At 34.6% G+C, this 57,671-nt stretch carries 47 protein-coding genes (1 of these 47 only partly in view); 28 read left to right on the forward strand and 19 right to left on the reverse strand.

Features of this window, described 5'->3' with window-relative positions; all coding sequences use genetic code 11:
• The 3 genes from R2782_RS06615 to R2782_RS06625 form a co-directional block, all read right to left on the reverse strand.
• On the reverse strand, positions 1-140 hold the 5' end (the start) of the coding sequence (locus R2782_RS06615; protein WP_371267300.1) for a hypothetical protein. The gene continues 154 nt to the left of window position 1, outside the view; only the first 140 of its 294 coding nucleotides appear in the window; it begins with the start codon at positions 138-140; its stop codon lies beyond the left edge, outside the window.
• A 139-nt stretch (positions 141-279) separates the two neighbouring features.
• Positions 280-759, reverse strand: coding sequence for a 6,7-dimethyl-8-ribityllumazine synthase (ribH, locus tag R2782_RS06620; protein WP_371267301.1), 480 nt, complete (start codon positions 757-759; stop codon positions 280-282).
• A gap of 2 nt (positions 760-761) precedes the next feature.
• Positions 762-1,538, reverse strand: coding sequence for a tol-pal system YbgF family protein (locus tag R2782_RS06625; RefSeq protein WP_371267302.1), 777 nt, complete (start codon positions 1,536-1,538; stop codon positions 762-764).
• 179 nt (positions 1,539-1,717) lie between these two features.
• Here R2782_RS06625 and R2782_RS06630 point away from each other — a divergent pair, with 179 nt between their 5' ends.
• The 9 genes from R2782_RS06630 to R2782_RS06670 all read left to right on the forward strand — a co-directional run bounded on the left by R2782_RS06630 (position 1,718) and on the right by R2782_RS06670 (position 10,763).
• Positions 1,718-2,797, forward strand: coding sequence for a DNA replication/repair protein RecF (locus tag R2782_RS06630; RefSeq protein WP_371267303.1), 1,080 nt, complete (start codon positions 1,718-1,720; stop codon positions 2,795-2,797).
• A gap of 58 nt (positions 2,798-2,855) precedes the next feature.
• Positions 2,856-3,530: a DUF2461 domain-containing protein gene (locus R2782_RS06635; protein WP_371267304.1), complete on the forward strand. Its 675-nt coding sequence runs from the start codon at positions 2,856-2,858 to the stop codon at positions 3,528-3,530.
• 9 nt (positions 3,531-3,539) lie between these two features.
• Complete coding sequence (gene murB, locus R2782_RS06640) at positions 3,540-4,553, forward strand: UDP-N-acetylmuramate dehydrogenase (RefSeq protein WP_371267305.1); 1,014 nt, start codon at positions 3,540-3,542, stop codon at positions 4,551-4,553.
• A gap of 72 nt (positions 4,554-4,625) precedes the next feature.
• Positions 4,626-4,829, forward strand: coding sequence for a membrane or secreted protein (locus R2782_RS06645; protein WP_371267306.1), 204 nt, complete (start codon positions 4,626-4,628; stop codon positions 4,827-4,829).
• A gap of 16 nt (positions 4,830-4,845) precedes the next feature.
• Positions 4,846-5,952, forward strand: a complete 1,107-nt coding sequence (locus R2782_RS06650; RefSeq protein WP_371267307.1) for a glycosyltransferase — start codon at positions 4,846-4,848, stop codon at positions 5,950-5,952.
• Complete coding sequence (locus R2782_RS06655; protein ID WP_371267308.1) at positions 5,943-6,491, forward strand: RNA polymerase sigma factor; 549 nt, start codon at positions 5,943-5,945, stop codon at positions 6,489-6,491. The genes R2782_RS06650 and R2782_RS06655 overlap by 10 nt, the downstream gene beginning before the upstream one ends.
• Before the next feature lie 116 nt (positions 6,492-6,607).
• Positions 6,608-7,480: a lipoyl synthase gene (gene lipA, locus R2782_RS06660; protein WP_371267309.1), complete on the forward strand. Its 873-nt coding sequence runs from the start codon at positions 6,608-6,610 to the stop codon at positions 7,478-7,480.
• Positions 7,481-7,555: 75 nt separating this feature from the next.
• Entirely contained in the window at positions 7,556-8,548 is a 993-nt protein-coding gene (gap, locus tag R2782_RS06665) for a type I glyceraldehyde-3-phosphate dehydrogenase (RefSeq protein ID WP_371267310.1), read from the forward strand.
• A gap of 34 nt (positions 8,549-8,582) precedes the next feature.
• Positions 8,583-10,763 (forward strand): ATP-binding protein, encoded by a 2,181-nt coding sequence (locus R2782_RS06670; protein ID WP_371267311.1) that lies wholly within the window; start codon positions 8,583-8,585, stop codon positions 10,761-10,763.
• Between the two features lie 36 nt (positions 10,764-10,799).
• Here the strand turns inward: R2782_RS06670 and R2782_RS06675 are convergent, their stop codons facing one another.
• Both R2782_RS06675 and lpxK read right to left on the reverse strand, forming a co-directional pair.
• A complete protein-coding gene (locus tag R2782_RS06675; protein WP_371267312.1) occupies positions 10,800-11,612 on the reverse strand; it encodes a purine-nucleoside phosphorylase in 813 nt (270 codons plus the stop codon).
• Positions 11,575-12,609 (reverse strand): tetraacyldisaccharide 4'-kinase, encoded by a 1,035-nt coding sequence (gene lpxK / locus R2782_RS06680; protein WP_371267313.1) that lies wholly within the window; start codon positions 12,607-12,609, stop codon positions 11,575-11,577. Before lpxK ends, R2782_RS06675 begins: the two co-directional genes overlap by 38 nt.
• 166 nt (positions 12,610-12,775) lie before the next feature.
• On the opposite strand from lpxK, the gene R2782_RS06685 reads away from it, so the two are divergent.
• The 5 genes from R2782_RS06685 (at position 12,776) to R2782_RS06705 (ending at position 16,546) form a co-directional block, all read left to right on the forward strand.
• Complete coding sequence (locus R2782_RS06685) at positions 12,776-13,330, forward strand: DUF4287 domain-containing protein (protein WP_371267314.1); 555 nt, start codon at positions 12,776-12,778, stop codon at positions 13,328-13,330.
• A gap of 21 nt (positions 13,331-13,351) precedes the next feature.
• A complete protein-coding gene (locus R2782_RS06690; RefSeq protein ID WP_371267315.1) occupies positions 13,352-13,741 on the forward strand; it encodes a DUF1398 domain-containing protein in 390 nt (129 codons plus the stop codon).
• Positions 13,742-13,793: 52 nt separating this feature from the next.
• Positions 13,794-14,888: a Nif3-like dinuclear metal center hexameric protein gene (locus R2782_RS06695; RefSeq protein ID WP_371267316.1), complete on the forward strand. Its 1,095-nt coding sequence runs from the start codon at positions 13,794-13,796 to the stop codon at positions 14,886-14,888.
• A gap of 3 nt (positions 14,889-14,891) precedes the next feature.
• Positions 14,892-15,671 (forward strand): zinc ribbon domain-containing protein, encoded by a 780-nt coding sequence (locus tag R2782_RS06700; protein ID WP_371267317.1) that lies wholly within the window; start codon positions 14,892-14,894, stop codon positions 15,669-15,671.
• A gap of 65 nt (positions 15,672-15,736) precedes the next feature.
• Positions 15,737-16,546, forward strand: coding sequence for an alpha/beta hydrolase (locus R2782_RS06705; RefSeq protein ID WP_371267318.1), 810 nt, complete (start codon positions 15,737-15,739; stop codon positions 16,544-16,546).
• On the opposite strand, the gene R2782_RS06710 is transcribed toward R2782_RS06705, so the two are convergent.
• Positions 16,536-18,209: a S8 family peptidase gene (locus tag R2782_RS06710; protein ID WP_371267319.1), complete on the reverse strand. Its 1,674-nt coding sequence runs from the start codon at positions 18,207-18,209 to the stop codon at positions 16,536-16,538. The genes R2782_RS06705 and R2782_RS06710 overlap by 11 nt on opposite strands.
• Positions 18,210-18,320: 111 nt before the next feature.
• Between R2782_RS06710 and rluF the strand changes: the two genes are divergently transcribed.
• Positions 18,321-19,103, forward strand: a complete 783-nt coding sequence (rluF, locus tag R2782_RS06715; RefSeq protein ID WP_371267320.1) for a 23S rRNA pseudouridine(2604) synthase RluF — start codon at positions 18,321-18,323, stop codon at positions 19,101-19,103.
• 114 nt (positions 19,104-19,217) lie between these two features.
• Here rluF and R2782_RS06720 read toward each other — a convergent pair whose 3' ends face one another.
• The 6 genes from R2782_RS06720 to R2782_RS06745 all read right to left on the reverse strand — a co-directional run bounded on the left by R2782_RS06720 (position 19,218) and on the right by R2782_RS06745 (position 24,363).
• Complete coding sequence (locus tag R2782_RS06720; RefSeq protein WP_371267321.1) at positions 19,218-19,529, reverse strand: type II toxin-antitoxin system RelE/ParE family toxin; 312 nt, start codon at positions 19,527-19,529, stop codon at positions 19,218-19,220.
• The gene (locus R2782_RS06725) at positions 19,529-19,762 is read right to left on the reverse strand and encodes a hypothetical protein (protein WP_371267322.1); all 234 of its coding nucleotides are present in this window, start codon (positions 19,760-19,762) and stop codon (positions 19,529-19,531) included. The genes R2782_RS06720 and R2782_RS06725 overlap by 1 nt, the downstream gene beginning before the upstream one ends.
• 70 nt (positions 19,763-19,832) lie before the next feature.
• A complete protein-coding gene (locus R2782_RS06730; RefSeq protein ID WP_371267323.1) occupies positions 19,833-20,720 on the reverse strand; it encodes a bifunctional 5,10-methylenetetrahydrofolate dehydrogenase/5,10-methenyltetrahydrofolate cyclohydrolase in 888 nt (295 codons plus the stop codon).
• 69 nt (positions 20,721-20,789) lie between these two features.
• Complete coding sequence (gene ffh, locus R2782_RS06735) at positions 20,790-22,127, reverse strand: signal recognition particle protein (protein ID WP_371267324.1); 1,338 nt, start codon at positions 22,125-22,127, stop codon at positions 20,790-20,792.
• A 610-nt stretch (positions 22,128-22,737) separates the two neighbouring features.
• The gene (locus R2782_RS06740; protein WP_371267325.1) at positions 22,738-23,205 is read right to left on the reverse strand and encodes a hypothetical protein; all 468 of its coding nucleotides are present in this window, start codon (positions 23,203-23,205) and stop codon (positions 22,738-22,740) included.
• Between the two features lie 147 nt (positions 23,206-23,352).
• Complete coding sequence (locus R2782_RS06745) at positions 23,353-24,363, reverse strand: hypothetical protein (protein WP_371267326.1); 1,011 nt, start codon at positions 24,361-24,363, stop codon at positions 23,353-23,355.
• 96 nt (positions 24,364-24,459) lie between these two features.
• Between R2782_RS06745 and R2782_RS06750 the strand changes: the two genes are divergently transcribed.
• The 9 genes from R2782_RS06750 to R2782_RS06790 all read left to right on the forward strand — a co-directional run bounded on the left by R2782_RS06750 (position 24,460) and on the right by R2782_RS06790 (position 37,308).
• Positions 24,460-24,981: an RNA polymerase sigma factor gene (locus R2782_RS06750; RefSeq protein ID WP_371267327.1), complete on the forward strand. Its 522-nt coding sequence runs from the start codon at positions 24,460-24,462 to the stop codon at positions 24,979-24,981.
• 40 nt (positions 24,982-25,021) lie between these two features.
• A complete protein-coding gene (locus R2782_RS06755; RefSeq protein ID WP_371267328.1) occupies positions 25,022-25,909 on the forward strand; it encodes a FecR family protein in 888 nt (295 codons plus the stop codon).
• A gap of 4 nt (positions 25,910-25,913) precedes the next feature.
• Positions 25,914-28,460 (forward strand): TonB-dependent receptor plug domain-containing protein, encoded by a 2,547-nt coding sequence (locus R2782_RS06760; protein WP_371267329.1) that lies wholly within the window; start codon positions 25,914-25,916, stop codon positions 28,458-28,460.
• Positions 28,461-29,091: 631 nt separating this feature from the next.
• Positions 29,092-33,480, forward strand: coding sequence for a type II CRISPR RNA-guided endonuclease Cas9 (gene cas9 / locus R2782_RS06765; RefSeq protein WP_371267330.1), 4,389 nt, complete (start codon positions 29,092-29,094; stop codon positions 33,478-33,480).
• Positions 33,481-33,528: 48 nt separating this feature from the next.
• Positions 33,529-34,386 (forward strand): HIRAN domain-containing protein, encoded by an 858-nt coding sequence (locus R2782_RS06770; protein WP_371267331.1) that lies wholly within the window; start codon positions 33,529-33,531, stop codon positions 34,384-34,386.
• 10 nt (positions 34,387-34,396) lie between these two features.
• A complete protein-coding gene (cas1, locus tag R2782_RS06775) occupies positions 34,397-35,293 on the forward strand; it encodes a type II CRISPR-associated endonuclease Cas1 (protein ID WP_371267332.1) in 897 nt (298 codons plus the stop codon).
• Positions 35,286-35,633 (forward strand): CRISPR-associated endonuclease Cas2, encoded by a 348-nt coding sequence (gene cas2, locus R2782_RS06780; RefSeq protein WP_371267333.1) that lies wholly within the window; start codon positions 35,286-35,288, stop codon positions 35,631-35,633. Before cas1 ends, cas2 begins: the two co-directional genes overlap by 8 nt.
• A gap of 536 nt (positions 35,634-36,169) precedes the next feature.
• Positions 36,170-36,664, forward strand: coding sequence for a transcriptional regulator (locus tag R2782_RS06785; protein ID WP_371267334.1), 495 nt, complete (start codon positions 36,170-36,172; stop codon positions 36,662-36,664).
• Positions 36,664-37,308: a nucleotidyl transferase AbiEii/AbiGii toxin family protein gene (locus R2782_RS06790; protein WP_371267335.1), complete on the forward strand. Its 645-nt coding sequence runs from the start codon at positions 36,664-36,666 to the stop codon at positions 37,306-37,308. Before R2782_RS06785 ends, R2782_RS06790 begins: the two co-directional genes overlap by 1 nt.
• A gap of 148 nt (positions 37,309-37,456) precedes the next feature.
• Here R2782_RS06790 and R2782_RS06795 read toward each other — a convergent pair whose 3' ends face one another.
• The 5 genes from R2782_RS06795 to argS all read right to left on the reverse strand — a co-directional run bounded on the left by R2782_RS06795 (position 37,457) and on the right by argS (position 44,714).
• On the reverse strand, positions 37,457-38,206 hold the full coding sequence (locus tag R2782_RS06795; RefSeq protein ID WP_371267336.1) for a hypothetical protein: 750 nt from the start codon (positions 38,204-38,206) through the stop codon (positions 37,457-37,459).
• A gap of 252 nt (positions 38,207-38,458) precedes the next feature.
• A complete protein-coding gene (locus R2782_RS06800) occupies positions 38,459-39,973 on the reverse strand; it encodes an MBOAT family protein (protein WP_371267337.1) in 1,515 nt (504 codons plus the stop codon).
• Positions 39,970-41,376 (reverse strand): LysM peptidoglycan-binding domain-containing protein, encoded by a 1,407-nt coding sequence (locus R2782_RS06805; RefSeq protein WP_371267338.1) that lies wholly within the window; start codon positions 41,374-41,376, stop codon positions 39,970-39,972. The genes R2782_RS06800 and R2782_RS06805 overlap by 4 nt, the downstream gene beginning before the upstream one ends.
• On the reverse strand, positions 41,366-42,832 hold the full coding sequence (locus R2782_RS06810; RefSeq protein ID WP_371267339.1) for a hypothetical protein: 1,467 nt from the start codon (positions 42,830-42,832) through the stop codon (positions 41,366-41,368). Before R2782_RS06810 ends, R2782_RS06805 begins: the two co-directional genes overlap by 11 nt.
• 103 nt (positions 42,833-42,935) lie before the next feature.
• Complete coding sequence (gene argS / locus R2782_RS06815) at positions 42,936-44,714, reverse strand: arginine--tRNA ligase (RefSeq protein WP_371267340.1); 1,779 nt, start codon at positions 44,712-44,714, stop codon at positions 42,936-42,938.
• 264 nt (positions 44,715-44,978) lie between these two features.
• Between argS and R2782_RS06820 the strand changes: the two genes are divergently transcribed.
• Positions 44,979-49,571 carry a choice-of-anchor L domain-containing protein gene (locus tag R2782_RS06820; RefSeq protein ID WP_371267341.1) on the forward strand — a complete coding sequence of 1,531 codons (4,593 nt, stop codon included), beginning with the start codon at positions 44,979-44,981 and terminating at the stop codon, positions 49,569-49,571.
• A 202-nt stretch (positions 49,572-49,773) separates the two neighbouring features.
• Complete coding sequence (locus R2782_RS06825; RefSeq protein WP_371267342.1) at positions 49,774-52,143, forward strand: outer membrane beta-barrel protein; 2,370 nt, start codon at positions 49,774-49,776, stop codon at positions 52,141-52,143.
• Positions 52,144-52,286: 143 nt separating this feature from the next.
• Here the strand turns inward: R2782_RS06825 and R2782_RS06830 are convergent, their stop codons facing one another.
• Positions 52,287-53,297, reverse strand: coding sequence for a 3-oxoacyl-ACP synthase III family protein (locus R2782_RS06830; protein ID WP_371267343.1), 1,011 nt, complete (start codon positions 53,295-53,297; stop codon positions 52,287-52,289).
• Between the two features lie 187 nt (positions 53,298-53,484).
• Between R2782_RS06830 and R2782_RS06835 the strand changes: the two genes are divergently transcribed.
• Both R2782_RS06835 and R2782_RS06840 read left to right on the forward strand, forming a co-directional pair.
• A complete protein-coding gene (locus R2782_RS06835; protein WP_371267344.1) occupies positions 53,485-54,114 on the forward strand; it encodes a hypothetical protein in 630 nt (209 codons plus the stop codon).
• A gap of 101 nt (positions 54,115-54,215) precedes the next feature.
• Positions 54,216-56,621, forward strand: coding sequence for a prolyl oligopeptidase family serine peptidase (locus R2782_RS06840; protein WP_371267345.1), 2,406 nt, complete (start codon positions 54,216-54,218; stop codon positions 56,619-56,621).
• Between the two features lie 88 nt (positions 56,622-56,709).
• Here the strand turns inward: R2782_RS06840 and R2782_RS06845 are convergent, their stop codons facing one another.
• A complete protein-coding gene (locus R2782_RS06845; RefSeq protein WP_371267346.1) occupies positions 56,710-57,642 on the reverse strand; it encodes an ABC transporter ATP-binding protein in 933 nt (310 codons plus the stop codon).
• Positions 57,643-57,671 lie beyond the last annotated feature (29 nt).

Raw genomic sequence — 57,671 nt, forward strand, 5'->3', positions numbered from 1 at the left:
TTATAATTTACCGTTTCACGATTTTTGTGAAACTTGGAATCAAAATCATACAGATTACCCTGCTCCTTTCCTTCGTAGTAACGAGGAGTGTAATTAAAACTTTTGTTCTTGGGCAACTTGAATAATGATCTTTTCAGCATTTTTTCCTATTATCATCCAAAGTTAGTAAATTCTAAAATGACTAGAAAATTTAACCGTGTGAAAGTTTTGTTAGTTTTTAACTAAAAAAGCCAAAATCAAACGACTTTGGCTTTAATCTATAAAATAAAATATTTTTTTTTATAAAGCAGTCATTTTAATTGCCGCAACCGCAGCCTCAACCCCTTTGTTACCATGCTTACCACCACTTCTGTCTAGCGATTGTTGCATGTTATTATCTGTTAGCACACAAAAAATAACGGGCATTTTTCCTAAAATATTCAAATCTTTGATGCCTTGTGTTACACCTTCGCATACAAAATCAAAATGTTTTGTTTCACCTTGAATTACACTCCCAATGGCAATAATTCCAGCTAAATCCGGGTGTTTATCCATCATTTTTTTACAACCGTAAATCAATTCAAAACTACCGGGAACATTCCAACGTATAATGTTTTCTGGATTTACATTGCAATCCAAAAGCGTATCAAAAGCACCTTGAAAAAGTCCTTCTGTAATGGTTTCATTCCACTCAGAAACAACAATCCCAAACGAAAGTTGACTAACGTTTGGGAGTGCACTTTTATCGTAATGGGATAAATTTTTATTTTCGGTTGCCATGATTATTGAACCATTCCGATTAAACCATCAATATTTCTGGCTTCCGGAGCTGATTCGTACTTTTCTTTAATTTGAGTAAAAAATTGTAAAGCCTCTGCTTTCTGACCTAAAGTGTAAGCTGTTTGACCTGCTTTTAACAAAAATCGTGGAGTTGTCAAATCGTTTTCATTCATTTCAGCCGCTTTCTTATAATAATCCAACGCCTCTTTTAACTGATTTTTTTGAGCAAAAGCATCACCGATAGCTCCTTGAGCTAAAGTACTTAAAATCATATCATCAGAAGAAAATTTATCTAGGTAAGTAATCGCTTCTGTATTCTTTCCTGTATTCAAGTAAGCAATTCCGGCATAATAATTGGCCAAATTTCCGGCATCTGTTCCGGCATATTCCTCGGCAATTTTAACAAAACCGTATTTTCCCTCGGCACCGTTTAAAGCCAAATTAAATAAACTATCTTGACCGGTTGTTGCGTCAATTGCTTTTTGAAAATTTTGTTGAGCCACAAACATTTCGTCTGCAGCTTCCAATTGTTTGGGTTCAACTACAAATTTTTGATACAAAAGGAAACCAACTGTAACCAAAGCAATAGCTCCTACAATACCAAAAATATACTTTTGGTTTCGCACTACCCACTCCTCAGCTTTAGAAGCTCCTACGTCTAACGTATTGAAAACTTCTGCCGTAGTACTGTCTTGTGCATCAATATCTACATTCTCTTCAATATCTTCTACTTCTTTTGGTTTAGGTGCTTTAAAGCCTCTTTTATTGTATGTTGCCATTTATATTTAATTTAATGAGCCGCAAAAATAAAATTTTTATTGATATTTGAAAGTCATTTTTTTGGATATTTTTGAATATTTTTCACAACTTACAAACCAAACTCCTTATTATTCCTTTAAAACACTTTATTTTTGCAGTACTAAAATGAAATTCTCATAAACCAATAAAAATTATTCCCTTGTTTTTAAAACAAATTTCTCTTTTCAACTATAAAAATTTCTCAGAAGTTCAATTTGAATTCGATAGTAAAATCAATTGTTTTGTTGGGAAAAACGGTGTAGGAAAAACCAATGTACTGGATGCTATCTATCATTTGGCTTATGGAAAAAGTTATTTTAACCCAACAGCGATTCAAAATATCAAACACGGCGAAGATTTTTTTGTGATTGATGGTGAATTTATCAAAAATAACCGAACCGAACAAGTTGTTTGCAGTTTAAAAAAAGGGTTAAAAAAAGTTTTAAAAAGAAATGGAAAAGTCTATGACAAATTCTCAGAACACCTTGGTTTTATTCCACTAGTCATTATTTCTCCTGCAGATACTGATTTAATTGTGGAAGGAAGTGAAACAAGACGAAAATTCATGGACAGCGTTATCTCGCAATTAAATCAGGTTTATTTGAATCAGTTGATTCAGTACCAAAAAATAATTGTGCAACGCAATGCATTACTAAAGTATTTTGCTCTGAATCATGTTTTCGAAAAAGGTACTTTAGCGATTTATAACGAACAATTAAACGAATTGGGGCAATCGATTTTTGAAAAAAGGAAAGAATTCATTCAAGCATTTTTACCCATCTTCAATAAACACCATCAAACCATAACCGATTCAGCCGAGGAGGTAGAATTGGTATACGAAAGTCATCTTTTTGAAAAAAATCTTTTACCTCTTTTAGATGAAAATTTAGTAAAAGACAGAGCCCTACAATATACTAGTGTTGGCATTCACAAAGATGATTTATCTTTTAAAATTTCCGGTCATCCCATCAAAAAATTTGGTTCGCAAGGTCAACAAAAATCATTTCTAATTGCCTTAAAATTAGCTCAATTTGAATTTCTCAAAAAGCAAAGCGGACAAAAACCAATTTTATTACTAGATGATATCTTTGACAAATTAGACGAAACCCGAGTGGGCAAAATTGTAGAAATGGTTAACGAGGAGGAATTTGGGCAATTATTCATTTCAGATACGCATTCGGAACGAACTGAAAAAATTGTAAAATCTACTCTTCAGACTTACAAACTTTTTCACTTGTAAATTAATATCTTTACCGAACAATTGAAAAAGTTATTACCAATTTCCTAAATAGAGAAAAATGGCACGTAAAGAAGCACTTCAATTTATTGAAGATTTAAAGAATAACAATAACAAAGAATGGTTTCACGAAAATAAAAAGCGGTATGAAACTTTTAAAAAAGAATATCAAAATTTAATCGCAGAAATTCTTCAGGAAATGAAGCCATTAGATACTGCGTTAGCCAATTTAGAAGTCAAAAATTGTACCTTTAGAATCAATCGAGACATTCGTTTTTCCAAAGACAAATCACCATACAAAAGCAATATGGGCATTTGGCTTTCTACCAATCGAAATCTTAAAAATTCTCCCGGATACTATATTCATTTCGAAAAAGGGTGTAGTTTTATTGCCGGTGGACTATACTGTCCGGAATCGGAAGAGTTGAAAAAAGTGCGAAAAGAAATTGCCTTTTTTTATGAAGATTTAGAAAAAATTTCATCTAATGCTGCTTTTAAAAAAGAATTTGGAGCATTCGACCGTGATGATGCAAATGTGTTGAAAAAAGCACCCAAAGATTATGATCCTAATCATCCTGCTATCGAATTTTTAAAATTAAAAAGCTTTACGGCTACACAAAAAATAAAGGATGATTTATTTTTAGATACCGATTTTGCAAAAAAAATAGCACAAAAACTCATTGCCTTAAAACCTTTAAATGATTTTTTAAACAGAGCTTTAGAAACTGTTGAATAATATTATATCATGCGTATTCACACCAATTTTTCCCTAAAAAATTATAATACATTTGGTATTGAAGCCAAAGCAAAAGAATTCGTTTCAATTCAATCCACAGAAGAATTGATAGATGTATTACAGAAATACCCAACAACTAAAAAGTTTATTTTGGGTGGTGGAAGTAATATGCTGCTTACACAAGACATTGATGCTTTGGTGATTCATTTAGATTTAAAAGGGAAAAAAATAATCGATGAAAACGACGATTTTGTCTGGGTTGAAAGTCAAGCCGGCGAAAATTGGCATGAATTTGTGTTGTGGACCATCGATCAAAATTTTGGAGGATTAGAAAACCTTTCACTCATTCCCGGAAACGTTGGAACAACGCCAATTCAAAATATTGGTGCATATGGTGTTGAAATAAAAGATACATTTGTTTTGTGTGAAGCCATTCACATTGAAACACAAGAATTATTAGTATTTACAAATGAAAAATGCAACTTTGGATACCGCGAAAGCATTTTTAAAAACGAAATAAAAGACGAATTTATCATCACCTCAGTCGTTTTTAAACTAACCAAACGCAATCATAAAATCAACACATCCTATGGTGCAATTGAAGTTGAATTAGCAAAACAACACATCACAAACCCAAGTTTGAAAGACGTAAGTAATGCTGTAATCGCTATTCGCCAAAGCAAATTACCCAATCCAAAAGAATTAGGAAACAGTGGAAGTTTCTTTAAAAACCCGGTGATTTTGAAAAGTAATTTTGAAAAAATTCAGCAAAAATTTCCAGATATTCCACATTATATGGTATCAGAATCAGAGGTAAAAGTCCCCGCCGGATGGCTCATCGAACAAGCCGGATTTAAAGGCAAGCGGTTTGGCGATGCGGGGATTCATAAACACCAAGCCTTGGTCCTAGTTAACTACGGCAACGCAACCGGACAAGAAATTTTAGCCGTAGCTAAAAATATTCAAAAAACGATTTTAAACACCTATGGTATTGCAATTGAAGCAGAGGTTAATATTATATAAAAATATCCCATTTCAACCTATTAAACAAACTCTTTTTTGTACCTTTGCAACTCAAAAAAATTCAATTGAACAATGAAATTGATACTTCTAACCATCGGACTTTTAGCTATCGCTTTTGCAGGAATAGCCATAAAAATTTGGTCAAAAAAAGACGGTAAATTTTCCGGAACATGTGCCAGTCAAAGTCCATATCTTAATAAAGATGGTGAAAACTGTAGCTTTTGTGGAAAAACGCCCGAACAAATGAAAGATTGTTCTGAACCTTCTCATTCCTAAATTTTAAAAACACATTATGTTTGACATATTGTTTTATGCTTTGATTGGAATTACGGTCATTCAGTTACTGTATTATGTAGTTGTTTTTGGAAAGTTTTCTTTTGCTAAAGTTCAAAAAAGTAATCCTAAACGAATACCTATCTCAGTCATCGTTTGTGCAAAAAACGAAAGTAGTAATGTACAAAAATTTATTCCTTTATTAGCACAACAAGATTATCCTGATTTTGAAATTGTACTTATTGATGATTCTTCCTCAGATAATACTTTAGAATTATTTGAAGAATTTGAAAAACAGTATGCAAACATTAAATTAGTAAAAGTACAGAACAATGAAGCCTTTTGGGGAAACAAAAAGTTTGCACTGACATTAGGAATTAAGGCTGCCAAAAACGACTATTTATTATTTACTGATGCCGATTGCTATCCAACGTCGAAAGAGTGGATTAAGGAAATGAGCTCTAATTTTACCCTCAAAAAAACTATTGTTTTAGGTTATGGTGCGTATGAAAAAGTAAATGGTTCTTTTTTAAACAAATTAATTCGTTTTGAAACCCTAATAACAGCTACTCAATATTTTGGTTGGGCAAAAATGGGAAAACCTTACATGGGTGTTGGTCGTAATTTAGCTTATAAAAGAGATGAATTTTTTCGTGTAAACGGATTTATAGACCATATGAAATTGCGTTCCGGTGACGATGACTTATTTGTAAACCAAGCAGCAAATGCTGAAAACACAACAGTTTGTTTTTCTAAAGAAAGTTTCACCTACTCCAGACCAAAAATAAACTTTAAAGAGTGGTTTAATCAAAAAAGAAGACATGTTTCAACTGCTACCTATTACAAGTGGTTTGACCGTTTTCAATTGGGTTTATTTTTCTTATCTCAAATTTTGTTCTTGTCTTTAGCTATTATTCTATTGGCCTTTCAACATCAGTGGATTATTGTGCTGCCTATTGTTTTGTTCAGATATTTATTTTCTTGGCTATCCTTAGGTTATGCTGCCAATAAATTAAATGAAAATGACGTTATCTATTGGTTCCCTATCATGGAAATAGCATTAATTTTCACACAATTGAATGTCTTTTTCACAAATCTCTTTTCAAAACCTGTCCATTGGAAATAAAAAAAATCATAGAAAAGGCCACGAATGGTGATCAAGTTGCCTTTACATCTCTCTTAGATATGTATTGGAACGAAGTATATGGTTTTATGCTCAAAAGAACAGAAAACGAAACGGATGCTGAAGATATCTCAATCGAAACTTTTGCCAAAGCATTTGATAAAATAGCACATTACAATCCGGAATTTCAATTCAACACATGGCTTATTGCTATTGCAAAAAACGTACACATTGACGCTTTACGGAAAAAGAAAATTTCCCCTTTTGTTGAAATCTCCGACGAAGAAAACCATCCGATGTACAGTGTAGCGGATACAACACCAACCGTTGAAGATAAAATAATTACTGAACAAAACCTTTCCCGATTATTAAGTTACATCAAGGAACTAAAACCCCACTATCAGGAAGTAATTCAACTTCGCTACTTTCAAGAAATGAGTTATCAGGAAATTGCAGAACAATTAAACGAACCTCTGAGTAATGTAAAAATTAAACTCCTCAGAGCAAAAAAATTGTTAGCAGAAATTATTCAGGGAAAATAATTTCTTTTCTCCAATTTTACAATAAGCGTCAGATTCAAAAACAAATGTTCAATTTTAGTTAAATCAAGGCTTTATTACTCAATCTTTTCTATCTTTGTCATTCTAAAAATTGCAACATGGAAAGTGTTTTAGATAGCGTTCAACCACCAATAGGAAAACCAAAATGGTTACGGGTTAAACTACCAACCGGAAAAAAATATACGGAACTTCGTGGATTAGTAGACAAATATAAACTAAACACCATTTGCACCTCCGGTAGTTGTCCGAATATGGGAGAATGTTGGGGCGAAGGCACAGCCACTTTCATGATTTTAGGAAACATTTGCACCCGTTCCTGTGGATTTTGTGGAGTAAAAACCGGTCGTCCTGAAACTGTAGATTGGGATGAACCGGAAAAAGTGGCTCGTTCCATCAAAATCATGAAAATCAAACACGCGGTGATAACGAGTGTAGATCGTGACGATTTAAAAGATATGGGTTCTATTATTTGGCTTGAAACAATTCTTGCTATCCGAAGAATGAACCCGGAAACTACATTAGAAACTTTGATTCCTGATTTTCAAGGAGTGGAAAGAAATATCGACCGAATTATTGAAGCAAATCCTGAAGTAGTTTCACACAACATGGAAACGGTACGTCGCTTAACTCGCGAAGTACGTATTCAAGCGAAATATGACCGAAGTTTAGAAGTTTTACGTTACCTAAAAGAAAAAGGAATTCGAAGAACCAAATCCGGAATTATGTTAGGTTTAGGCGAAACAGAAGAAGAAGTCATTGAAACTATGAAAGACCTACGAGCTGTTAATGTTGACATCGTGACGATTGGTCAATATTTACAACCAAGCAAAAAACATTTACCGGTAAAAGAGTTCATCACTCCGGAACAGTTCAAAAAATACGAAGAAATCGGAAAAGAATTAGGTTTCCGTCATGTGGAAAGTGGTGCGTTGGTTAGATCATCTTATCATGCTCAGAAACATATTTTGTAATATTTTGTTTCACGTTTTAGGTTTCAAGTTTCTTATACTAACCTGAAACGTGAAACTTGAAACTAAAAAATTACCTTGAAAACAAAAATCGCCATCAACGGTTTCGGTCGTATCGGAAGAAATTTATTCCGTTTATTGTTAAACCATCCTACCATTGAAGTGGTGGCCATTAATGATTTAGCAGATGTTAAAACCATGGCTCATTTACTTAAATATGATAGTATACATGGCATTTTAAAAGAAGAGATAAACTTTGATGAAAAACATCTGATTATTGAAGGAAGAAAAATTCCATTCTACTCAGAAAAAAATATCGAAAACCTAAATTGGAACGGTATTGATTTTGTAATTGAATCCACCGGAAAATTTAAAACATATGAAGCCGCTGAGGCTCACCTTGAATCCGGTGCGAAAAAAGTAATTCTATCTGCTCCTCCTGAAGATGAACGTATTAAAACAGTAGTTTTAGGAGTTAATGAATCCATTTTAGACGGAACCGAGACAATCATTTCAAATGCGAGTTGCACTACCAACAACGCGGCTCCAATGATTAAAATTATTGATGAACTTTGCGGAATTGAACAAGCCTATATCACTACTGTTCATTCCTATACCACCGACCAAAGTTTGCACGATCAACCGCACAAAGATTTACGAAGAGCACGTGGAGCAGCTCAGTCGATTGTTCCAACTACAACCGGGGCAGCCAAAGCATTAACTAAAATTTTTCCGAAATTAGATGGAAAACTAGGTGGTAGTGGCATTCGGGTGCCGGTACCTGATGGCTCGCTTACCGATATAACTTGCTATGTTTCAAGAGCCGTTTCGATTGAAGAAATCAATGCTGCTTTTTTAACAGCAGCAGAAAAAAACTTGAAAGGAATTCTTGCCTATACTGAAGATCCGATTGTTTCTGTTGACATTATCGGCAATCCAAATTCTTGTCTTTTTGATGCACAACTTACCTCTGTAATTGATAAAATGGTAAAAGTAGTAGGTTGGTATGATAATGAAATTGGTTATTCATCGAGAATTATTGACTTAATTGGGTATATTTCAAATAAATAGTTATTTTTATCCCTTAAAAATAACCATTTTTGGTATGAAATATTTTACATTAATTATTCTTTTTCTAACTCTATCGGTTTTTTCTCAAACAAAACCTTCCCAAAATAAAGGAGAAGAATTAGACAGTACAAATTATTTCATTGAATTGGCTAATTTTCACAAAAAAAATAACAATTACCGTAGTTCACAAGATTATATTCAAAAAGCAATTGAATTTGCAGAAGCACAAAAAAATTATCAGGCTCAAGCAGATGCCTACTCTTTTCTTGGAAATGTCTATTTTGAATTACGGAAATATTCCGATGCTATTCAGACGTATAACAAAAGTATTTCCCTTTACAACAATCAAAAACCATCTTCTAATCTAGCCTATACCTACTATAATTTAGGTTTGTGTTATGTTGAAAAAAAACAATACGCAAAGGCAGAATTTTACTTTAAGGAAGCAGAGAAAATTTACGAAACTATCAATATTCCTGAAGCCACAGAAATGATTAACCTTCAAAAAGGAATTGTTTATCATGCAAAAGGAGAAAATCAATTAGCCTTATCTATTTTAAATACTATAATCGTCAATCCCGACGAAGAAGACCATTTTAAAACAAAAGCAGAAGCACTTTACCAAATTGGATTAATTGAAGCAGAAAACAATCGATACAATCTTTCGTTAAACTATCTAAACAAAGCTCTTGATTTAAGTGCTAAAAACAAAAATTTAGAACTCAAGGCAAAAGTAGCACGTACACTAAGTGAAGTGTATGAAAAAATTATAGATATTGATAATTCATTTAAATTCATGAAACAACACCTGAGAATTAGAGATAGTATTCAGGAATTAAACAGCAAAAGAATTGGAACGGAAGATTTCTTAAGTTTTAAAGAAGCAGAGCGACTTAAAGCAATTGACCAAATGGACCGGGAAAATAAAGAACAGCAACGAGCGAATAAATTTTCTAAGTTAATCAGTATTTTAAGTATTGCCCTTATTTCAATTCTATCATTGTTGAGTTTATCGTTATACAAAAATAACATTATCAGAAGTCAATCTAATAAACTATTACAAGACAAAAACCACGAATTATTAATGGCGAAAGAAAAAGCCGAAAAAGCGTCTAAAGCCAGAGCAGAATTTCTCTCAACCGTAAGTCATGAATTACGAACACCTTTAAATGCTATTAATGGTATCACCCATTTGTTAATTGAAGAAAACCCTAAAAAATCACAATTACAATACCTTACATCGCTTAAATTTTCAGGAGATTATTTACTCACATTTATTAATGATATTTTAGAGATTAATCGTGTTGAAAGCGAAAACATAGAAATTGAAAGTATAAACGTTAACATTAAACAATTATTAAGTGATTTACATAATTCATTTAAAGATTTAGCCAGTAAAAACAATAATGACTTTGAATTAGAACTAGACCAATCCATACCTGAAAATCTAATCGGAGATCCAACGAAACTCTCTCAAATTTTTATCAACTTAATAAATAACGCTCTAAAATTTACCCACAACGGAAAAGTAAATATTGCGGCTAAAATGATAAAAAATGAGAATAACATTTCCTCAATACACTTTGAGATTGCAGATACCGGAATCGGAATTCCTCCCGAAAAACAACAGACAATTTTTGAAAGTTTTTCACAAGGTTCCGTTGAAATTAACCGAAAATATGGCGGAACGGGATTGGGATTAGCCATTGTAAAACGATTGGTTAATTTGTTAGGCGGAGAAATCAAGTTAACCAGTGCTGTTGGAATTGGGTCTACATTTTCGTTTGATATTGATTTTGAATTAGGTCAACAAACATTTACAGAAGTTAAAAAACAATACGACGAAAGTGTCTTTGATAACAAAAAAGTGTTGATTGTAGAAGATAACAAAATCAACCAAATGATTACCAAGAAAATGTTGGAAAATAAAAAAATCAACTGTGAGCTTATCGACAATGGCGAAGATGCCATCGAAATGATACGAACCAATGGTTATGACCTTGTTTTAATGGATGTACACCTTCCCGGAATGAACGGAACTTTAGCGACTGAAAAAATCAGATTGTTCAACAAAAAAATTCCAATTGTTGCTTTAACGGCCATTTCGTTGAATGAAAACCGTGAAATGTTGCTTTCTTATGGCATGAATGATGTGGTTACAAAACCGTTTAATCCGGATAGTTTTTACAAAGTTATCGCACACCAATTAAGTTAATCATTCTTAACTTTATTTACTGCTATTGTGGAAATTTTAGAAATGTAAAATAAATTCTTTGATTAATTTTCGAACTGCAGGCTCCGCTTTTTTTGCGGCTTCCAAAACTTCCTCGTGGTTTACCTCTTCAATATTTTCTTCATCGCCCATATCGGTAATCACGGAAACACCCAAACACTCAACATTCATATGACGAGCCACAATAACTTCCGGCACGGTAGACATTCCAACACAATCTGCACCAAGAATTTTAACCATTTTGTACTCTGCAAGAGTTTCAAAAGTTGGCCCTTGCAATCCTAAATAGATACCATCTTTGAGTTCAATGTTATTTTCTAGAGCTATCGTTTTAGCTTTTTGATTCATCCTTCTGGAATAAGGTTCACTCATGTTAACAAATCGGGGACCAAACCGCTCGTCATTAAGTCCTCGTAGCGGATGATCGGGAAAAAGATTGATATGGTCTTTGAGAAGAATGATATCTCCAACCTTATAATTTGGATTTACCCCTCCGGATGCATTGGAAACAATAAGGTTTTGAACCCCCATATACTTCATGACTCGCACCGGAAAAGTAACCGTCTGCATATCATAACCTTCGTAAAAGTGAAAACGACCCTGCATCGCAACTACACTTTTACTACCAATTCTACCAAAAACTAACGCACCTTTATGACCTTGCACGGTGGAAACCGGAAAGTTAGGAATTTCGGAATACGGAATGGTGAATTCTATAGCGATGTCTTCTGTAAACGTGCCCAATCCGGAACCAAGAATGATACCAATTTCGGGTGAATAATTCGTTTTATCTTTAAGAAACCGAACGGTTTCCTGTACTTTGTTCCACATAATGAATGATTTGTTTGTTGAAATTTTCACCTTCAGACAGAAAAACACTTTGTATGGGTAAATAAAACAATTGAGCCGGATTTATTTTTCCTTTCAAGCGAACAAAATCTTTCTCTGTTGTAATGATGGGTTTATTATTTGATTTTTTTTGTATGTATTGAATATCACTTACAGTAAAATGATGATGGTCAGGAAATGGCAATTCCTCATCATTACCATCTTGTAGATACTTAAAAAAAGGTTTAGGCTTTGCAATTCCGGCCACTAACAACTTATCTGTATTGAATACGGAATCAACAGTGCATTTTTCGTTTTCAGAATACAACATTTTATCGTATTGAATAGACGAAAAATATAATTTTTGATTGGCACGAAGATGCATTTTTTTTCTAATTTGATTTTGTTCCGTTTCTGAAAGATTAGTTGGGCATTTGGTAACAACCACCACATCTGCTCGTTTTGCTCCGCTTCTACTTTCGCGTAAATTTCCAGTAGGTAAAATAAAATCATCCACATATAAATCGTTATACGCTGTTAATAAAATCGAAAAACCTGCTTTCACTTTTCTGTGTTGAAAAGCATCGTCAAGTAGAATAACATCAGGTTGATTCTGTAAAGCCATTAATTTTTCAATTCCGTTTTTACGGTTGGCATCAACAGCCACCTGAATGGCCGGAAATTTTTGATACAATTGAAAAGGTTCGTCACCCAAGGTTTCAGCGGTAGAAGAATACTCAGCCAACAAAAAGCCGGAAGACTTACGTTTATACCCTCTGCTTAAAACAGCAATTTTATACTTTGGAGAAAGTAATCGAATTAAATATTCTATCTGTGGTGTTTTACCCGTACCGCCAACACTAAGGTTACCAACTGTGATTATAGGAACAGTAAAGGCATAAGACGGAAGAATTCCTTTATCATAAAACCAATTTCGAATGGCAGTAACCAAACCATATAATAAGGCAATAGGAAAAAGTATTTTTCGCAAAAAAATCATGTTACGAATGTAGGGATATTTGCTGAAATATTTTGTATTTTTATAAAAGGGTTTATCGTAGCGACAATATTGAATTGATTATGTTTAATTCAAAAAAGATTCCAGAACAATCGGCACAATGCTATCTATTGACGCAAAAATTGTAGTAACAAAAAACGACATAATTATGGACAAAGCAACACAAACAATGATTGAAAACCTACATAAAAATACCGGTAAAACATTGGAGGATTGGATTAAAATAGTAAAGAAAGAAAACTTTGCCAAACATGGGGAAATGGTTTCATTTCTCAAACAATCGCACCAGTTAACACATGGTTTTGCAAACCTTATAGCTCATAAAGCAAAAGGCTCTGATGCAGGCTCTGCCACTAATCCCAACGATTTAATCAGCAACCAATACAAAGGTAAAGAACACTTTAAACCAATTTATGACCAATTAATAAAAGAAATAAAAACGTTTGGTAATGATGTAGAAATTGCTCCCAAAAATGCTTACGTAAGTTTGCGTAGAAAAAAACAATTTGCCATGCTGCAACCCGCAACCAAAACCAGATTTGAGATCGGAATTAATTTAAAAGGTCAACAAGCTCAAGGTAAATTAGAAGAAATTAATTCAGCCAATGCGATGTGTTCGCATAAAATTAACATATCCGACAGAAATGAAATAGATTCGGAAATTATCAATTGGATAAAAAAAGCCTACGACAATGCCGGTTAAATTCTCAATCTACAATACATTATGTTTACACTACAACAAATTAAAAATGCACACAGCAAAGTAAAATCAGGAGCTGATTTTCCTGCTTATATTCAAGAACTTAAACAACTAGGAGTGGTTGCTTATGATACGTATGTTTCGGATGGTCATTCCAATTATTATGGTCAAAATAATTTCAATGTTACTTCTGAAGCTAAACATGAAGCACTAGCAATAGCTGATGATACTGAGGAAAATCAATTCAAAAATGACCTAAAAGCCCATCAAGAAGGCAAAACAGATTATCATACTTTTTGCTCTGATTGTGCAAAATCGGGAATAGAAAAATGGACCGTAAACCTCAATACTATGCTTTGTACATATTATGATAAGACAGCAACTAAAATTGTTGAAGAACAAATTCCGGGTTAATTTATGCTCTTTAAAAACATTAATTAATACCTTTGTTTTCTAATCACTTGCAATGAAACTTCAATCTATTTTCCCCATTTTAGAGGAACTTGCTCCGCTGACTTACGCCGAAGATTTCGACAATGTGGGCTTACTTTTAGGAAATCCTGAACAAGAAATTGAGGGAATTTTAGTCTGCCATGATGCCTTAGAGTATGTTGTGGACGAAGCCATTCAAAAAAAGTGTAACCTAATTGTTTGCTTTCACCCTATTTTATTTTCAGGTTTAAAAAAGATAACAGGAAGAACATATGTAGAACGTGTGGTAATCAAAGCTATCAAAAACAATATTGCCATCTATGCAGTTCATACCGCTTTAGATAATCATCAAAATGGTGTAAATAAAATAATAGCTAATCAATTAGGGCTATTAAACACCAAAATATTGGTTCCTAAAGAAAAATTCATCCGGAAATTAGTAACCTACACAATTCCCGAAAACTACCAACAACTACGTAATGCTTTGTTTGAAGCCGGAGCCGGAAAAATTGGCAACTATGAAGATTGTAGTTTTAATTCCAAAGGAATTGGAACCTACATGGGAAATGAAAACAGCAATCCCGAGATTGGTGAACGTTTTGAATTTGTTGAAAACGATGAAATTAAAATCGAAGTTACTTTTGAAAAACATTTGGAAACCAAAATTTTAAAAGCTCTTTTCAAAAATCATGTTTACGAAGAAGTGGCTTATGAAATTTATGAGTTACAAAACCTTCACCAAAACATAGGATTAGGCATGATTGGTGATTTGGAAAACGATATGAATGAAAATGATTTTCTTGAATTTGTAAAAGAAAAAATGCACTGTGAAAGTATCAGACATAGTACATTATTAAATAAACAAATAAAAAAAGTAGCCGTTCTGGGCGGATCAGGTAGTTTTGCAATTGGCCATGCTAAACAACAGGGAGCCGATGCATTTATTACGGCAGATCTTAAATACCATCAATTTTATGAGGCTGAAAATCAGCTAATATTGGCTGATATTGGGCATTATGAAAGTGAACGTTACACAAAAAATTATATTGTTGATTTTCTTATCAAAAAAATTCCTAATTTTGCAATCATTTTATCAGAACAAAATACAAATCCAGTTAAGTACTTTTAGACTATGACAAACGTAAAAGAAATGAGTGTTGAAGAGAAGTTGAGAGCACTCTATGACTTGCAGTTAATCGACTCAAGAATTGATGATATCAGAAATGTTAGAGGTGAATTGCCACTTGAAGTGCAAGATTTAGAAGATGAAGTAGCTGGTCTAAAGGCTAGAAATGAAAAACTTAAAACTGATTTAGAACAAATTGATGAGCAAATCAGAGCCAAAAAAAATGCAATTGAAGCTCACAAAGAAGGTATAAAAAAATATACCGAACAACAAAAAAATGTGCGTAATAACAGAGAATTCAATTCGTTAACCAAAGAGATTGAATACCAAGAATTAGAAATTCAATTGAACGAAAAGCACATCAAAGAACTGAAAGCTTCTATTGAATACAAAAAACAACAAGTAGCTGACTCACAAGAAAAATTAAGTGCAAAACAAACACACTTGGAGCACAAAAAAGCGGAATTAGGCGATATCATGGCTGAAACACAGAAAGAAGAAGAGTATTTAACTAAACTCTCTGCTGAATATGCTACTAAAATTGAAGAGCGACTATTAATGGCTTACCACAGAATTAGAAATAGCGTTAAAAACGGTTTAGCCGTTGTTTCGATTGAAAGAGGTGCTTCCGCAGGATCATTTTTTACCATTCCGCCGCAAACACAAGTAGAAATTGCCGCTCGTAAAAAAATCTTAACCGATGAGCATAGCGGAAGAATATTAGTGGATAATGTTTTAGCCGCAGAAGAAAAAGATAAAATGGAAAGCATTTTTGCTAACATCTAAAATACAAACCCCGTTCAGGGGTTTTTTTTATGGGTTCAATTTTCAAAACTTTATTAATTAAAACAGTGGGTTGCTACATCAACCTCCTGAGTTATTTTTTTCCTGAAAAAGCCACAAGATTAGCTTATAAATTTTTTAGTGAACCACGTGATGGAAAACTAGACCCGAAGTCTATTCCGGCTATACTGAAAAAAGCAGAAATTGAAATCATTAAAGTGGAAGAGCATCATTTTCCGATTTATAAATGGAAAGGGAATGAGACAAAAGTGTTATTAGCACACGGTTGGGAAAGTAATGCTGCTCGATGGGAGCCGCTTTTCCCGTTTCTGCAAAAAGCGGGGTATACTATTTTGGCTCTTGATGCTCCGGCTCACGGCTTATCTTCCGGAAAAGAATTTACAGTGCTTGGGTATGCTCATTTCATACAAACTGTATTTCAAAAATACGAACCGCAAATACTTATTGGTCACTCAGCCGGCGGATTAACCAGTCTGTATTTTCAGCATCATTACCAATTTACCTCATTACAAAAAATGGTGCTGTTAGGCTCTCCCTCTGATTTAGAAATAATCATCAGAAACTATGCTAATCTACTCGGATTAAACAACCGCGTTATTCAGTTGATGCATCAGTATTTTATGAAGCGTTTCAATATCAATCCAATTGATTTTTCGGGAAAAAAATTTGCTTCTTCGTTGTCTATCCCCGGTATGCTGTCGCATGATATTGATGACAATTCAGTAAAATTTGAAGAAAGTAAAAAAATTGAATCCTCTTGGAAAAACGTGCAATTTATCCAAACAAAAGGATTAGGGCATAGTATGCACGACGAAGCATTGTATCAACAAATCGAGAAATTTTTGCTTACTGTTTAATTATTTTTTGGGTTGTAGCATATTTCCCCTCGGTTACTTTAACAAAATAAATTCCGCTCGGTAAATGAGTAATAGCTATAGACTTGTTGCTGGGCATCTTATGTTCAAAAACAGATTGTCCTAACGCATTATAAATAGTAACATTAGCATTATCTGATAAGTTCTGCTTGGTTATAAATTTCAGTTCATTTTGCACCGGATTAGGATAAACCGAAAATGCTGTTTCATCAACCAAATCCAATCCCAACAAATATTCATCATAAACCCGTTGTACGGCTTCCTCCATATTTGGGAAAGGACCAATATTACCGGCAGAAGGATTCCCTTGTGCAATACCTGTTTCGTTTAAAATGGTTCGTAATTCTTGGCCGGTTAAATAATTGCCGGTTAAACTATGGTGATACGACTGCAATACAATGGCACAAGCCGCTACCATAGGTGTAGCCGAACTAGTTCCGGAAAAACTGACATAACCTTGGTTGATATCACCATTTAACATCAACAAAGAGCCATAGCCGCACGAGAATACATTCTGCGACCAACCTTGTACATCTACTCTTGAACCGTACGTACTGTACGAAATTTTGTTGTGAGCAAGATTGGGAGTACCACCTCCTACAATAATAGCCCCGCTATTGCCTCGATTCGTATAATTCATAAATAAACTACCGTCTAAATTTTGATTGCCGTTTCCGGCAGCGGCTACAATAACAATACCTGCATCGGTTGCAGCCTTCGTCAAATCCCAAACTACATTATTATATTCTGCCGGCACATAATCTGAAGTCCCTGATGCCGGACCATTTTCTTGCATTTCATAAATAATAACATCCCCAACGGTGGAATTTTGAATGGATTGATTAACCGCATAAATTCTATTATAACCAATTTCCTGCCATTCGGGGTAAAGAATCATTTCTGCTGCTTCATAAGCTAAGCCGGTCATACCATAGCCGTCATTTCCTGCTATAACTATACCAATAACAGCTGTACCATGTTCTGTATAAGTTGCTGTGGCATCAGAAGAAATCGTCATCCCGGCAGCAATAGTAGCATTAACTTCATTTAAATCCTCATGATTACCATTAAAACCATATTCCACATCTCGCACACGAATACCGGCACCTTTCAAGCCTAAATCCCATGCATATTGCATATTTAAACCAGGATTTGGACCAATATAGGTTTGATTAACCATAAAATCGGGCGTTGTAGGTGGTATATCAAACGGTGGGGTGATGGGCTCTAATGAAATTAAACTGGCATAATTAACAAAATCATATTTTTCAAATTCAGTTGCCAACAGAAGTAAGTTTTCGTTGGAAGTATCATCAACGACAACCCTAAAAATGTTTTTTAATTGGTGAACAGCTAAAGAATTTCCGGCAAACAATTTAGCATTCTCTTCTAAATCAGTCCATTTTTCCGGAGAAAAAGAAATCGTCTTCTCAAAATTGAATTGAAATGTATCAAAAAGAGCCGTTAATTCGGGATAAAGAGCTAAAATTGACTCCATATCTGTCAAAACAACATCCGCTTGAAAAGAAACATGCAAGTCGTGTTTGTCGCTATTATCATGAATATAAAACTGATTTTTTCTTGTTTGACCGGCTAACAGCATTGAAACAAAAAAACTAAACAGAACAAGTATTTTTCTTATCATAAACCCAAAGTTAATAGGATGAGTATTTTTTTGGCAAGTTACTAAATTTCTTTTAGATGGAAAGTCACTGTTTTTCCCCTAAAAATCCATAAAAAAATTTACTTTTGTTGTATGGAAGATTCAGGAAAACGCATCAATAAATTTTTATCCGAATCCGGTTACTGCTCCCGTCGTGAAGCGGATAAATTAATAGCAGAAGGTCGCGTAACCATCAATGGAATTGTTCCTGAAATGGGTACAAAAATTATAGAGACAGATGAAGTTCGTGTGGATGGTAAACTCATACGCGAAAACCGTGAAAAACCTATTTATTTAGCCTTCCACAAACCCGTTGGCATTGAATGCACCACCAACCAAAATGTTCGTCATAATATCGTTGACTACATCAACTATAAAGAGCGAATTTTTCCGATTGGCCGATTAGACAAGGCCAGCGAGGGATTAATTTTTATGACCAATGACGGTGACATTGTGAATAAAATTCTGCGTGCCCGAAACAATCATGAAAAGGAATACGTTGTCACGGTAAATCGTCCTATTACGGACCGATTCATTCAACGGATGGGCAATGGTGTGCCTATTTTGGATACTATAACCCGAAAATGTAAAGTAGAACAAATCAGTAAATATGTTTTTCGAATTGTCCTCACACAAGGTTTAAATAGACAAATTCGTAGAATGTGTGAGTATTTGGGTTACGAAGTAACCGCTTTAAAGCGTATCCGAATTATCAACATTTCCTTGGATATTCCGGTGGGAAGATACCGTGATTTAACCGAAGCTGAAATAAAAGAATTAAACCAATTGATTGAACCTTCGAGTAAAACCGAAGAAGCAAGTTTACCGAAAGTGGAGGTTCGGAGACCGATTGTGAATAAGAAAAAAAGTAATTAAATTTAATTAATCTTTTTTATTTTAAGAACTTTGGTAAATATCCCCATTTCTTATTATAAACTTTTCAAATTAACATTGAATATAATAAATAGACAATTGTAATTCTATCCTGATTTATTTTGTTCGTTTTAATTTTGGTGGATTTTGACGAGTATCAAAAACATCAGCAATTTTAATGAATCCATTTGTATCGTCAACAGAATAAATTAGTTTATAGTTTTTGAATACAATATAGCGATATTCAATTTCTCTATGTTTTAACAATCCTTCTTGTTGTCCAATTAAAGGAGATTTTATTAATTTTTTGGATTCGTTTATAATTCCAATTATAATTTTCCCTGCTACTCTAGCACTTGCTTCCTTTTCGTAATAGGCATAAATTTCATCAAGTTGAGTTTCAGCAAATTCAGACCAGATAATTTTCATTACAAATACTTAGCTAAAAGTTCCTCACTACTTTTAAATCTATTGTTTTTGAAATCTGATTCAGATTGGTCAATTCGCTTATTCAATTCATCTTGAGTCATTGGTTCAACTAGTCTTTTTTCTGACATTTTCTTCTCATTTCTTAAAATTTTTTCAAGACGAGAAATAGCTTCTTCACTTTGAAGTTTTAAAAATTCCTGAACAAATTCTATTTTTCGAGCTTCTAAATTCATATTATAAAATTTAAAGCTAAGATAATCATTAAAACTAAAAAACCCAAGCTCATCACTTGGGTTTTATTATTTATCTCATTTTCAATCGTTTCTGCTCTCTTGCCAACAAAGTGTTTTTCAACAACATTGCAATGGTCATGGGTCCTACTCCACCCGGAACAGGTGTAATGAACGAAGCTTTTTTACTCACCTTATCAAAATCAACGTCGCCGGTAATGCGATATCCTTTTTCGGTTGTATCGTCGGTAACACGTGTAATACCAACGTCGATTACTACCGCATCATCTTTCACCATTTCGGCTTTCAGGTAATTGGGCACACCTAAAGCCGTAATGATAATATCGGCTTGTGTAGTAATTTGTGCAATGTTTTTAGTGTAACTGTGCGTAAGGGTAACGGTAGAATTACCGGGAAATCCTTTTCTTCCCATCAAAATACTCATCGGTCTTCCTACAATATGGCTTCTTCCAATAACAACGGTATGTTTTCCTTGTGTTTCCACGCCGTAACGTTCTAACAACTCTAGAATACCAAACGGTGTAGCCGGAATAAAAGTCGTCATATCCAATGCCATTTTTCCGAAGTTTTCCGGATGAAATCCATCTACGTCTTTGTTGGGGTCAATCGCCATCAACACTTCTTGGGTGTCAATTTGTTTTGGTAATGGCAACTGCACAATGAAGCCGTCTATGTTATCGTCTTCGTTTAATTCTTTTATTTTTTTGAGTAATTCCGTTTCCGAAGTGGTATTGGGCATTTTAATCAGCGTACTTTCAAAGCCTACTCGCTCACAGGCTTTTACTTTACTGCCTACATACGTTAAACTTGCTCCGTCATTCCCCACAATCACAGCCGCTAAGTGTGGTACTTTTTCGCCATTTTCTTTCATTTTTTGCACTTCGGCGGCTATTTCATTTTTAATGTCATTGGAAACTTTTTTACCGTCTAATAATTTCATGTTCATGTTGTTTTAGTTGTGTCATAAAAAAAATAAGACGCGATAAATCGCGTCTGTGCTTATGTAAAATTATCGCATGCCTTTCATGCCACCCATCATTCTGGCGAGGTTTTTTCCGCCACCGCCTTGCATCATCTTCATCATTTTGCTCATTTGGTCAAACTGCTTCATCAATTGGTTCACTTGCTCTACTTTAGTTCCCGAACCTTTGGCAATTCTTATTTTACGCTTTCCGTCAATAATGGCGGGTTTACTTCTTTCGGTAGGTGTCATCGAATGAATGATAGCTTCAATGTGCTTGAATGCATCGTCTTCAATCTCAACATCTTTAAGGGCTTTACCGGCTCCGGGAATCATTCCCACCAAATCCTTCATGTTACCCATTTTTTTAATTTGCTGAATTTGAGTCAGAAAATCATCAAAACCAAATTCGTTTTTGGCAATTTTCTTTTGCAACTTGCGTGCTTCTTCTTCATTGTATTGCTCTTGAGCACGTTCTACTAGCGAAACAACGTCTCCCATACCCAAAATTCTGTCGGCCATACGGGAAGGATAAAAGACATCAATGGCTTCCATTTTTTCACCCGTACCAATAAATTTAATCGGTTTATTCACTACCGATTTAATCGATAGAGCGGCTCCACCACGTGTATCACCATCTAACTTAGTCAATATAACACCATCAAAATCCAAACGGTCATTGAAGGCTTTTGCCGTATTTACCGCATCTTGACCCGTCATGGCATCCACTACAAACAACGTTTCTTGCGGTTGAATGGCTTTGTGCACATTGGCAATTTCATTCATCATTTGCTCATCAATGGCCAAACGACCGGCTGTATCGACAATTACGACATTAAATCCGTTTGCTTTAGCATGTTTAATCGCGTTTTGAGCAATATCTACTGCATTTTTGTTCTCCGGTTCCGAATATACCTCCACACCTATTTGATCACCTACCACATGCAACTGATTAATCGCTGCCGGACGGTAAATATCACACGCTACCAAAAGCGGTTTTTTGCCTTTTTTAGTTTTTAGAAAATTAGCCAATTTACCAGAAAAAGTGGTTTTACCTGAACCTTGCAAACCTGACATTAAAATTACAGTGGGATGACCGGAAAGGTTGATACCTACCTCAGAACCTCCCATTAATTCGGTTAATTCGTCTTTTACCAATTTCACCATCAACTGCCCTGGTTGTAACGAAGTTAATACGTTTTGACCCAGTGCTTTTTCCTTTACGGTATTGGTAAAATCTTTGGCAATTTTAAAATTTACATCGGCATCTAACAAGGCACGACGAACTTCTTTTAAAGTATCGGCCACATTGACTTCGGTAATTTTACCGTGACCTTTTAAAATATGAAGAGCTTTATCGAGTTTATCGCTTAAATTACTAAACATAATGGGGATTTTCTTTGAATGAAGTGCAAAGATAACACAAAGCAAAGAAGCAACAAAAAATGACGTTAAGTAATTTTTTAAAATTGCCGGTAGGGTAAATCAAAAATAAATTGTTTAATAGATATACTGCAAAATTTACACCCCATTTAAAACAAAAAAATACTTTTAGCCCTGTTAACAGTTATTTTTTCAACCTTTTTTGTAATAATGAAGCGAATGTTCCAACAACAACCTAAGAGTTGTAGACAAAGCCTCTTTTCAGAGTACACCGATATGTTAGATGAGTAAAGTTAGTTAGTTTCCAAATACCACTTTTAACCTACTATGCGTAGAAGCTGCACTAATCCTGCAGCTTTTTTTTAATCTGTTTTAGGCAAATTCATTATTTTTATACCACATAGAAACATAGTTTTCGTTATGTGTATAGGTCGTTTCATTTATTTAAAGAAAATCATGGCTAAGTGAATCAAAACCTATTAAAACTATCATTTCTAAAAAGTAAATGCTAATACAATTAAACCTTAAAAAATGAGAACGTTTAGTTGGAAAGCTTAAGCACAAAAAAGCCATTCATTTACGAATGGCTTTTCAAGTAAACAAAATAACTAAATCAATTCTTCTCAAAAGTCAACAAATCAATACTTCCGTCTCCTCCACTTACGTGTTTGAGTTCTACTCTAGTGGCGGTAGCTGATAAAATTCGCCAATCTTCGCTTATTTCTTCAAATGGACCGTTGGTTGCATTAAAATTGATAATGAATTTCGGCGTACTGTCATCCGTACCGGTGGTCCAGGTTCCGCTCATGGTCGTACTACCGTTATCGGCTGTGAGTGAACCATTCGTTCCAAAAACAAAATCATAATTAGAAAATTGTGACGTTTGGTTCGAACCGTCTTCAGAAAATAAAGTCACTCGCCAAGCTCCGTTCACCAATGTGTTTTGTGTTTGTGTAATAATGACACTCGATGAATTGTTGTCATCGTCGTCATTACTATCATCGTCGTCATTACTACAAGTGGAAGCAACATTCAGCATAAATACACCGAATAACAAAGGAATTAAAAAAAACTTTTTCATATTAAATAGGTTTAGGTTAAGAAATTAAAAAAATAAGAATATATCAACAGCACATTAAAAACCCAAATCACCGCCTGCGTGAGAAAATAAACGATGTTATTTTTCCCAAAAAGAAAGTTTCTAAAAAGCGTCTTCATGTCAATTATTTTAAATTTTAGTAAAACTCAAGTATTCGTCATCGCCTTCCTCTTTCAATTGAATTAAGGTTGAGGAAAATTCTAACAATTCCCAATCATCATCTAAATCATCCAACGGATCATCTTCAAAATCAATTTCTAAAAGATCAACCCCATCTTCCTCATAAAAAAGCCAAGTTCCGTTAAAGGTTGAGCTGTTTCTGGTTATAGTGATGGTATTGGCAGTATTGAACGTAAACACATAACCGTTATATACACTAGTATCGTCCTCATCGCCATTATGGTAATACGAAATTCGCCAATTACCCGAAGTTAAAACATCAATAAAATCATCCGTTGTACCGGAATTAGCACCGCATTGTCCGATAGCACTTTCTATAACATCTGTCAACTCTGCATTCGATGATATCACAACCGTTTGGTTGTTTGGATTAATCACCGAAATTGGGTAATTAATCGAAAAGAAAACACCACTGTTTAAACTAAGTAAATAATTAATCAGTTGTGAATCACTGGCTATCGTTACAATATCAGCAAGTTGATTCGAACTATCGTATTCATTAATTGTGATCGGATAAATAATCGTCACACAACTGATATCGCTAAGGTCTTCATTTTGAGTAATAATAGTATTCAGTTGCGTTACATTATTCAATGTAATCTCCTCAAAATTTCGTAGTGAAACCGTAATGGGAAACACATACGTTACCACATCATCATCCGAGGTCGACGCATTTTTTAAATCGGCAACCGTTGCATAATCTGCTTCGGTTGAAACCGTTACATCAACGTTATTCAAGTTGATGGAAACCGGTAATTTCACCCGAAACACGCTCGTTCCGTCCATGATATTATCCACAGATGTATTATTCTGTGACGCTCTCGCTAAAAATTTAGAAGTGGGCGATGCTCCATTTAAATTTTGTGTTGTATCTTGAACAACTGTATTTTCTTCTTCCTGACAAGAATTGAAAAACAGTACACTCAAAATCGAAACGCTATACAGTAAAATTGTTTTCATAGTGGATGCCTTTGGTTAGTAAACAAATTAAAATTAAACTACCCTACCTTGGTTTTCTTTTTTTTTTATAAATTCACAAAAGTTTTATAAAAGTAAATGAAAAGTAAATCACTTTCAGGAATTTGTGAAGAACTCATCTTTTCGAATTTTTTCAAAAATCACGTCAAAGCCCTACGCAATTTCATGTATTATAAATTCGGAAATGCCGAACAAGCCGAAGATGTAACGCAAGAAGCGTTTATCAAATTATGGGAAAACTGCGAAAAAGTTCCGTTGGATAAAGCCAAATCTTATTTATATACGATTGCCAATAACACTACTTTAAATCAAATTGCTCATCAAAAAGTAGTGTTGGAATACGCCAAAAGTTCACCGGGAAAAGACAAAACTTTCGAAAGCCCTGACTATCTCATTGAAGAAGAAGAATTCAAACAAAAACTGCAAAAGGCAATCGATAAATTAACCGAAGGACAACGCACTTGCTTTTTAATGCACCGTATTGACGGAAAAAAATACAGCGAAATTGCCGATGTGTTAGGCATCAGCGTGAAAGCCGTAGAAAAACGAATGCATTTGGCATTATTAGAATTGCGAAAAGAAATTGAGTTTTTTAAGTAGGGTTTTTGAAATCCAAACTGTTTTAGATAAAAATCCGATTATGGAAGAAAATTACACCTTAGCAAAATGGATGAACAATGAATTGAAAGGCGAAGAGCTAAAAGCTTTTGAAGCCTCTGCTGATTTTGCCGTTTACCAAAAAATAAAACACTATTCTGCCGAATTAAAAACACCTGATTTTAATGAGGATAAAATGTTGCAAACCATTTTACAACACAAAAAAGCCAAGAAAATTTCGTTTCAAAAAGTGCTGCTTCGCATCGCTGCGGTGTTTATTTTAGGATTCGGAATCACGGTGGCGGTGAAAAATTTTGCTAATTTCACTGAGTTTTCGGCGAAAGGTGTTACCACTGAATTTTTATTACCTGACAACTCCAGTGTGTTGCTGAATTCCGGTTCGTCTGTGGAATACAAAAAATGGAATTGGAACAACGAACGAAAACTAAAACTGGATGGCGAAGCTTATTTTAAAGTAGCCAAAGGGAAAAAATTTGAAGTCGCTACCGAGTTGGGAACTGTTTCCGTTTTAGGGACACAATTCAATGTAAAAAGTCGTGCAACTCGCCTAGACGTGACTTGCTATGAAGGAAAAGTGCAAGTGAATTACCAAAACCAGGAAATCATTTTAACCCAAGGCATGACAGTATCGTTTGCCAACGGAACCAAAATCATTGCGGGTGAAACCGACCGTCTTGAACCGGAATGGCTAAAAAAACAAGTGAATTTCTCGCAAGAAAATTTACAAGCCATTTTGGATGAAATCAGCCGACAATACAACATTGAAATTAAATACAAAGGAAAACCTACTAACCAAGCTTTCTCCGGAACCATCCCAATGAATGAGCTTGATGTTGCCTTGGAAATAATTGCCACCACCTACCATCTACAAATAAGTAAAACTAATGATACCGAATTTATTTTACAGTAGGTAAATGAATGTAAACAAATGGGGGCTTACCCTGCTCTTCTCACTCGTTTGGGTTTTGAACCTGTTTGGTCAAGACCCGAGCGAGGCATTGCCGTTAAAGGAAATTTTGACCGACATAGCCAAACAGCACAACGTTACATTTAATTATATTGAAGAAGAACTACTTGTATTCAAAATTCTGGCTCCTGATTCAAAAAATACGTTAGAGCAAAAAATCGATTACATTCAAACCCAAACAAAACTTCGGTTTAAATTTGTGAATGATGAACTAATCACCATTTCCAACAATCAAAAACTCGACAAACCGCTGTGTGGTTATTTGGTAGATAGTGAATCCAACTTACCTATTTCTAATGCAACCATTCGCATTTCGGGCACCAATGTTTTTGTGCTTTCCGATGAAAAAGGTTTCTTTCAACTTCCGGTGGTTTCCTCCAATCCCATCGAAATTAACCATGTGAGTTATGCATCCAAAACCCTATTTGTCGACGAAATTTATGTAGATAATTGTCCCACTTTTCCATTAAACTTGATTGTTCAGGAACTGGAAGAAGTAGTGGCTCAACTCTACCTCACGGCCGGTATCCGCAAAAAAACCGAAGGTACATTTGAAATCAAACCCAAAAAATTTGGTATTCTTCCGGGTTTGGTGGAACCCGATGTATTGCAAACCATGCAGCAAATTCCGGGCATCATCAGTACCGATGAAACTATTGCCAACGTGAATGTTCGCGGAGGTACGCACGACCAAAATTTATTTTTATGGAACGGCATTCGGTTGTTTCAAACCGGCCATTTTTACGGATTAATTTCGGCTTTAAATCCCAATTTGGCTCACACGATTCAACTGTCCAAAAACGGCAGTTCGGCTTTTTATGGCGAAAGTGTTTCGAGTGTCATTGATATTTCGTCCCGAAGCAATTCGGTGGAAAATACCAACAGCACCATTGGCGTCAATATGATTAATGCCGAACTCTATACCAAAGTAAAAACCGGCGAAAAATCGACCATAGAAGTCGCTGCACGGCGTTCGTTTACGGATATGCTTGCTTCGCCAACCTACAAAAATTACTTCAATCGGATTTTTCAAAATACGGAAGTGATTGATGTGACGAACAACCAAGACATCAATTACAACCACGAAGAAGACTTCTATTTTTATGATGTCACGCTGCAATACCATCAAAAAATAGGTCAAAAAAGCGAACTGTTTTTTGATGCGTTGGCCATTTCCAATGAATTAACGTTTAACGAAAGTACATTGGTCAACAACCAAATCCTTTCCAAAAATAGCCAATTGGATCAGCAAACCTTGGGTGGCAATTTAACGTGGAAAACCAATTGGAACGCCAAAAATAGTTCCGAACTCAGTGTGTACAGTTCCTATTATCTATTGGATGCCAACAACCAATCGGTGGAAAACAACCAAATTTTGTTGCAGGAAAACACGGTGTTAGACAATGGCATTCGGTTTAAAAACGCCCATCAACTGTCAGAAACCGTTACGCTTGCCAATGGTTACCAATACAACGAAATCGGCATCCGCAGTTTTGACGATATTAATATTCCGCAATTCACCCGAACGGTTAAAGAAGTCTTGCGAAGCCATGCGTTGATTGCAGAAATCGACTACCACTCCAAAAATAATCGCTTGTTCGCCCGACTTGGAGCAAGAGGGAATTACTTTGAAAAATGGTCGCTTTTTATCGTCGAGCCGCGTTTGCAAGTGAATTATGCGTTAACCGATCACCTCAACGTAGAATTGTCCGGTGAGCAAAAAAACCAAACCGCTTCGCAAATTATCGATTTGCAACAAGACTTTTTAGGCGTAGAAAAACGCCGTTGGGTGTTGGCCAACAATGAAACCATTCCCATTCAAAAAAGCAATCAGGCGTCGTTGGGGTTTGTGTTTCGCCAAAACAAGTGGCTCATTCATCCCGAAGTATTTTATAAAAAAGTAGAAGGCATCACCAGTTCCGCTCAGGGTTTTCAAAATCAGTTGGAATTTGTTAAAGTCATTGGGCAGTATGAGGTGTATGGTGTAGAAGTGCTCATTCAAAAACAAATCAACCAATTCACCGGTTGGTTCAACTACAGCTTTAATAACAACGATTATACGTTTGAAGGTTATATTCCGCCGCAATTTGCCAATAATTTTGAAGTGAACCACAGCATGGCATTCGGGGCAACCTACCAACACAAAAACCTTAAAATGGCGTTGGGCAGCAAATGGTTTACCGGACGACCCAATACGATTCCGTTGAGCAACGAACCCATTTACACCACACCCGATAACCCGGAAATTGTGTACAGCCAACCGAATCAGGAAAACTTAGACGACTATTTTCAGGTGAATTTTTCAACCGCCTATTCGGTGGCGTTGAGCAAAAAAACGAACCTTTTACTGGGTGCTTCGGTATTAAATCTATTCAACCAACGCAATACGATTAATCGTTTTTACCGACTCAACTCGGACACCAATGCCATTGAAGAAGTGAATACCTATTCGTTAGAACTTACTCCGAATGCGTTTGTAAAGTTGAATTTTTAAGAAGTGCTTGATTTGGATTTAGGTTACTTTGCCAAAATGGATTTATATATATTCTATATCCATAAATTTAAAAGGCTCGTATTCAGCCCAATACCCCTTAATCTTTTAAACCATAAAACTTTTAAACCCCTTTTCCTTTTGCACACTTTTGACGGCATTTGACAGGATTTGACGACATTTGACAGGGTTTGAATGGAAATGACGCTTTTCTTACGTTTTATAGGGGTTTTGTTCGGTACTTGTTCGGTACTTGTTCGAACGGGCTTCGGAAAAAGGGGGTGTTTTCCGAACAAATGTGCAATTAATGTGGAAGAAAACCCGGAAATATTGTGATTTTTAGATAATAATAGCTTCATTGCTTTCCGTATTGATAAAAATACATCAATAAAGATTAAATAACCACAGTTGTTATCTTAGAAAATTTTTATTAGTTTAGTGATTCCAAAAACAAAATTCTAGTCTTGGGCTAGAAAGACTCCCCATTTAATTGGACTTGTGCATCAGCTGAAGAATGCTTCAAAAGAAAAAAGCGACCCTTTAGAGGCCGCTTTGAATGTTTTCACAACGGAATAATCCTTATTGTGAATTGCTTTCAAAATTGTAGTACAAACATAGAAATAATTATTTAGATATGAAAAAAATATTAGGTTTAGATTTAGGTACTAATAGTATTGGTTGGGCACTCATTGAGCAAAATTTTGAAAATAAGGAAGGGAAAATTCTTGGAATGGGCAGTCGGATTATTCCGATGGGAACTGACAAGCAAGACTATGAGAAAGGAGTTGGAATAACTAAAAACGCTGACCGAAGAACAAAGCGGACTATTCGTAAAATGAATAAACGCTATAAACTTCGTAGAAATAAGTTACTTTTTATTCTGCACGAATTGGGAATGCTACCAGAACAATTTCAGTTTAAAAATGGTATTCCTAATTCAAATAAAATTCAAGAATTGGAATTGTTGCCTATAAAAAGAGGAACGATGCAGTTAGATTCTTTATCCCATTATCAATTAAAAGCTGATGCTATCGAAAATGTAATTAGGTTAAAAGATTTTGGGAAAATTCTTTATAGTTTCAATCAATTAAGAGGATATGCTGGCGGAAGTAATAACGATGATTTAAAGTCAAATGATAAGGGAGAAAGTGAAAATGATGAAATTACTCTAAAAAAAGACGAAACTATTACAAAAAAAGTAATAATTCTGAATGTTGAAAAATCTGATACAACTTATAGAGCACGTAGTGGAGCAAATAAAGGACAAGAATTATCCAAATACGATGTTTGGATAGCTTATGATGATATTGAATTAAAAGGAGAAACGGAACTTCAAAACTTATCCGAAAAGATAGGCGAGGAAGAAGAATTAAAAATTAGAATAAGAAGGAACAAAAATGAAGAAATAACTTCTGTAACAATTGCGTTGCCTCAAAAATCGAATTGGAGGAAGCAAATGGAAGAATTTGAAAAAGGATTGAAAGTTTCAGGAAATTATGTTAGTCAAGAAATTTTAAAAATACTTAAAAACAATAAATGGGAAAAAATAAGAAATCGTGTTGTTCTTCGTCATCGTTATCAAGAAGAGTTTGATGAAATTTGGGATACCCAAAGTAAAGAATATTCATTTTTAAATAATTGCCCGAAAGATAAATTGGAAAAAATTGCATACTATATTTTTCCAGGGCAAAGTGAATCTCAACAAAAGTTAAGAAAAGAAGCAATTGAAGGAGGATTGAGATATATTATCAGAGACCAAATAATTTATTACCAGCGTCCTTTAAAATCTCAAGAGGATTTAATAAGTAAATGCCAATTTGAGACAGAAGAACCAGTTGTGACAAATTCACATCCTCTTTTTCAAGAATTCAGATGTTGGGATCAAATCAACCGATTGTTTGTTACTTCCAAAAAAGAAGTCTGGAACGAAAAAAGGAAGAAAAATACGTTTCAATATACAGATAGGTTTTTAACTCACGAACAAAAGCAAGATATATATAACAGACTTCAAACGCAAAAGCAGTCGGGGTTTAATGAAGTAAAAAAAATAATAAAATTAGAAGATGATAAAGGAGATTATCTTAATGGGCTGAATGTAAAAGCAAAACTTAAAGGTTGTGATACACTTATTGACATAAAAAAACGCTTAGGAGAACATTTTGAAACGCTTTATTCCAAAGATGAAAAAACAGTAATTAAACTATGGAAAGCTATTTTTGATAATGCAAATAACGGAAGTGAATATGACCCTAAAAGTTTAAAAGTGTCTTCTATTATTGAAGTTTTAGAACCATTAAAAAATATAGAACTTCAAACGGAACTCGCTCTTAAATTAGCTCAAAACATAAAGTACCCGAGAAAATATGGAAGTCTTTCAGAAAAGGCAATTAAGAATATTTTACCGCTAATGCAACTGAATCCTGTTGATGTTCCAGAAGTTATAAAGCAAAAATTTCACCTAATTCAAACCGGTGAAATTTTAGATTACCACCTAACTGAAAAGTTAGAAGATTATGTCATCAGTTTTATTGAACAGAATCCAAAAGCTATAGAAACCGGAGGTTTAATGTATGCTTTAGCAAGTTCTTTGGCATACAAAAAGCATACAAAAGATGTTGCAAAACCAACTATCAAAAATTACCACAATATAAAATATGAAAAAAGGAATCTACGAAACCCGATAGTTGAACAATTGTCTAATGAAACGATGCAAATAATAAAAGCACTTTGGAAACAATATGAATTTAATCCAGAAGAAGTTGAAGTAAGAATAGAATTAGCAAGAGATTTAAAAAACAGTGCGGCAGAAAGAGACAAAATTTATAAAGGACAAATTAAAAGCCAAAAAATCAATGAAGCTATTAAAAAAAGGCTTATTGAGCTTAAACAAGAACCATCGCAAAGGAATTTAGGATTGTACAAGCTTTGGAGTACTCAAAATGTAGAAGATTACCCTGCACCAAAGAAAGTAAGTGAACCTACGAAAACCGAAATTGAAAAATTAAGAATATGGGAAGAACAAAAATGTATTTCACCTTATACATTAAAACCAATTCCATTATCCAAACTGTTTTCTCCAGAACGATTATATGATATAGACCATATTATTCCCAAATCAAGATATTTTGATGATTCTTTATCCAATAAAGTGGTTTGTGAAACGAATATTAATGAAGAAAAAGGGAATAGAACAGCTTGGGAATACATTTCACAGCAAAACTCTAAAATAGGAATTTGTTCTGAAGCGGCTTATGTAAGCCATATAAATTCAATTTTCTATGGAAGAAAGAAAAAGAATCTTTTACTTGAAAAAATCCCGACCGACTTTGTAGAAAGGCAAAAAAAGGACACACAATATATATCGGTGGCTGTAAAAAATGAGTTGGCTAAAGTTTTTGATTTCAACAACATCAAAACAAGTACAGGAGAAGTAACCAGTTTTTTAAGAAGTCGTTGGGGTTTGAGAGATTTGTTTATGAAACTTACCCAAGAAAGATTTAAGCAAATGGAATTGTGGGACATTAATCCCGAAACAGGATTGCCTAATGAAGAATGGGTTACAAGAGAGTTTGATGAAAGAAAAAACAAGAATGTTTTAAGAGTCAAAAGCTGGAGCAAACGCTATGACCATAGACATCACGCCATTGACGCATTAGTAGTTGCTTTGACACAACAAAGTCATATCCAAAGACTAAACAATTTGAACAAGTATCTTCAAGATGAACTAACAAATAGACAAGATGAATTTAAGTTGGAAGTAAAAGAAGGAGTAACTGTTTTGGAAGCATACTTTAACTTGGAAGAAGAAAGAAGAAGAGAAATACAGGAAAAAATAGAAAGTTCAAGATATTTTGAAATACCGTTTAAAGATTTGGTTGCACAAGCAAAAACTCATTTAGAAACAATGACTGTATCTATTAAGCCTAAAGATAAGTTAGGCGTTTCTGTTGATAAACCAGACAAGAATACACCTCATAAAAAATTAAAACCTCAATTAAAAATAAGAGGAGCTTTACATCAAGAGACTTATTATGGTAGCATAAAAGGTCGGGATACAAAGCGAGTTGAATTATCAACATTATCAATTATAAAAAATAAGACAACTAAAAAAGATGAAATAGTAGAATTAATAGATAAAGTATTAGAGTCAGAGATAATTGTTCATAAGAATTTATTAGATGAAAAAGCAAAACCATTATACCAATCAATGAAAGAAGCATTTACTGGTGAGGGATTAAAAACCTTTAATGATAAGAGAGTTGCTTATAATAAGCAACCTGTTTACAAAATTAAAGTCTGGTATAATAAAGAGGAAAAGAAGGAAAGCTCGCTACAAAGATTATATGATAGAAACGAGAAACAAGGTGTTATTACAGGCGATAATTATCTTTTTTTGGTAATGGAAAAAGAAGGCAAAAAAGGAAAAGAACGGGTTTTTGATATTGCTTCCTTGTATGATTCGGCAATAATTGCCAAACAGACAATAAAAGAAAATGACAAAAATTTTAAACAAAGAATTTGCGAAGATTATAGATTGAAACATAAAGAAAAACCAGAAAAAGTTTTGTTTACGCTACAGCAAGGAGACTTGGTTTATCTACCCGAAAATAAAGAAGATTTGGTTTTGAATTTTAATAATGAGGAATTAAAAGAATGGTTGATAAATATAGAAAATAAAAAGAGGTTTAACCAACAAGTTTACAAGGTTGTTATGTTTACTGGTAAGGATTGTAAATTCATTCCAAATAATTATGCTAATGCAATTTCTATTAAAAAAGACTTATCAAAACAACAAATAGAAGATGTTAATCGGAGAAATAAAGGAAAGAAAAGTATCCCAAAAAATGAGTTAAATTATGTCGAATTTGGCTCATACCGTGATTGTTCTCCATATCCTGTAGGGGAAACATTTATTAAAAATCTAACAGCCAAAAACAAAAGTGAAAAAGAAGATTTAGAAAAAATTCAAGATACTTGTATTAAGTTAGAAGTTGATTGGTTAGGCAACATTTCAAAAGTTTGATTATAACAATGCACATTAATAATATAACTTCAAAGATATCATAACAATATGACACGAGGCACCTTTCTTCGAAATCTCATTGGACTTTATGGTATTGCTTCTCTTCCCATAGCGATGGTGAAGCAATATCAAAAGGTTTATTTATTACAATGTTTTGTGAGGGGTTTTCAATATTATAATGGTCCAAAAATAATTGAAGAAATTAATAAAAGTGGTCTATTAGAAATGGTACGAGAACCAAAAAACAAATATGACAAAAATGCGATTGCGTTACACTTTAATCATCAAAAGATTGGGTTTATCCCTAGGGAAAGTAATGAAATGATAGCCACACTAATCGATACAGGATTACTGAACTTACAAGCTGAAATTACGCACATTGAAAAAAGAGCTATGGATTGGGAAAAAATTCATGTTGCCATTTATGTGATGAAAGAGTTAGAAGAAGGAACAAGTGAAGAATTGCTGCCGTTTACGCTTTTGGAAACGCCTCAATATTGTACTTTAAAATCTAAACACAACACCTATACGCGGTTATATTTTGAGGAAGATGAAGAGGTTTTGTCGAGTGAAAATTTTTATAAGAATTTGGTAGCTAATAGTTCAACTGATGAAGTTTATACGCTCATACATGATTCTTTTCCAAATTCGCAAGACATGGACGAGGCCGTTGATGGCTCAAAAATGGTTGTGAGCAAGCATCGCCTTCCGAGTACAGTTTCGTTACTAGATATTGGGGCAAAACTAAATGATGAAATTATTTTGATAGAAAATGCCTTTGATGAAAAAGGATATATTGTTGCTAATGTAAATGCTATTGCCACTATGCCAGACAAGATTGCTCGTTTTGAAAAGATTTTTGATAAGCATGGGAATGATTTTTATGAAGTAATTTTTAAATCTTGACCTTACTAGTATGATCAAACGCACCCTCTTCTTTGGTAATCCCGCTTATTTGAGCACTAAAAATGAGCAATTGTTGGTTTCCTATCCTGACAAGGATCAGGAATCCAAAACCGTAGCTATTGAAGATATCGGTGTAATCGTTATAGAAAACCAACAAATTACGATAACCAATGGATTATTAGAAAAATTGATTTATAATAATGTTGCCATCATTAATTGCGACCAGCAGCACATGCCCATTGGATTGTTAATGCCATTGAGTGGACACAGTGAACAAACGGAACGGTTCAAACATCAAATCAATGCCTCACTCCCACTCAAAAAGAATTTATGGCAACAAACCATAAGTGCCAAGATTACAAATCAAGCCGGACTACTGAAAGAAAAAGGAATACCTGCCCGAAAGATGGAATTGTGGGCAAAAGAAGTCACTTCCGGCGATAGTTTAAATCATGAGTCGAGAGCAGCGGTTTATTATTGGTCGAAACTTTTTGGGGATGAAAACTTTAGTCGCAGTCAAAAAGGATTGGCTCCGAATAATTTATTGAATTATGGCTACGCCATTTTACGTGGCATCACTGCCCGAGCCTTGGTAAGTTCCGGAATGTTGCCCACATTAGGAATTTTTCATCGAAATAAATACAATGCCTATTGTTTAGCGGATGATATTATGGAACCTTATCGACCATATGTAGATTTGATTGTGAGCCATATTGTTGAAACGGAAGATAATTATGACGAATTAACCGTTGAGTTAAAAAAACAGTTATTGAGCATAGCTAGTATCGATGTGCAGTTAGATGGTAAAAGCAGCCCGTTGATGGTGGCCATGAGCCGAACAACCAACTCCCTTTATGAGTGTTTTGAGGGAAGTTCACGTAGAATTTTATACCCTGTTTATGTATGAGGAACATTATACCCGTTTAAATCAGTACAGAAGTTTGTGGATACTCGTATTTTTTGATTTGCCCACCGAAACGCGAAAAGAGCGAAAAATTGCCAGTGGTTTCCGAAAAAAACTGTTGGATGATGGCTTTAGTATGTTCCAATTTTCAATTTATATGCGGTTTTGTGCCAGTAGAGAAAATGCAGAAGTACATACGAAAAGAATCAAAAACAATCTTCCGGAACACGGAAAAATTGGCGTCATGCAAATAACGGATAAACAATTTGGCATGATGGAACTTTTTTATGGTAAAAAGCCCGTTGAACCCGAAAAACCTTCGCAACAATTAGAGTTATTCTAAAATTTTCAGAATGAAAAAAATAGGTTTTTTAATTGCACTTATCATCAAATACAATTCTTTTTTTAAATCCTACCTTTATACCTAATTCGCAACCTGTCAGCAATTTAAGTGTTGATAGGTTGCGAATAGTCTATAAAGATACAATTTTGAAAGCAATTCACAACTTTAATGGCAGCCAATGAATTGATTTTACAGTTGCGAATAGTCTATAAAGATACAATTTTGAAAGCAATTCACAAGTATAACACATTTATTCAATGATGATTGTAATTTTTATTTAGAGTAAAAAAATAATTTTCATGGTTAGCTTTTTGTAATGGAGTAGCGAAAATTTAGCTATTCTTTGTCTATTTTTATAACTTTGCTTTCAGTAAGCATATCAGGCAATCTTAACGGTGTAGAGTTGGATTCATTGAAATCATTTCCCGTCTGCGTGATATGCTTTTTATTTTTACTGTTCCACGCCCCACATTCTATTATAAAAAACCCCAACAACATTTTTGCAACATATAAACAAATTTGTTTACATTTGTACTATGCATTTTGAATTAGAAAAATATAAAGGCATTCATCCGGGAATTATTTTAGAGCGATTATTAGCCAAAAAAGCAATTGCTCAGCGTCCTTTTGCTCTTGCTTTGGGAGAGCATCCACAAACGATTAATGCCATTACAAAAGGACGAAGAAACCTTAATACTGCATTAGCTTTAAAAATTGAAGCTTCGTTGGGTTTAGAAGAAGGTTCATTGGCATTTCTTCAAACCTATTATGAAATTGCGGAAGAAAAAAAGAAGCTACTACGCACTCCGAACCTAGCTAATTTTCGTCAATCACTTTTTTGGGATACAGATATTTCTAAAATGAATTGGGACAAACACGCTAGAGCTATTATTGAACGTGTTTATGAAAGAGGGAATGAAACGGAGAAAAAAGAATTAGAAGCTTTTTATGGTTTACCTAAAATTAAAATCGCTCTACAAAATTCAAAAAGAAAACCTTATACAATCCATAAAAACAAACAAAAAACATAATGCTCTATTATAATACCGTAAATGATCTATTAAAAAATAGTCTCATTACTTTAATGACTATTCCTCTTTTTCAAAATTTTAGATTAGTAGGCGGAACTGCTTTAAGTTTACAAATTGGGCATAGAGAATCCATCGATATTGATTTATTTAGTGATGCAGCATATGGAACTATTAATTTTAAAGAAATTGAAACTTTTTTAAGAGCTACTTTTAATTATGTAGATTCTTCAACAGTTCCTCCTGCAATTGGAAAATCGTATTTTATTGGAGAAAACGAGACGAATTCAATAAAATTAGATCTTTTTTATACTGATTCATTTATTCAACCCTTTACAGAAGAAGATGGAATAAGAATGGCGACTATTGAGGAGATTATTGCCATGAAAGTAGATGTTATTCAAAGAGGCGGAAGAAAAAAGGATTTTTGGGATTTACATGAATTGCTTGAATCGTATTCTATAAGTCAAATGATTGAACTACACGAACAAAGATATCCTTATAGCCATGATAAAGAAATAATTATTCAAAACTTTACACATTTTAATCAAGCAGATGATGATTTTGATCCAATTTGCTATAAAGGAAAATATTGGGAATTTATAAAAGAAGATTTTGAAGAAAGCATCTTGAAACAGTATAGGTGATTTAATATTTAAAAAGTACCCAGTTCCGAAAAGTATTGGATAAAATGCTTTAATACAACATTACCTTGCGAATGTCTATGCCTTCGCAGCATAAAATAATCATGTTAACCAAAACACTGCTTCTCTTTTGAAATTAGACCTCCTTCAATCAACCACTCACCCCAATCACCTCCAAATACATCCCTTCCTTCGAAGCCACAGGACGATATTCTCCCGCTATTCTTTCATAATGCTCAATAGAAACTATTGCTAAACTACCAACTTCAATTGGCGAAGTCATCGGCACAACCAGAAACTTCGGCAAATGAGCAACCTCAGTAACCAACACCCGGTCACTCAAGGTCAACACACTCTCTCGTTCCTCACCTCCCCATTGCAAAATCCCTGCTTGAATAGAAAAAGCATTTACTCCTTTTGGAAGCAATAAAGGATGACCACTTTTGGTTTGTAAATGCAGGGCGGAAGTAGCCCAATCAAACGTTGTTTGAGCATACAAATGCTTCCAATGTTTCGAATAAGTAGGAATAGAAAAACCGGTCATCAACTGCCTTCCGGTATTAGTTGGCAAACCTTTGACAAAATCCCGCATACCACGTTCAGAATTGGTATCCGCATTTTTAATTTTCATAAACAAACTCACCAACCGGCTGTGCAAGTCACTAAACCGATTAGAAAACAACAGAGGGCCTATGGCTACTTTAAACCGCTTCACCCACCCGGAAACACGCCCAAACTCCGTTCCGTTTTGGCGTACCTTTTCCATACTGGCTTTCGTCTTAATCGCCTCACCGTTAAATCCCCCACCCGACTTACGAACAACCGGCTTTCCATTTAACGTATAAAAATTAAATCCGTCAAATGTACCTGTAATTTCAAAAATTCTTTTAACTTTGGACATACCTAGTGCTTTGAATATAAATACATTACTTCCTTATTCATCCTAGTGTAAAAATACACAAAGAAATTAACTTTCACCCAAAAAAATACATGATTTATACCGACTTTATAGCGAGGTTATAAGGAGGTTATAGCGTGTTTATAGCGTATCATCCTCTGGTATGCTTCTGATATACTTCTGATCAAAGGTTGATGATACCCGTATAGAAAGCAATAACAAGTAAAACCGGAACCCATGTAATCGCTTAGAAATTTAAAACTGAAAGTAAATAAACGGTTGCGGTCCGGCAGAAGCGGTGGCATACACAATCCAAAACACAAATGCCAATACAACGGCTTTGCCCACCAAAGGCAAAATTGAAAAACTTTTTTGAAGTAGTGCTACAATACGGTTGGGTAAAAAATGCCATACAAAACCAATAGCAATTAATAAAAATACATTGTAGTAACCTTGAGCAATAATAAGCCATTGGTTGGGTTCAAAAGTCATTTCGCCAATGTTGTACATGATTTCAAAAGCCGTATGAAAATCTTTTGCTCTAAAAAACAACCAACAAAACGCCACAAAATGAAACGTTAGGAAAATTTGAATCGTTCTTACGAAATAGTTTTTAGGTAACTTGATGAACATACCAAAGAAACGTTCTACGGCTAAAGCCAATCCGTGTAAAACACCCCAAAACACAAACTTCCATGAAGCTCCGTGCCACAAACCGCCCAACAACATCGTCAGAAACAAATTGATATAAGTTCTGAATTTTCCTTTGCGGTTTCCGCCTAACGAAATGTATAAATAATCCCGCAACCAAGACGATAACGAAATATGCCAACGCCTCCAAAACTCTGTTACCGAAGCCGATTGATACGGTGTACGGAAATTGGGTGGCAACCAAAAGCCCATCAGCAATGCTAAACCAATCGCCATGTCGGAATATCCGGAGAAATCACAGTAAATCTGAATGGCATAGCCATACGAAGCCATTAAGTTTTCAAAGGCGGTATAACTGTTGGGAGCATCAAACACCCGATCGACAAAGTTGATAGAAATGTAATCGGAAATGACAGCTTTCTTTAACAAACCGCCAATAATCAAAAACAAAGCGGCATTAAATTCCTCTTTGGTTAACTTTAACTTTTTATAAATCTGAGGAATAAAGTCGCTTGCCCGAACAATTGGTCCCGCCACCAACTGTGGAAAAAAGGATACGAAAAACAAAAAGTCCATAAAACTCTTAGTCGGTTCGAGTTCTTTTCTGTACACATCTATCGTATAACTCAACGTTTGAAAAGTGTAAAATGAAATCCCAACCGGAAGAATAATATCTTGAAAAGCAAAATTACGGTCTAACAGTAGGTTGGTGTTATCTATAAAAAAATTGGTGTACTTAAAATAGCCCAATAATCCCAAATTCACCACCAAACTAACGATTAAATAGAATTTACGATAGAACGTATTCTTTTCCTCATGAATTAATTTCGCAATAACGTAATCCAACACCGAGGAAAAAATAATCAGTAAAAAGAAAATACCACTGGATTTGTAATAAAAGAATAGTGAAAAGGCCACTACATAGGCTATCCGCAACCGATGTGTCTTTTGGGTAAGAATATAGAAAAAATAAAACACCAAAAACAATCCCAAAAACAACGCACTGTTAAACAACAAGGGCTTTTGCAGGTCAAACACAAACCAACTTTGCACTTGTTCCCAAGTAATCGTTCCAATGTTCCGGTCAATCCAATGATTAAAATTAAAAAGTGGTATCACTTGCCTGTTTCGGTGTTATACTGTTGAAAAGCTTCTACAAAAGCTTCGGTTAAGAGTTGTCCTTGTTTTTCATAACCGGCTTTAGTGTAATGTACTCTGTCTCCTCCAATCAACCCTTCTTTTGCATTTTGATTAATGCCAAAAAGTCCGCCAAAATTGGTAAACATATCCCAAACGGCATAATTTCTCGTTTCGGCTTCTGCCATAATTTGTTTGGTATAATCGGCTACAAATGTATTAGGAAATCTTCGTTTAAATTGTGATGGCGGCGGTGTTGTAATTAAAAATGTGGTAGTAGGATTTTTTTCTAAAATGGCTTCCCTCATTAAATTCAATTGCAAAAAATAATCGGCTGTCACTAGTTTATCAAAACTTTCGTTGGTTCCTAAAGAGATAATTACCAAATCGGGGTTTAATGTTTTTAATTGCTCAAAAAACAATGGAAACTTAATATAATCAGCACATTTGGCACCGTTTACGCCAATTGTATGGTAGACAACTCCGGGAGCATCGTTTTCTAACACTAATCCGTTTAAGGCAAAATCGGTTTGCTCCACTGCCGGAATGAAGTAAATTTTATGTAATAATGAATCGGAAACAAACGAATGAAAGCCTTCTTCACGCATTGTTTCCAACGGAATAAATTCAGAACGCTCCACCACTCTTTTTTCCTTTTCATTCGTCGGAATTTTAAGTGTTTTACCCGCTCTGATGTTATTGTTTTTTAATCCGTTGGCGGATTTAATCGCTTTTATCGAAACATTATATTTATCGGCAATCACCGACAAACTCTCGCCACTTCTAATTTTATGCACAATATTTTTAGGTATATCCGATTCTAATTTAATAATTTTAGAAGCCAAGGCCACATCAAACATCTTTTGATTGTTGGGTGTCAAAATCTTGATTTTAGAGAAACCCCTTGCATGGTTTTTTACGTTCATCTCAATCGCAAAATCATTCTTTTTGGTGAACAAAGCAAAACCACTTAACCCAACCGGACTTAACGAATCGGCATAAATGTTACGCTGACTCTCCCACGCTTCATTGGAAGAGAACCGTATATCACCCGGTCCGTTTGTTTTTGCTAAACTATACGGAAAAACGAATCCTCGACCACCATCGCCAAAAATCTCTTGTAGGTTTTGACGAAACTTGCCGGAAAAAAAATCGGCTTGAATGTGTGAATCACCAATGTGTACAATATTGATTTTTCCTTTCTTTTCTGTTTGGATTTGTTTTATTTTATCAAAAACAGGAAGTAAAATATTCTTGTTTGCAATCTCATTAACAGCCTTAACCACTTGCGTTGTATCGACCGCTACATACAAAGAATCCGTTTGAGCAAACAACCCATAATTGAAGAATAAAATAAAAACAAAACCAATCGATTTATTGAACATTAGAAGGTGTTTTAGATGGAACAGAATCTATATTAACTTTTGGTGGAGCTGTTTTTCTGCTTTGACGCATTGCTTTGTATTGGGTATAACCCGTTTGAATTTGTTGATACAATAAACCGGCCACTTTTTGCGAACCTTTATAGTTAAAATGTGTATAATCTTTTGCCGCCATAGCCGGAACTTCTTCAACCCATTTAGCCATAGAACCCTCGCCACCCATAGCTTCAAACAAATTAAAATAACTCGACTTTGATTGCACGGCATATTTACGTTGAGCCAAAGCTAACGGAACTACTGCCGAATCGGTTTTCATCTCTAAGTCATACTTGGTGGCTTTGTCTGCAGTAGAAATTACCAAAACTGTCACCCCCGGAAAACATTGTTTCAAGTGATTGACAACACGGGTCATACTTCGCTCATACCAATCATAATTGTACGAACCGTAATTTAAGACATTGGTTCCGTAATGCAAAATGATTAAATCATAATCCAAGCGTTTTTGAAATTCGTTCATCAACGGCACATTAAAGATTGAAATCGGTAAACCTGAATTACCTCGATTGGAAAAATTATCTACGTGAACCCCTTTTCCGTCATCAAAATTAAACCCGTAAATAGGGATTGAATCTGCTTTTTGAAACAAAACTTTGAAACTTTTTAAATCTGTCCCAGCTATGGCTGCCGTGTTAAGTAACTTATCCGGACTTAATCTTTTAATTATAGTGTCGCTACCTGTTTTGACATGTATTTCACCTTCTTGATTATCCGAAAAGCCATAAAACAAAGTAGGATTATTTAACAAAGCTGTATGTTTACCATACCCAGCTTTATATTGAACCCAGGTAGTAGCAAGCGTATCATTGGCAAAAAATACGTGACCGTTTACACCAAACGGTTTGAGTGGCCGCTTAACATTGAGATACGATTGTGTTTTCCAATTGCCGGAAAATTGATGAGATACTGAACTCCTTGAAGCAGCCGACTCTGAAGTTATCGATACGAAACCCACCCCTTTACCACCGTATTGTGATTGGAACGAATTTCTAAAGTCTTGCACAATCATATCGCCATCGGTCATTGAATCACCAAAATAAGCAATCCTAATGTCGCCTTTTTGCTCGGTTTCCAGTAAATATAATTTCTCAAAAAACGGAATTAAAAACTGAAAACCTTTGTATTGCTCGTAGGTTTCGGGTGGAAAAGTAATACCATCAATTTGTTCAAAAACTATTTTTTTTCGTTGTAAAGTATCTACTACTTTTTCAATATCCTTTTCTATTTTTTCATCTTGAGCAACGGCTTCCAATAATATACTATCAACTACAACATTTTTGGCCGATGATTTTGATTCTGAAAAAATACGTTTTGGCAGTACTTCTTTAAAAAAAAGAAAGCAAACAGCAGCGATAAAAATCACTACTACTGCTTGAAAAAAATAAGATATTTTATTGCCCACAATTCCCTAAAAGTAAAGTGCAAATGTATTAAATTCAATTCTAAAACAACAAAAAAGACAGCCTATCTTTGGCTGTCTATTTTTCATCCTTTTTCAGGATTTATTACATTCGCTCCGGTACTTCAATGCCCAACAATGAAAAAGCAGATTGTATTGTTTCACCTACTTTTTTTGACAATTGAACTCTGAATTTTTTTAGGTTTTCATCTGCTTCAGGTAAAATAGGAACTGATTGATAAAACGAATTATATTCTTTTACTAATTCGTAGGTATAATTAGCCACCAAAGCAGGGCTATACGATTGAGCAGCTAATTGAATAAGTTCAGGATAAGTTTCAAGTAATTTTAGCAGTTCTTTTTCTTTTGCGTGCAACGCAAAAGTGGCTACATCAGTTGAATAATCAAAATCTGCTTTGCGTAAAATCGATTGAATTCGGGCATAGGTATATTGAATAAACGGTCCCGTATTTCCATTAAAATCGACCGATTCTTCCGGATTAAAAAGCATGGATTTCTTGGGATCTACTTTTAACATAAAATATTTCAAAGCACCCAAGCCGATGATTTTATATAATCGTTGCTTTTCCTCTTCCGAATAGCCTTCTAATTTTCCAAGCTCTTGTGAAATTTTAGCTGCGGTTTGAGTCATTTCTGTCATCAAATCATCTGCATCAACCACAGTACCTTCACGGGACTTCATTTTCCCGGAGGGTAACTCCACCATACCGTAGGATAAGTGATAAAGATGTTCTGCCCATTCAAAGCCTAGCTTCTTTAAGATAAGAAACAATACTTTGAAGTGGTAATCTTGCTCGTTTCCAACCGTATAAACCATTCCGCCCACATCCGGAAAATCTTTGACACGTTGAATAGCGGTTCCGATGTCTTGCGTCATATACACGGCTGTTCCGTCTGAACGAAGGACAATTTTTCGGTCTAATCCATCTTCAGTTAAGTCTATCCAAACCGAACCATCCGGGTCTTTTTCGAAAATCCCTTTATCTAAACCAAATTGAACCACTTCTTTTCCCAACAAATAGGTATTGGATTCGTAGTAGTAACTGTCAAAATCAACTCCTAAGTTTTTGTAGGTAACATTGAAACCGTCATACACCCATTGGTTCATTTTTTTCCAAAGCTCAATGACTTCGGGTTTACCGGCTTCCCAATCGAGCAGCATTTGTTGGGCTTCTCTCATAATGGGTGCATTTTTCTTGGCTTCCTCTTCCGAATGACCTTTTCCGATTAACTCATTTATTTCGGCTTTATACTGTTTATCAAAAGCTACATAATAATTCCCCACCAACTTATCACCTTTTAAACCGGAAGTTTCGGGCGTTTCTCCGTTTCCGAACTTTTGCCAAGCTAACATCGATTTACAAATGTGAATGCCTCGATCGTTGATGATTTGGGTTTTATACACTTTTTTGCCGGACGCTTTGATGATTTCAGCTACTGAAAAGCCTAATAAATTATTTCGAATGTGTCCTAAATGTAACGGTTTGTTTGTGTTGGGTGAAGAATATTCGACCATTACCGCTTTTTCATCATTCTTTTGTGGAACAAATCCGAATGAAGCATCATGCTTTATCAATGAGAAGAAATTGAGAAAATAATCATCTGAAATAACGATGTTTAAAAAACCGGAAACAACATTAAATTTTTCTACAATTGATACATTTTCAACCAAGTAGTCTCCTATTTTGTTCCCAATTTCTATCGGATTACCTTTAATCAATTTCACTAAAGGGAAGATAACAACAGTAATGTCGCCTTCAAAATCCCTACGAGTTGCCTGAAATTCTATTTTTTCGATAGTGATTTCGAACAAGTGTTGAACTGCCAGTTTAATAGGCTCGTTAAGAATTTTAGCAACATTCATGATTTTCTCATTTTAAGGTTGCAAATATATTGAAAAGTAAAAAACTCTCAATAAATAAAGCCATATTAAAGAGTAATACTGTATTTTCCATCATTTCCAGGAGTCTTTAATTTTTGTTTAGAAAGCAATACAATATGTAAGAATTATTACATTTATTTTCATATTTTATGCATTTCATCGATTTTATTTGCTTTTAATCGATATATATACTTTTATTTGCAGAGTCAAAATTCAATAAAAACTTGTTCACCCAAATTTAATAACATGAAAACGAAATTACTTAACCTTCTGCTACTACTTCCACTAGTGGGTTTTTCGCAAGCGATAACAGTTAACACAACTACTTACAGTGTACCTGAACTAGTTACCAATGTTCTGGTTAGTTCGCCTTGTTTAGATGTAACGAATGTAAATTGGAGTACAGGATCTAATTTTGGTTCATCAAACGGAATCGGTTATTTTCAAAATACCAATCCCAATTTTCCTATGCAAAGTGGTGTTATCTTGAGTACCGGTAATGTTGCCAATGCACCGGGGCCTAATAACTCTATGTTGAATGACGGATTAACAACTTGGCCGGGCGATAGTGATTTAGAAGCTATCCTTGCCAATGCGGGCATTTCTATGACTTCAACAAATGCAACTGTTTTAGAATTTAATTTTACAGCTTTATCTCCTCATTTTGACTTTGATTTTCTATTTGCTTCTGAGGAGTACGGAAATTTTCAATGTCAATTTTCTGATGCTTTCGCCTTTCTTTTAACGAATTTAAATACGGGAGTAACAACAAATTTAGCCGTTGTGCCCGGTACAAATACACCTATATCAGTAGTTACGGTTAGGGATTTTTTATATAATTCATCTTGTCCATCGTCAAATGCCGAGTATTTTGGTACATTCAATGGTGGAGCTAATGCTAGTTTATCACCAATAAACTTTAACGGTCAAACTGTTGTGATGAATGCATCAGCAGTTTTAACCCCTAATACACCTTACAAAATTAAATTGGTTGTAGCAGATAGAATTGACCCGCAATCAGACTCGGCTATATTCCTCTCTGCCAACAGTTTTAATATTGGTCAAAATGTGTTAGGTGAAGATCTAACATTGGCTTCCAATACAGCTTTATGTGATGGAGAATCACATATTATTAATAGTGGATTAGACCCTAGTGAATATACTTTTGTTTGGAAAAGAAACGGAGTAATTCTTCCTGGCGAAACAAGTGCAAGTTTAACTGTTACAGAATCAGGAAACTATGAATTAACATATACAAACAATGCATTTCCCTGTCAAACCATAACCGACTCGGTTCTAGTAGAATTCAATGGTGTTTTTAACACCCCTAATCCGATTGATATTTTAAAATGTGACACAGGAGCAGGAACCTATTCATTTAATTTAGCTATTAATACACCAATTGTAACTGCCGGATTAAACCCGAATACTGTTGTATCATATCACTCGTCTGAAGCACAGGCTCATGCAAACACAAGTCCATTGGCTAATGTAATCAATAGCACAGGAAATCAAACGGTTTATATTCGAATTAAAAAACATGATGGTGATTGTTATGTGGTAAAATCATTTCAACTTTTGGTAACAGACCCTCCTGTAGCAAATCAAATACCGGATATTGTTTCTTGTGAACATTTAACAATCCAAGACAAAGCATGGTTTGTCTTTACTCAATCAACTATCAGTGATGTATTAGGAGACCAAAATCCTGCGAACTTTACTGTAACCATACACAGAACTCAGGAGCAAGCTACCAATGGAACTAATGCTATTGGCGGAAACCAAATCTTTACTGTTTCTACAACCGTATATGTTCGCGTACAAAATGCTACTGACTCTTCTTGTTTTTCAATTGCTCCAATCAACTTAGTGGTGCAACAATTACCGGATGTAGATAGTTTTGAAGATGTAATTGTTTGTGAAAGCTATACATTGCAAGAAATTACAAATGGCGAATATTACACAGGACCTAATGGAACAGGAGAACAAAAATTTGCCGGAGATGTCATCACTGAAACACAACGGATTTATATTTATAATACCTTACCAACCGAACCTTCTTGTCCGAATGAAAGTAGCTTTTTAGTAACAATCATTGACCCGGATGATATTTCACTAGGCGATGGACAATATTGTAATAGTTATACACTACCATCTTTAACTTTTGGACAGTATTTTACAGGTGAAAACGGTACAGGAACAGAACTTTTTCCGGGTATGTCAATCACAACATCCCAAACCGTTCATCTTTATTATTTGTCACCAGAACCACCTTTTTGTGCTATTGACTTAGGTTTCGACGTAGAAATTATTCCTTCACCCGAAGTTGATTCATTGCCAACAGTTTTTGATTGTACAGCCTATACACTTCCAAATTTATCAAATGGTACTTATTATGATGCTGCCAATGGGATGGGGAATGTTATAGCACCCGGCACTGTTATTACTGAAACACAAACCATTTATATTTATTCACAAAACGGAATTTGTACAAATCAATCTAGTTTTACTGTTTTCATAGGGTTGGAAGCACCAACCTCAACTACCGAATGTGTTAGTTTCACATTACCTTCTTTAGCAATTGGAGGGTATTTTACGGAACCAAATGGTGGTGGACAACAAATTCCTGCCGGAACCGTAATCAATTCTACACAAACCATTTATGTTTATGCAGTAAGTCAATCGAGTCCAAACTGTACTGATAACTTAAATTTCACGATTACAATTTCGTTACCCGAAATAGAAACTCCTGATGTTACGTCGGCCTGTGAAACTTATGTTTTACCATCAATACCTCAAGGAAATTATTATACAGGTCCTAACGGAACGGGAACTCAATTGGCTGTAGGAACCGTAATTGAAGAATCACAAACAATTTACATTTACTTAAATGATGGCCAAGGTTGTCAAAATTCAGTAAGTTTTGAAGTAACTGTGCTTTCGCCACCAAAAATTGATTCAAGATCTGATATTGATGGTTGTAATAATTATGTATTGACTGATTTAACTTTGGGCAATTATTTTACAGGTCCTAACGGAACAGGAACAATGTTAAATGGTGGCGATGTAATTACCAGCTCACAAATGATTTACATTTACGCAGAGGAAAACGGTTGTACTGCTGAGACAAGTTTCCAAATCAATGTATTTGAAATTCAAGCTGATTCTTTGGAAGACGTGCAAGTTTGTGACAGTTATATTTTGCCAACTTTAACTCCCGGAAATCTTTATTATACGGCTGTAGATGGACCAAATGGTTTTGGAACGTTATTAGCTCCGGGATCTGTTATTACATCAACACAGACTATTTACATATACAAAGAAAACCAAATTCGTCCGGCTTTTTCTTGTATCGATCAAACATCTTTTACAGTAACTATTTATGAAACACCTGAAATAGAAACAATTAACGATGTATATGCTTGTAATGAATATATATTGCCTTCACTAACAGTTGGGAATTACTTTACAGAACCTAATGGAACAGGTACGCAACTTGCAGAAGGAACAGTACTATCCGTTTCTCAAACATTATATGTGTACGCTGAAACAGGTACTACTCCAAACTGTTTTGATGAAAAAAGTTTTTCAATAACTATTTTCAATGTGGATGAATTGGAAGATATAACAACTTGTTCTAGTTATGTATTACCTACTTTAGCTATCGGAAGATTTTACAACGGACCAAATGGAACGGGTGGTCAATTGCCCTTTGGAAGTTCAATTTCTTCCTCTCAAACGGTTTACATTTATGCTCAATCCGGTTTTTCGCCTAATTGTTTTGATGAGAGTTCTTTTGATGTAACTATTGTTCCTACTCCTATTGCCAACGCTGTACCTTTAGCTAACCGAACTGTATGTGACGAAGATGGTAATAACGATGGTATTACAAGTTTTACACTTAGTGAATTTGATAGTATTGTTCTTGGCACACAATCAGGAAGTGAATTTGTAGTTGAGTACTATTCAACTTTAGCAGACGCTACAAATGGTACCAATGCAATAAATGAAACAACTTTACAGACTGTATATGTTAGAGTAAACAATACTATGGCTCCTGACTGTTTTGCCATTCAACCAATAACATTCATTGTTCACAAAATTCCGGAACCAACTCCGGTAGGTGGTATTGTCTGTGTGGAAAGTGAAACCGGAAACTTGTTGAATCCCTTCACTATAGTTAGTGGACTGTCCTCTTCTACTCACACATTTGAGTGGTACCTAGACACTACATTAATCGCAGGAGCAAACGGTAGCACTCTTCAAGTTACAGAAGCGGGAATATACAGCGTGATTGCAACTAATAATGTAACGGGATGTTCTTCTGAACCTACTGAAGTTGAAGTACTAGCTTCTGAACCGGCTTCGATTGACTTTACTGTAAGTATGGCTTTCAGCTCAACCAATTCTATTACAATAAATGCTACTGGAATTGGTGGAAATTATGAATACTCACTTGACGGTGGTCCGTTTCAAGATAGCCCAACATTTGATAATGTTGCTTCCGGAACACACGTTGTAACTGTAAGAGATAAAAATGGTTGTGGAAGTGTAACAGACGAAGTATTAGTAATCAATTACCCTAAGTTCTTTACACCTAATGGAGATGGATATAATGAAACTTGGAACATTGTAGATTTAGAAGATCAACTTAACGCAGTAATTTACATTTACGATCGTTACGGAAAACTATTAAAACAAATCTACCCTTCTAAAAATGGTTGGGACGGCTATTATAATGGCGTAGCGATGCCTTCTTCTGACTATTGGTTTACAGTAACTTATGAAGAAAATAATCAAACTAAAGAGTTTAAATCTCACTTTTCATTAAAGAGATAGTTTTATATTGTTTTGTTGTTTAGAGTAAAAGACCTTCCACGTGAAGGTCTTTTTTTGTTAAAAATTGTAACAAATAAATCGATGAATAGTCTATTCATGTAAATAACAAAAATTTGTTAAAAATTATGTAAAACAATGTACCTTGTATTGCATAATATCAAAAAACAATTATTTTTGCTTCATCAATCAAAAAACAATCAAAATGAAAATTAAAGTTACACTTGTGTTCCTTATTTGTTTGTGCTCATCAATATTTGCACAAACAGCAACAATCACCGGGAAAATTTTAGACAAATCAAATAACAACACTATCCCCTATGCTACGATAGTTATTAAATCTGGTGAAAAAATAATTTCCGGAGGTATAACTGATGAAAAAGGTGAATTTTCAATTGAAAAAATCGCTTTGGGAAGTTATGATTTTGAAGCACAATTTATTGGTTATAAATCACATTCCGTCAAAATTAATGTTACCTCAAAAAATTACAATATTGGTACTATTCACTTATCTGAAGACGCTATGTCGTTAGCAGAAGTAGAGGTTGTTGGAGAACGTACCACTATGGAACAAAAAATTGATCGAAAAGTGGTAAATGTGGGTCCGGACTTAATTAATGCCGGTCCGACTGCATCAGATATTTTAAATAACATTCCATCCGTTAGTGTTGATCCTCAAAATAATTCGGTTACATTGAGGGGAAATCCTAATGTTCAAATTTTCATTGATGGTAAACCTTCTCAAATGTCTGCTTCGCAGGCGTTGCAACAAATTCCATCTACTTCAATCAAGCAGATTGAATTGATAACGAATCCTTCGGCAAAATATAATCCGGAAGGTATGAGTGGAATTATAAATATAATCTTAAAGAAAAATTCAAATTTAGGTTTTAACGGAAGTGTGAATGCCGGAACAAATTTTGGGGTTACACCAAAAGCAAACGCCTCCTTAGATTTGAATTACAGAGTAAACAAGTTCAATTTTTATTCTACTTACTCATTAAATCACGGAAAATGGAATAATAAAGGTTTCTTAAATACAACCGATATTGTTGACGCAGATGATTCTTATCATTCTGATTTTATCATTAATAATTTTAATAAAAATCATTTTATCAAGGCCGGAGTAGATTTTTACATCAACGAAAAAAACACCCTGTCCTTTTTTACCAATCAAAACATCAATAAGTCCGAAGGAGAATTTTATACGCGTATTGATTATTTTTCAGGTGTAAATCCGAGTATTGTACAATATAATTCAGCTTTAACGGAGAGTAGAAATGAAGTCTATAACTTGGGCTATAAATACGAATTTGATAAGCCACAAAAAACATTTGACGTAGAAATAAATTTTAATCGCAACGACAGACCTGAAGACAGTATTTTTTTGGATGGTGATAACAACCTGATTCAAACCAATCAAATTGAAACAGTGGGTAAAAATGTAATTGTAAACGTTGACTTTGTTAATCCAATCAATGAAAAAACCAAATTAGAATTAGGTTTGGAAAGCCGATTTGACGGAACAGATAATACTTTTGATCGTGATTTCACTTATTTTTCTGATTTTGATTACAGAAGAACAATTCAAAGTGCTTATGCTAATTTTGGAAAGCAATTGGAAAAATGGAGTTACCAATTGGGTATGCGTTTAGAAAGTTTTGAAGTAGAAGCCAATTTCAGAAGAATAGATGAAAATCCGGGACAGTTTAAAGATGATATTTTCACTGTATATCCGTCTGCTTTTTTATCTTATGTACCTTCTGAAAAAAATACGTTTAATTTAAGCTACTCACGAAGAGTTGACCGACCCAATCTTGGTCAGGTTAATCCCATTCGAAACTGGAGCAGCCCAACAATTGATCAGGAAGGAAACCCAAATTTAGAACCTCAATTCACTAATTCAGTTGAACTAAACTATACCCGCGTAGCAAAAATTGGAACGCTGACTTCCGGAGTCTTTTTCAGATATATCAACGATCCTATCAATCAGGTTTTTATTCAAAGTCCGTATGATCCGAATAAAAAGCTAATGACTTTTGCCAATTTTGACAGTACTACCGAATATGGTATTGAAGCATCCGGTAACTTAAATCTCAAAAAATGGTGGAGTATAAATTATGGTGCCGATATTTATTTTAGAAACGCAAGAGGTTTGGTAGAAGATGCCAATCAAAATCTAGTTGAAAAAACGGTATTAGCCACTCCGTTCAATGCCAGGATGAATCATAATTTTAAAGCGTCAAAAAAATTAAACATTACATGGTTTACTCTGTATAGAGGTGGGGTTGAAGATATACAATTCAGTAACAAAGTAATGTGGCGAACAGATTTAGGAGCGAGGTATACCATTTTAAAAGAAAAAGGTTCGATAAGTCTTCGCTTTAATGATATTTTTAATACGATGAGAGCAAGGTTTTATGGAGAGAATCCTGATATAACTTCAGGTCAATTCCGATGGGAAAGCAGAATGGTAAATGTAAATTTTAATTATCGTTTTGGTTCCGGTAAAAACAGAGCACTGCAACGCAAACAACGTGATAAAAATGAAACTGAAGGGGGTGGTTTATTCTAAAATTGGTTCTTTATATATTGCTTTAGTTAATCAAAAAACCCGAGGTAGCAGTACTTCGGGTTTTGTATTTTTATAAAGTAAAGAATAATTTTGCTAATGGAGCATTGCTTGAGAATATAAAAATCGAGGTTGTTTTAAACGGATTACCATCTGATAATCACACTTCCCCAAGTAAAACCACTACCAAAAGCAGCTAAGACAACCAAATCGCCCGACTTAATTTTGCCTTGCTCCCATGCCTCCGTTAAAGCAATAGGTATAGAAGCAGCCGTAGTGTTGCCATATTTTTGAATGTTATTGAAAACTTGCTCATCACTTAATTTGAACTTTTGTTGAATAAATTGTGAAATTCGCAAATTTGCTTGATGCGGAATCAACATATCAATATTGTCAACAGTCAAATTATTGGCTTGCAACCCTTCGTTTATTACTTCACTAAAACGTACAACCGCATGTTTAAAAACATATTGACCATTCATATAAGGGAAAAAACTTTCGTCGTTTGGGTTATTGTCATTCAGAATATCAGTCACCCATCTTTTACCCATTCCGGGAGCAATTAAAGCTAGCTCTTCTGCATGTTGTCCTTCTGAATGAAGATGAGTAGAGAGAATACCCTTTGTTGTATCAGTTTCTCTGGAAATTACAGCAGCACCTGCTCCATCACCAAAAATTACAGAAACACCCCTTCCTCTTGTAGTCATATCTAAACCATAAGAATGAAGTTCAGAACCTACAATTAATATGTTTTTATACATCCCCGTTTTTATGTACTGATCGGCTACGGAAAGTGCATAAACAAACCCTGAACATTGGTTTCTGATATCTAACGCACCAACAGTGCGTAAACCTAATTCTTTTTGCACCAATACTCCCGGACCCGGGAAATAATAATCCGGACTTAGCGTAGCGAATATAACAAAATCAATCTCGTCAAGTGATAGCCCTGAACGTTCTATGGCAATTTTGGCCGCTTTTACACCCATTGATGTGGTTGTATTACCATCATTTTTTTGTACATGTCGTCGCTCTTTTATTCCGGTTCGTTCCTGAATCCAGTCGTCATTTGTGTCAATTATTTTGGACAAATCATCATTAGTCACCACATTCTCAGGAACATAAAATCCTAAACCGGAAATTCTTGAATGATACATAGTATGCTGTTTTAATAAAATTAGTCTAACAAATTTAGCAATCTTTTAAAAACCACCTTTATTTTTATAGCTTTTTTTGTAAGTTGATAAAATTTAATAGAAAAATGGCATTGTTATTGTGATTGCTTAAATGTAAAATTAGCTTTTTGTTAAGACACTTATTTGAATAAAACAGTATTTTTGAAATATGAAAAAATTACTTGCATTAGTGTTTATTTTAAACTTTTCCTTTGTAGGAAAAGCACAGTTTGATGCAGGAAATAAATCTGTTTCTCCAAGCGGAAACTTTGGAATTAGTCCGAGTAGCTCAGGAACATCCATTTTTTCTTCTACTGAAAAAGATGAAAAAAAATCCGATTCTTATTATGCACCCTTACGTAAAGAAAAAGAAATTGACTTGACTAAAAATTACGGATTTGTAAAACCGGATTTTAAAATTCAACCAAATTTAAATGGTGAAAGTAAAATGTTGGAAGAATACAAACGAGGAAAGCATTATGGCAGTTTTATCAGTAAATCTAAATTTGTAAAAGTATTGTGCCGAGATCATCAGGCTATCGACGGAGACAGAGTAAGTATTATTCTCAATGACAAAGTGGTGGAAGCTAATATCTTTTTAGATAATGAGTTTTCAGTTTTTTATATTGAACTAGCTGCCGGGTTTAATAACTTAGAATTTATTGCTTTAAACCAAGGAACTTCAGGACCTAATACGGCTCAGTTTGCCGTTTTAGATGAGTTCGATTCAACACTCATGTCTAACATTTGGAATTTAGCCACCGGAGCAAAAGCAAGCATGAGTATTTTTAGAGAATAACCAATATTCTTACTCTCTCTTTTCATTTTTAACAGATTTTTTAGAAGTTTCCGATATATTAGCTTTATTTTAGTGAAACTAATATATCAATCAAAATCTTTATGAAAATTAAGCTATTTCTACTTTTATGTTTGAGCTATTTTGCTTTATCTGCTCAAGAAAATTTATCGTATCAAAAACCACCTAAAGAAATTTTAGCATTGGCGGATTACGAAAGGGCTCCTTCAGTAAACATGGACAGTAAAAAAGAATACATGCTTTTATCTTACAGAAGCACGTATAAAACTCTTGACGATTTAAATCAAGAAGAAATGCGTTTGGGCGGACTTCGAATTAATCCTGTGACAAATATTTCAAGTACCGTTACGTATATTACCAACTTAAAAGTACGAAAGGTTTCTGAAAAAAATGAGATGCAGGTTAAAGGTTTACCGGAAAACCCGAGAATCAGTAATTTAGGGATGTCGCCTAATGAAAAAAAACTTTCTTTCTCTAACACCACTAATACCGGTGTTGAACTTTGGGTTTTGGATATCGCTACTGCTCAAGCAACTAAATTAACGGATGCCACGGTAAATGCTAACATGGGAAATCCATTTAGTTGGTTCGCTGACAACGAAACTATTTTAGTGAGAATGTTAGTAAAAAATCGTCCGGCATTAATCGATCAAAAAAAAGATTTACCCTCAGGACCGATTGTTTCCACGGGTGATGGAAGTGTTTCACAAAACAGAACCTACCAGGATTTATTAAAAAATCCATTAGACGAACAAAACTTTGAAACACTTATCACCTCCGAATTATATAAAGTTACTTTGGACGGAAAAGCGACTCTATTTAAAAAAGCTGATATGTATGCCGGTGAGAGTATTTCTCCGGATGGCAATTATGTGATGATTTCAACTATTCAGAAACCATTTTCTTATATTGTTCCTTTGAGTCGTTTTCCACAAAAATCTGTAGTTTATGACAAATCAGGAAAAGAAGTAAAAGTGGTAAACGAAGTTCCGTTAACCGAAGTTATGCCCAAAGGATTTTCATCTGTTAGAAAAGGTAAAAGAAGTATGGGTTGGAGAAATGATAAGCCTTCTACCCTATCTTTTGTAGAAGCTTTGGACGAAGGAGATCAAGCCAATAAAGTTGAGTTTAGGGATGAAGTCTTTGTATGGGAAGCTCCTTTTAGTGGAAATCCGACGTCTTTGGCTAAAACACAACAACGATATGGGGGAATAACATGGGGTAATGATAATATTGCTATTCTTTCTGACTATTGGTATGATACTCGAAATGCTAAAACCTACATCATCAATCCATCTAATCCGTCTCAAGCTCCAAAAGTGATTTGGGATAGAAATTACCAAGACATTTATTCCGATCCGGGGAATTTTGAAACAAAGAAAAATCAATATGGTAAATTTGTGCTGACCTTAGACAACGACAAAGGTTACTTAATTGGTGATGGATTTACGAAAGAAGGACAATTTCCATTTATTGATGAATTCAATTTTACTTCACTAAAAACGAAGCGTTTATACCAATCAACCTATAAAGACAAAAAAGAGGATATACTTTCGGTTGAAGATGCAAAAAAAGGAGAAGCCTTGGTGATGATTCAATCAAAAAATGAATATCCGAATTATTACTACAGAAATTTTAAATCAAAAGGAAAATTAACTCAGCTTACACATTTTAAAAATCCTTTTGAAAGCATCAAAAACGTTCACAAAGAAGTGATTCAATACAAAAGAAAAGACGGTGTTGAATTATCTGGTACTTTGTATTTACCAGTTGGTTATGACAAAACTAAAAAAGAAAAAAAACCGCTCTTGATTTGGGCTTATCCTGCTGAATACAAAGACAAAAACTCAGCAGGTCAAAGTGATAAAAACCCAAATGAATTTACATTTCCCTATTACGGTTCATTCGTCTACTGGGTGACACGCGGTTATGTAGTTCTGGATGACGCCTCTTTTCCTATCATTGGAGAAGGAACAACAGAACCAAACGATACATTTATTGAACAATTAGTTGCCAATGCCGAAGCCGCAATTGACGCAGTAGATAAATTAGGTTACATCGACAGAACAAAAGTAGGTGTTGGCGGACATTCGTATGGTGCCTTTATGACGGCAAATTTGTTGACTCATTCTAATTTGTTTGCGTGTGGAATTGCCAGAAGTGGAGCTTATAACAGAACCTTAACACCTTTTGGATTTCAAAGTGAACAACGTAATTATTGGGACGTTCCGGAAGTTTACAACACTATGTCGCCTTTTATGAATGCTCATAAAATGAAAACGCCTTTATTATTGACACATGGTGAGGCAGATAACAATCCGGGGACATTTACACTTCAAACCGAACGTTATTTTCAAGCGTTGAAAAACTTAGGTGCTCCGGTTAGAATGGTGATTTTACCAAAAGAAAGCCACGGCTATGTTGCCAAAGACAATATTTTGCATTTGTTATGGGAACAAGATCAGTTCTTGGAGAAGTATTTGAAATAGATGGGAGATAGAAATATGGGAGAAGAAATTGACAATTTATAACTGACAACAGTAAACAGATAGCCCTGAAGTTGAAAAATTTCGGGGTTTATTTTTGAGATAAAAACAAAACATTTTGTGTTTGGAGGTGATTTTCGTTTTCAAAAAATAGTACTCCTTCCGGATAATGAGCTTCGATAAGGTAGTGGTTTCCTCGAAAATAGGCATTTGAAACAGTGACTTTTAAATTAGAGTTTTTTACTATTTTTAATTGATGAGGATACAATAATTGATTCTCTTTTTGATTAAAGTAGAAACCCGGAATTTCGTTTACATCACCAAAAAGTGAAGCAACATATTTTGATGTTGGTTTGTTATATAATTCAAGTGGAGAATTTCTTGCTACTATTTTCCCGTTTTGCATCACGAGAACCTCATCGGCAAAAGAAAGCACATCAGTACTGTCGTGTGTAGCAACGATGGTGGTTATGTTTTTACTTTTTAAATAAGCAAACAACTTTCTGCGGAGGCTATTTTTTCTAAAATTATCGATATGGCTAAACGGTTCATCCAACAATAAAACTTCAGGCTCCAGTGCTAAAACACGTGCTAAAGCAACTCGTTGCATTTGCCCACCGCTTAAATACTTTGCTTTGATGTTAGCAAACTCAGTCATTTCTACAATTTCGAGTAATTCGGCAATCCGTTCTTTTTTTTCTTCCGGATAAAAATTCGAAAGGTATTTTCCCACGTTTTCTGACACTGAAATGTATGGCATTAAATCAAAATCCTGTGCCAAGTATTTCATGTACGGCATGCCTGGAATAAGGTGGAACTTTGGTCCTAATATTTCAGAACCCTTCCAAAACATTTGACCTTCCTTTAGATCATAAAGTCCATATATTAGCTTTAAAAGCGTGCTTTTTCCACAGCCACTTTCACCAATTACAGCCAAGTTTTTCCCTTTTTGAAGAGAAAAATCGACTTGCTTGATGTCTTCGTTTTTATCGTATGAGAATGAAATATGATTAATTTGCAGCATAAAAAAAGTGATTGCTTTTGCCTTCCAAA

Origin of the sequence: Flavobacterium sp. (genome assembly GCF_041392085.1) — a bacterium.
Taxonomy (GTDB): Bacteria; Bacteroidota; Bacteroidia; order Flavobacteriales; family Flavobacteriaceae; genus Flavobacterium.

Excerpts from the sequence above, each read along its gene's own strand:
- ribH (WP_371267301.1), bottom strand. The coding sequence starts at position 759 with ATGGCAACCGAAAATAAAAATTTATCCCATTACGATAAAAGTGCACTC.
- R2782_RS06625 (WP_371267302.1), bottom strand. The coding sequence starts at position 1,538 with ATGGCAACATACAATAAAAGAGGCTTTAAAGCACCTAAACCAAAAGAA.
- R2782_RS06635 (WP_371267304.1), top strand. The coding sequence starts at position 2,856 with ATGGCACGTAAAGAAGCACTTCAATTTATTGAAGATTTAAAGAATAAC.
- murB (WP_371267305.1), top strand. The coding sequence starts at position 3,540 with ATGCGTATTCACACCAATTTTTCCCTAAAAAATTATAATACATTTGGT.
- R2782_RS06645 (WP_371267306.1), top strand. The coding sequence starts at position 4,626 with ATGAAATTGATACTTCTAACCATCGGACTTTTAGCTATCGCTTTTGCA.
- R2782_RS06650 (WP_371267307.1), top strand. The coding sequence starts at position 4,846 with ATGTTTGACATATTGTTTTATGCTTTGATTGGAATTACGGTCATTCAG.
- lipA (WP_371267309.1), top strand. The coding sequence starts at position 6,608 with ATGGAAAGTGTTTTAGATAGCGTTCAACCACCAATAGGAAAACCAAAA.
- R2782_RS06670 (WP_371267311.1), top strand. The coding sequence starts at position 8,583 with ATGAAATATTTTACATTAATTATTCTTTTTCTAACTCTATCGGTTTTT.
- R2782_RS06675 (WP_371267312.1), bottom strand. The coding sequence starts at position 11,612 with ATGTGGAACAAAGTACAGGAAACCGTTCGGTTTCTTAAAGATAAAACG.
- lpxK (WP_371267313.1), bottom strand. The coding sequence starts at position 12,609 with ATGATTTTTTTGCGAAAAATACTTTTTCCTATTGCCTTATTATATGGT.
- R2782_RS06685 (WP_371267314.1), top strand. The coding sequence starts at position 12,776 with ATGGACAAAGCAACACAAACAATGATTGAAAACCTACATAAAAATACC.
- R2782_RS06690 (WP_371267315.1), top strand. The coding sequence starts at position 13,352 with ATGTTTACACTACAACAAATTAAAAATGCACACAGCAAAGTAAAATCA.
- R2782_RS06695 (WP_371267316.1), top strand. The coding sequence starts at position 13,794 with ATGAAACTTCAATCTATTTTCCCCATTTTAGAGGAACTTGCTCCGCTG.
- R2782_RS06700 (WP_371267317.1), top strand. The coding sequence starts at position 14,892 with ATGACAAACGTAAAAGAAATGAGTGTTGAAGAGAAGTTGAGAGCACTC.
- R2782_RS06710 (WP_371267319.1), bottom strand. The coding sequence starts at position 18,209 with ATGATAAGAAAAATACTTGTTCTGTTTAGTTTTTTTGTTTCAATGCTG.
- rluF (WP_371267320.1), top strand. The coding sequence starts at position 18,321 with ATGGAAGATTCAGGAAAACGCATCAATAAATTTTTATCCGAATCCGGT.
- R2782_RS06720 (WP_371267321.1), bottom strand. The coding sequence starts at position 19,529 with ATGAAAATTATCTGGTCTGAATTTGCTGAAACTCAACTTGATGAAATT.
- R2782_RS06725 (WP_371267322.1), bottom strand. The coding sequence starts at position 19,762 with ATGAATTTAGAAGCTCGAAAAATAGAATTTGTTCAGGAATTTTTAAAA.
- R2782_RS06730 (WP_371267323.1), bottom strand. The coding sequence starts at position 20,720 with ATGAAATTATTAGACGGTAAAAAAGTTTCCAATGACATTAAAAATGAA.
- ffh (WP_371267324.1), bottom strand. The coding sequence starts at position 22,127 with ATGTTTAGTAATTTAAGCGATAAACTCGATAAAGCTCTTCATATTTTA.
- R2782_RS06740 (WP_371267325.1), bottom strand. The coding sequence starts at position 23,205 with ATGAAAAAGTTTTTTTTAATTCCTTTGTTATTCGGTGTATTTATGCTG.
- R2782_RS06745 (WP_371267326.1), bottom strand. The coding sequence starts at position 24,363 with ATGAAAACAATTTTACTGTATAGCGTTTCGATTTTGAGTGTACTGTTT.
- R2782_RS06750 (WP_371267327.1), top strand. The coding sequence starts at position 24,460 with ATGAAAAGTAAATCACTTTCAGGAATTTGTGAAGAACTCATCTTTTCG.
- R2782_RS06755 (WP_371267328.1), top strand. The coding sequence starts at position 25,022 with ATGGAAGAAAATTACACCTTAGCAAAATGGATGAACAATGAATTGAAA.
- R2782_RS06760 (WP_371267329.1), top strand. The coding sequence starts at position 25,914 with ATGAATGTAAACAAATGGGGGCTTACCCTGCTCTTCTCACTCGTTTGG.
- cas9 (WP_371267330.1), top strand. The coding sequence starts at position 29,092 with ATGAAAAAAATATTAGGTTTAGATTTAGGTACTAATAGTATTGGTTGG.
- R2782_RS06770 (WP_371267331.1), top strand. The coding sequence starts at position 33,529 with ATGACACGAGGCACCTTTCTTCGAAATCTCATTGGACTTTATGGTATT.
- cas1 (WP_371267332.1), top strand. The coding sequence starts at position 34,397 with ATGATCAAACGCACCCTCTTCTTTGGTAATCCCGCTTATTTGAGCACT.
- cas2 (WP_371267333.1), top strand. The coding sequence starts at position 35,286 with ATGTATGAGGAACATTATACCCGTTTAAATCAGTACAGAAGTTTGTGG.
- R2782_RS06785 (WP_371267334.1), top strand. The coding sequence starts at position 36,170 with ATGCATTTTGAATTAGAAAAATATAAAGGCATTCATCCGGGAATTATT.
- R2782_RS06790 (WP_371267335.1), top strand. The coding sequence starts at position 36,664 with ATGCTCTATTATAATACCGTAAATGATCTATTAAAAAATAGTCTCATT.
- R2782_RS06795 (WP_371267336.1), bottom strand. The coding sequence starts at position 38,206 with ATGTCCAAAGTTAAAAGAATTTTTGAAATTACAGGTACATTTGACGGA.
- R2782_RS06805 (WP_371267338.1), bottom strand. The coding sequence starts at position 41,376 with ATGTTCAATAAATCGATTGGTTTTGTTTTTATTTTATTCTTCAATTAT.
- argS (WP_371267340.1), bottom strand. The coding sequence starts at position 44,714 with ATGAATGTTGCTAAAATTCTTAACGAGCCTATTAAACTGGCAGTTCAA.
- R2782_RS06820 (WP_371267341.1), top strand. The coding sequence starts at position 44,979 with ATGAAAACGAAATTACTTAACCTTCTGCTACTACTTCCACTAGTGGGT.
- R2782_RS06825 (WP_371267342.1), top strand. The coding sequence starts at position 49,774 with ATGAAAATTAAAGTTACACTTGTGTTCCTTATTTGTTTGTGCTCATCA.
- R2782_RS06830 (WP_371267343.1), bottom strand. The coding sequence starts at position 53,297 with ATGTATCATTCAAGAATTTCCGGTTTAGGATTTTATGTTCCTGAGAAT.
- R2782_RS06835 (WP_371267344.1), top strand. The coding sequence starts at position 53,485 with ATGAAAAAATTACTTGCATTAGTGTTTATTTTAAACTTTTCCTTTGTA.
- R2782_RS06840 (WP_371267345.1), top strand. The coding sequence starts at position 54,216 with ATGAAAATTAAGCTATTTCTACTTTTATGTTTGAGCTATTTTGCTTTA.
- R2782_RS06845 (WP_371267346.1), bottom strand. The coding sequence starts at position 57,642 with ATGCTGCAAATTAATCATATTTCATTCTCATACGATAAAAACGAAGAC.